The sequence below is a fragment of the Streptomyces sp. MS19 genome, from assembly GCF_047200595.1.
Taxonomy (GTDB): Bacteria; Actinomycetota; Actinomycetes; order Streptomycetales; family Streptomycetaceae; genus Streptomyces.
This window is the reverse complement of record NZ_JBJZOH010000021.1, coordinates 1-57671: the sequence shown is the minus strand read 5'-3', so window position 1 is coordinate 57671 and position 57671 is coordinate 1. Positions and strand designations below refer to the sequence as shown.

Sequence of the window (57671 nt, the reverse complement as noted above, 5' to 3'; positions counted from 1 at the left end):
CGGGCGACGACGCGCAAGCGCGAGGAGGAGCGAGGACGATGGCAGAAAGCACCCAGCCGTTGTCGGCGCGGGCCAAGCTGGCGGTGACGGCGGGACGGGCTGCGGCGGCGGTGTCCCGGGCCGCGGGCCGCGGCAGCGGATCGGTGATCGGCGGCAAGGTCGCGCTGCGGCTCGACCCCGAGTTGCTGTCCCGGCTCGCCGGGCACCTCGACGTGGTCCTCGTCTCGGCGACGAACGGCAAGACCACCACGACGCGCCTGATCGCCGAGGCCCTGCGCGCGGGCGGCGAGGTCGTCTCCAACGCGCTCGGCGCCAACATGCCCGCGGGCATCACCTCCGCGCTCTCCGGCGGCGGCACCGCCCGCTACGGCGTCATCGAGGTGGACGAGAAGTACCTCGCCGGGGTCGCGCGCGACGTGTCCCCCAAGATCATCGCGCTGCTCAACCTCTCCCGCGACCAGCTCGACCGCGCGGCCGAGACCCGCATGCTCGCCGAGCACTGGCGCGAGGGCCTCCAGGGCGTGAAGGCCACCATCGTCGCCAACGCCGACGACCCCCTCGTCGTCTGGGCGGCCTCCTCGTCCGGCGACGTCGTCTGGGTCGCGGCGGGACAGGAGTGGAAGGACGACGCATGGTCCTGCCCGTCCTGCGGCGGCGTGCTCCACCGCAACGGCGACGACTGGCGCTGCGCCGGCTGCGGCTTCGGCCGCCCCACGCCCACCTGGGTCCTGTCGGGCGACCACGTCCTCGACCCGCACGGCTCCGCCTGGCCCATCAGGCTCCAGCTGCCCGGCCGCGCCAACAAGGCCAACGCCGCCTCGTCCGCCGCCGTCGCCGCCGTCTTCGGCATCCCGCCGCACGTCTCGCTGGAGCGGATGCAGGCCGTGACGGCCGTCGCCGGGCGCTACGACATCGTGTCCTACCAGGGACGGGACGTGCGGCTCCTGCTGGCGAAGAACCCGGCGGGCTGGCTGGAGACGTTCTCCCTGATCGACCCGCCGCCCGCCCCGGTCATCCTGTCCGTCAACGCGCGGGGCGCCGACGGCACCGACACCTCCTGGCTGTGGGACGTGGACTACACCCGCCTCCTCGGCCACCCCGTCGCCGTCATCGGCGACCGCAAGCTCGACCTCGCCGTCCGCCTCGACGTGGCCGGGGTCGACTTCCGGGTCTGCGCGGACGCCGCCGAGGCCGTCGCCACCCTCCCGCCGGGACGCATCGAGGCCATCGCGAACTACACCGCGTTCCAGGACCTGCGCCGCGTCGTCGGCAACTGACCCGGCCCGCCCGCCACGTGAACCGCCCCGAGAGGAAAGCGACCGCCACATGACTGCCTCTGCCCTCCGGCTGGTGTGGGTCTACCCCGACCTGCTCAGCACCTACGGCGACCAGGGGAACGTCCTGGTGATGGAGCGGCGCGCGCGCCAGCGCGGCCTGCACGTCGAGCGGACGGACATCCGGTCGGACCAGCCCATCCCCACCTCGGCCGACATCTACCTGATCGGCGGCGGCGAGGACCGCCCCCAGCGCCTCGCGGCGGAGCGGCTGCGCCGTGACGGCGGCCTCCAGCGCGCCGCCGACAACGGCGCCATCATCTTCTCCGTGTGCGCCGGCTACCAGATCCTCGGCCACGAGTTCATCAACGACCTCGGCCAGCGCGAGCCCGGCCTCGGCCTGCTCGACGTCGTCAGCACGCGCGGCGAGGGCGCGCGCTGCGTCGGCGACGTCCTCGCCGACGTGGACCCGGGCCTCGGCCTGCCCCAGCTCACCGGCTTCGAGAACCACCAGGGCGTCACCCACCTCGGCCCCGGCGTGCGGCCGTTCGCCCGCGTCAGCGTCGGCCGGGGCAACGGCACCGGGGACGGCACCGAGGGCGCCTGGCGCGACACCGTCTTCGGCACGTACATGCACGGACCGGTCCTCGCCCGCAACCCGCGCATCGCCGACCACATGATCAAACTGACCCTCGACGTCGGCGCGCTCCCGCCCGTCGATGAGCGCTGGTTCGAGGCACTGCGGAACGAGCGCATTTCCGCCGCACTCAACTCCGCGGCCTGAGGACACACGGTAAAAGGGCCCCTGACCGCACCGCTGTCAGGGGCCCTCCCTATCGTGGTCACGGAATGCCTTTCCCGGCGCGCCGGAGAACCGGCGTCCGGGCCGCCAGGACAGCGAGGACGCGATGGAACACGACGGCCACGGCCACGGCACGGACCTCCCGCCGCTCACGGTGGCGCGGGCCCTCGCCCCCGGCGGCGACACCGTCTTCCTGGTCGGCTGCGCCGTCGTCCTCGCCCTCTACCTGTGGGCCGTCGTCCGCCTCCACCGCAGGGGCGACCGGTGGGCCGCCGGGCGGACCGTCTCGTTCGTCCTCGGCGTCCTGAGCATCGCCGCCGTCACCTGCACCGCGCTGTACGACTACGGGATGGTGCTGTTCAGCGCCCACATGCTCCAGCACATGGTGATCAGCATGGTGTCGCCGATCCTGCTCCTCCTCGGCGCCCCGGTCACCCTGCTGCTGCGCGCCCTCCCGGCGGGCGGCACCAGCCGCCGGGCCGTCGTCCGGCTGCTGCACAGCCGCTGGACGCGCGTGGTCACCAGCTCCCTGTTCACCATCACGCTTTTCATCGCCAGCCTCTACGCGCTGTATTTCACACCGCTTTTCGATTTCCTGATGGAATCGCGCATCGGCCACCTCGGCATGATGCTGCATTTCGTCGCGGTGGGCCTCGTCTTCTTCTGGCCCATCATGGGTGTCGACCCGGGACCGCACCGCCCGGGACATCTCATGCGGATGCTGGAACTCTTCGCCACCATGCCGTTCCACGCCTTCTTCGGCATCGCCCTCATGATGGCGAGCGGCCCGATGGTCGACACCTTCGCCGACCCCCCCGCCTCGCTCGGCACCGACGCGATCTCCGACCAGTCGGCCGCCGGCGGGATGGCCTGGGCGTTCAGCGAGATCCCCACCGTGATCGTGCTGATCGCGCTCGTCATCCAGTGGTACGTGTCCGAGCAGCGCACCGCCAAGCGCCTCGACCGCACGGCGGACCGCGACGGCGACCGCGACCTGGAGGCGTACAACGCCTACCTCGCGTCGCTGCGCACCCGCTGACCGGCGCCCGCCGCACGGCCCTCCTGTATTCTCCAGAGCATGCCCGCCGCCGCCCCGTCCTCGTCACCGGGCCGCGCCGCACCCCAGCAGAGAGGGCTGCTCACCGAGCGCATCGCCCGCCAGCTGGAGCACGACATCCGGTCGGGGCAGATCGCCGTCGGCACGAAGCTGCCGTCCGAACGCGAGCTGGCCGGCCAGTTCGGCGCGAGCCGCAACGTCGTCCGTGAGGTCCTGCGGCGGCTGGAGGCCCAGCACCTGATCGAGGTCGCACCGGGCCGCGGCTCGTTCGTCGCCGAGCAGTCGTCCGGCCAGGCCCGCAGCTACGACGCCCTCTACCGCGCCGGGCGGCCCACCGTGCGCCAGCTCATCGAGGCGCGCATCCCGCTGGAGGTCGAGATCGTCGGCCTCGCCGCCGAGCGCGCCACCGACGCGCACCTCGCCGCGATGCGCCGCGCCAACGACGGGCTCCTGCACGCCACCGACGTCGTCTCCAAGGCCAACGCCGACCTCGCCTTCCACGACGCCATCGCCGAGGCGAGCGGCAACCCGGTGCTGCGCATCATGCTCTCGTCGATCAGCGGCATGATGTTCGAGATGATGCTGCGCTCCAACTCGGACCCGTCCATCGGCGAGCCGGGCGTCCCGCACCACCCCGAGATCCTGGAAGCCGTCCTCGCCCGTGACGTCCCCGAGGCGAGGCGGCGCATGCGCGAGCACCTGATGCTCGGCCTGCGGACGTACGGCGCCGACCTCGATGTCAGCGTGGACCTCATGGCCAGACAGCACATCGACGCGCTGCTGCGCCAGTCGCACCCCCACGGCTGACCGGGCGGCCTTCCGGCCCGACAGGGCGTCAGGCTCCGAGGGTGGTCATGCCACACCTCCCCCTGTTATGGTCCGACTGGTCCTACCAGTTGGACCAGCGGATCGTCCCGACCCGTCGCGCCGGGTGATCCGTGGAGTCGAAACAGAACAAAACGGGCGTATGCACCAAGAAAGTCGAGGACGCGGATGTCCACGAGCAGCCAGTCCGTCAGCCGCCGCTCGTTCGGCCGGCTGGCCGCCGCCACGGCGATAGCCGCCGGGGGAGCGAGCCTGCTCAGCGCGTGCGGGCCGGGAGGCGGCAAGCCGTCCGCGGACACCCCGCTGCGCGTCATGGCGATCAACCACGTCTGGTCTCAGGCGATCGCGGACCGGATCGAGGAGTTCGAGGACCGCATCAAGCGCCGGGTCAGCATCACGATGCTCACCGCCGACCAGCTCTCCAACAGCTACAACGTCAAGCTCAACGCGTCCGGGACCGACGTGGACGTCATGATGGTCCGCGCCCTCCAGGAGCAGCTGCTCTTCGCCCACAACGGCTGGCTCGCCGACCTCACCGGCTATGTCGAGGGCGACGCCGGCTTCCGGTGGGACGACTTCCAGGAGGCCCCGCGCGGCCGGTCCGTCACCGCGGGCAAGGTCCTCAGCGTCCCGGTGGTCACCGAGCGCCCCGCGCTGTACTACCGGCGCGACATCGTCGAGCCGCTCGGCGGCCCGCCCGCCACGCTCGACGCGATGCTGGACATGGCCCTCGACCTGTCCGACCGGGGCAACGGCTTCTTCGGCTACGTCGGCCGCGGCCAGCGCAACGGCGCGGTCAGCACCTGGTCCAGCTTCCTGTTCTCCTTCGGCGGCGCGTTCACCCGCGACGGCCGGTCCGCGATCGCCGAGCGCGAGGCCGTCACCGCGTACGAGTACTACGGCAGGCTGCTCCACGAGGCGGGCCCGCCCGGCGCCACCAACATGAGCCTCGAACAGGCCATGCCGATCTTCGCCCAGGGCAAGGCCGCGTTCTACATCGACGCGGACGCCATCTACACGAGCTTCCTCGACCCGGCCGTCTCCACCGTCCAGGAGACCGTCGGCTTCGCACCCTTCCCCGCCGGGCCCGCCGGGTCCAAGCCGAGCAACGTCCCCTCCTGGAGCCTCGGCATCAACGAGTTCTCCCGGCTGCGCGACGACGCGTGGGAGTTCATCCGCTGGGCCGCCGGTCCCGAGATGTCCGCCGAGATCCAGGCCCTCGGCATCCCCGGCGCCCGCGAGTCCGCCTGGTCCGACCCCGAGACCCTGGCCACCTTCCCCTCCGACCTCGCCGACGCCATGCGGCAGGGCACGCAGGACGGGATCGGCGCCGACCGGCCCGACGTCCTCCAGGTCGGCCGCGCCCGCGACATCGTGGGCCGCCCCCTGGTGGCGGGCATCCTCGGCCAGTCCGTGCCCGGTGTGGCGCGCGACGCCGACGCCGAGTTCGCCGACTTCCTCGTCCGTGACAACCGCCACCGGGAGAGCTGATGTCCACCACCCAGGTCCCCCCGGCCGAGCGGACCGGCACGGCCGGCCCCCGCCGCGCCGGACGGCGGGAGCGCACGTTCGAGCAGGCCAACCGCCGCCTCAAGTGGGCCATGCTGGCCCCCGCGCTGATCTTCGTCGGTGCCATGATCGTCTTCCCGCTGCTCTTCACGCTGAACCTCAGCCTCACCGACGCCTTCGGCGCCGTGAACGCGAAGAAGGGCTACGTCGGCCTCCAGAACTTCGTCGACGCCCTGGAGGACTCGCGCCGCTTCTGGCCCGCGGTCCGCCGCACCGTCGTGTTCACCATCGGCGCGGTGCTCGTCGAGACCGTCCTCGGCCTCGGCCTCGCCATGCTGATGCGCAAGGCGTTCCGCGGCATGCGCTGGGTCCGCACCATCCTGATCATCCCGCTGCTCACCACCCCGGTCGCCATCGGCATCCTGTGGCTGCTGATCCTCGACCCGACCAACGGCATCGCCAACCACCTGCTGGAGTCGGTCGGCCTGCCCCGCCAGGAGTTCCTCGGCTCGGTCGGCCAGTCCCTGCCCACGCTGATGTTCATCGACATCTGGCAGTGGACCCCGATGATGACGCTGCTGCTGCTCGCCGGCCTGTCCACGCTGCCGGACGAGCCGGAGGAGGCGGCGCTCGTCGACGGCGCCAACGGGTGGCAGCGGTTCCGCTACGTGATCCTGCCGATGCTGAGCACGACGCTCGTCACCGCGCTGGTCCTGCGGTCCGTCGACGCGCTGAAGACGTTCGACATCCTCTACGCCACCAAGGGTCCAGGCGGCGGCTCGAACTTCGAGGTCGAGACGCTCAACGTCTACTCGTACGGACTCACCTTCGACTACCAGGAGTACGGGCTGGCCTCCGCCGTCCTCGTCCTGTTCACGCTCTTCATCATCGGTGTCGTGATCCTCCTCCGGCGCCGCGGAAGGAAGTCCGCATGAGTGCCGCAGCCCCCTCCACCCCCGCGCCCTCCGCCGCGCCTCCCGCACCCGTGCGCCGCGTCCCGTCACCGCGCGAACGCCGCCGCAGGGTCTGGGGCGGGGTCCGCGTGGCCGCCGTGATCGCCGTGTCACTGGTCTTCGCGCTGCCGCTGATCTGGATGTTCGCCGCCGCGTTCAAGACCAACGTGCAGGTGACGAACCCGGACGTCGGCCTGATCTTCACGCCGACGCTGGACAACTTCCGCGGCATCATCGACGACGGCGCCGTCTTCAGCTCGATGAAGAACTCCCTGATCGTCGGCGTCGTCTCCACGGTCCTGTCGGCGGTCATCGCCGTCCCGGCCGCCTGGGCGGTGGGCCGCTTCCGGATGCACCGCACGGGCTCGCTGATCCTCGTCGCGCGCATCATCCCGGCGATCTCGCTGCTCGTGCCCTGGTACTACCTGTTCGCGCAGGCCGGACTGGTCGGCAGCTACACCGTCCTGGTGCTCAGCCACATGTTCGTCTCGGTGCCGCTGATCCTGTGGATCATGATCGGCTTCTTCGAGGGCCTGCCGGTCGAGCTGGAGGAGGCCGCGCGCACCGACGGGCTGTCGGCGTTCGGCGCGTTCTGGCGCATATCCCTGCCGCTGGCCGCGCCCGGCACCGCGACGGCCGCACTGCTCGCGTTCGTCTTCAGCTGGAACAACTTCATGTTCGCGCTGATCTTCGCCGACGAGGACACGCAGACCGTGCCGGTGACGCTGTTCAACTTCATCTCCTACGCCAGCACCGACTGGGGCGGCCTCATGGCGGCGGCCACCCTGATCACCGTGCCGGTCGTGATCGTCGCCGTCCTCGGGCAGAAATACCTCGTCGCCGGTCTCACCGCGGGCGCGACCAAGGGCTGACCGCCCCCCCCGCACCCCGCCTCACCCCCATCCCCACCCAAGGGAAGATCCTTTCCATGAAGATCACCGACGCGAAGGTCGTCGTCACCAGCCCGGGGCGCAACTTCGTGACCCTGAAGATCACGACCGACGAGGGCGTCACCGGCCTCGGCGACGCGACGCTCAACGGCCGCGAACTCGCCGTCGTCAGCTACCTCACCGACCACGTCGCGCCCCTGCTGATCGGCAGCGACCCGCACCGCATCGAGGACACCTGGCAGTTCCTCTACCGGGGCGCGTACTGGCGGCGCGGCCCCGTGACGATGGCCGCCATCGCCGCCGTGGACGTCGCGCTGTGGGACATCAAGGCGAAGGTCGCCGGGCTGCCCCTCTACCAGCTGCTCGGCGGCGCGAGCCGCGAGCGGGTGCGCACCTACGGGCACGCCAACGGCCGCGACCTCCCCGAGCTGTTCGACTCCATACGCGCCCGGCTCGCCGAAGGCTACAAGTCGATACGTGTCCAGACCGGCATCCCGGGCCTGAAGGCCGTCTACGGGGTGCACAGCGCGCCGGACGCCGCCAACCCCACACGGCTCGACCAGCGCGTCCGCCCGCACGTCGAGGACTGGGACACCGACGCGTACCTGCGCCACATCCCGGGCGTCTTCGAGGCGGTGCGCAACGAGTTCGGCCCCGAACTGCCCCTGCTGCACGACGCCCACCACCGCCTCACCCCCCTCCAGGCGGCCAGGCTCGGCAAGGAGCTCGAACCGTACAAGCTGTTCTGGCTGGAGGACTGCACGCCCGCCGAGAACCAGGAGGGGCTGCGCGTCGTGCGCCGCCACACCACCACGCCCCTGGCGATCGGCGAGGTGTTCAACACCGTCTTCGACTACCAGACGCTGGTGCAGGAGCAGCTGATCGACTACGTGCGCTCCGCCGTCACCCACTTCGGCGGCGTCACGCCGCTGCGCAAGCTGTTCGACTACGCCGCGCAGTACCAGATCAGGAGCGCGATCCACGGCCCCGAGGACATCTCGCCGGTCGGCATGGCCGCCGCCGTCCACCTGGACCTGGCGATCCACAACTTCGGCATCCAGGAGTACTCGGGCCACACCGACCTGACGAACGAGGTCTTCCGGCACGCGTACACGTTCAGCGACGGACACCTCCACCCCGGCGAGGCCCCGGGCATCGGCGTCGAGCTGGACGAGGAACTCGCCGCCGCCCACCCGTACGCGCAGGGCTACCTGCCCGTGAACCGCCTCCAGGACGGCACCGTCCACGACTGGTGACCCGCCCCCTCGCCGCGGTTCTGCCGCGGCCGTCTCAGCGCAGGCGCGCCGAGATGGCCGCGGCGGTCGCGCGTACGGTGTCCGCCAGCGCCAGCAGCTCGTCGCGCGGCACGAGGAAGGTCACCGTCGAGACGCTCACGCCGCCGATGACCGCCCCGGCCGCGTCGCGCAGCGGTGCCCCGAGGCAGCGGATCGTGGTCTCGTTCTCCTCGTCGTCCAGCGCGAAGCCGTCCGCCCGCACCCGCGCCAGCTCCCGGCGCAGCGCGTCGCCGTCCGTCAGCGTGCGCGGCGTCCTGGCGGGCAGCCCGGCGCGGTCGATCAGCTCGGCCAGCTCGTCCCCGGGGAGCGCCGCGAGGACGCACTTGCCGATCGCCGTCGAGTGCAGCGGCATGCGCATGCCGACGTGCGACGCCATCTGCACGGCGTGCGGGCCCGAGACCTTGTGGGTGTACGCCGCCCCGTCGCCGCTGCGCAGCGCCGCGTGCACCGTGTGGCCCGTACGGTCGCGCAGCCCCGTCAGCTCGGACTGGACCAGCTCGTCGCCCGCGCCGTCCGCGTGGACCTGCGCCGCCAGTGCCCGCAGGCGGGGGCCGGTCGCGTAACCGCCCTCGCCGTCGGGGACGAGGAACGCGTCGTCCACCAGGCTGCGCAGGATGCGGTGCGCGCTGGCCTTGGGCACCCCGGCGGCGGCGGCGATGGCGCCGAGGCGGTGGGGGCCGCCCGGCGCGGCGGCGGCCTCCAGCAGGCGCAGCGCCTTGGCGGTGGCGTTGCCCGCGTCCGACGAACGGCCCGCCCGCGCGCCCGTGGCCGTGCTCGTGCGGGCGTCGTTGTCCGGCATTGACAGCTCCCCGTGGGCTCGTTAGCGTCAGTGGCGTTTCATTCAACAGAACAGCATTCTACGTAACGGAACGGCATGTCAGCAACGAGCCCCCTCCTCGCCGCCCTCGGCGCCCAACGCCTCCTCCCGGTGCTGCGCTCACCGGACGTCCCGGCCGCCGTCGCCCGTGTCACGGGCCTGGTCGGGGCGGGCTGCCGGGCGGTCGAGCTGACCACCTCGACCCCCGACTGGCATCTCGCCCTCGCCGCCTGCCGCGACGCGCTCGGCGACGGCCCGCTGCTCGGCGTCGGCACCGTCACCACCGCGGAACAGGCCACCGCGGCCGCCGACGCCGGGGCCGCGTTCCTCGTCTCGCCCTACCCGGCCCCCGCGGTCCGCGCGGTCGCCGCCGAGCGCGGGACCGTCTTCATCGAGGGCGGCTTCACCCCCGCCGAGGTCGCCGACGCCGCGAGCCGCGGCCCCGCGAAGGTCTTCCCCGCCCACGTCGGCGGGCCCCGTTTCCTCTCCTCCCTGCGCGCCGTCCTGCCGCACGCCGTCCTCATCCCGACCGGCGGCATCGCCGTGGACGAGGCGCCCGCCTACCTCGCCGCCGGGGCGCTCGCCGTCGGCATCGGCTCGGGACTGCCCGACGACCACGCCGCGCTCGCCCGCGTCTTCGGGGGCGCGTGATGGCACGCTTCGACGTCGTCCTCATCGGCGAGATCCTCGTCGAGCTGTACTGCGAGGGCCCCCTCGGCGACGGCACGCCCGTCCGGCTCGGCTTCTCCGGCGACACCCTCAACGCGGCAGCCGCCTCGGCCGCCGCCGGTGCCCGTACGGCCGTGCTGACCGCCGTCGCCGACGATCAGCTCGGCGACGCCCTGGTCCGCCGCGTCGCCGACCTCGGCGTCGACACCTCGCTCATCCAGCGCGTGCCCGGCAGCAACGGCGCCTACATGCTGCACGGCGACCTCACGGGCGAGCGCGAGTTCACCTACTGGCGCAGCGGCAGCGTCGCCTCCCGCCTGGACGCCGCCGACATCGAGCGGCACGCGGCCGTCCTCGCGGAGGCGGGTGCCCTCGTCGTCACCGGCATCGGCAGCGCGCTGTCCGACACCAGCCGCCGCGCCGTCCTCACCGCCGCCCGGATCGCGTCGGACGGCGGCGCCGCCGTCGTCTACGACCCCAACTTCCGCGCCCGCCTCACCACCGCGGAACGGGCACGCGCCGCCCTCGCCGAGATCGCCCCGCACTGCGCCCTCGTCACCCCCTCCTGCCCCTCCGACGCCCGCGCGCTGCTCGGCACCGGCGACCCGGAGTCGGCGGCCCGTGAGGCACGGGCGCTCGGCGCGGCGGCGGCGGCCGTCACCATGGGCGCGGACCGCGTGGTCGTCGCCGACGCCGACGGCCTGGTCACCTTCCCCGTGCCGCGCGTCGCCGAGGCCGTGGACGCCACCGGCGCGGGGGACGTCCTGGCGGGCACCACCGCCGCGCGCCTGGCGCTCGGCGACCCGCTGCGCACGGCCGTGAGCCTGGGCATCGGGGCCGCCTCCCTGTCGGTGGCGGGACAGGGCGGCACCGGCCTTATCCCCACCCTGGCCGACACCCGGACCGCCGCCCCCACGCCGCCCACCGCCTGACCCAGGGCGGGGCCCGCCGTTCTCCCGGTCCCGGCGGACACCGCGCCGATCGCTGAGACCGCCGTGCCGGGGGCGGCGCGTACGGCGGGGTCCGGATGACCCGCCAGGCGTGCCGACCCCGTTGAAGCCGTTTCCCGCCGCCGCCTGCGTGAGCGGCGTCGCGCACCTGGGCGGCCTCGCGGGTGCACGGGCGGCCGGCGTGGACGCCGGGGGACGGAGACCTCCCAGACCTGAGGACCGTCCAGCGCGCCCCGCGCGCCGGGCGTGGCGGCTGGGAGGGGCCCCGGAGGCGGCGCTGTCCGCGTTGCCGCATCGTCGGGTACACCGGGTACGAGGACGGTCCGGTGTGCCCCCAGCCCGTCAGGCCGGGGGAGCCCCGGGCGGTCCGGCAGACACAGGCGGACAGTGGCCGGGTCCGGAGGACCGCTGCGCGTGCGGGCGCACGCGGGCTTGCCGCCGGTGCGAGGCGGACGGACATCACCATCCGGCCGGTGGCGGCGTCCACGCCGGTCTCACGACGTCGCGCCACCCGTCGCCAGGGCCAGCACCTCGTCCGCCAGCTCGGCGACCGGGCGCCCGGCGTCGAGATGGACGCCCTCCGCGCGCAGCTCGTCCGCGGCGGCGGTCCACCTCACATTCTGCTCGCGGCACCAGCGGCGGATCTCCGCGTCGCGCACCGGGTCGCCCGGAACGACGGTCCGGCCGTCGATGCGCCTGCCGAGCTCGGCGGGCGGCACCCGGAGGCAGACGTGCAGGACGTCCACGCCCGCCGTCCGCAGCGCGCCGAAGATCTCCCGGGCGTACGCGGCGTCCACCAGCGTCTGCGCCGACAGCACCGGCCGGTCGTACTCCTCGAAGAGCCCGAGGGCGAGCGAGACGACCTGCCTGCGCCACAGCGGCAGGTGCTGGAAGTTGCCCCCGGTGACAGGGACGATCTCCCTCAGGAGGTAACCGGTCGACTCCGGGTCGTAGACCAGCGCCTCGGGCCACCTCCGGCTCAACTCGCCGACGAGCGTGGTCTTCCCGCTGCCGAAGGCGCCGTTCACCCAGACCATCCGATGCGTCATGGAGCGACGATAGACGCGCCCGTACGGAGGCAGGGCGCCCCCGGGCAGAAGGATCCGGACGGCGGCGGGAGCGCCCCGCCTGACTCCCGGGCCACAGCCCACCCCCGCCGACCTGCGGTCTTCCCGCCTCACGCCCGTCGCGGCCCCCGCCGCGGAAATGGCGGGAAAACGCCAGGAGTGCTCAAGAAAAGCGGGGGTATCCGAAGGATCGCTGCCCCAAGAACTGGTGGTGCGGAAGGAGAGACCCCCCGTGATGATGGCCCACCCCGCGGTCCTGCGGAACCTCGTGGAAGAGTACGAAGCGCTCGTCATACTGCGGGACGACGCGTCCAGCCCGGACGTGACCAGGCGCCTGGAAGACGTCACGTACACGCTGTGCGTGTCCACCGGGACCCGTACCGCCGAGGACGCCCTCGCCGCGGCCCACCGCCAGCTCGCGGGCACCGAGCCCGCCGGCTCCCCGGTGCTCAGCGGCGCCTGACCGCGCCGCCCCCGCGCGCACCCGCGCGCGTCCCCCCACAGGGCCGGCCCGCCTCCCCCACGGCGGGCCGGCCTTCTCCCTGCCGGGACCCGGCCCCGGTCAGGCGCCCGGCGCCCGGCCGTCGGACCCGCGTCCGGCGGAGGTGACGGCCGCGGGAACCGCCGTGTCCGCCGCGTTCTCACGGGCCGCGCCGTCCGCGCCCGGCACCGCGGGCGCGGCCGGCATGTCCAGGCTGTCGCGGAGCGTCGCCGGGGTGAGGAACAGCACCGCGATCACGCCGATCAGCGCGATACCCGCGGAGATCAGGAAGATGTGGCCGGTCGCGTCGCCGTAGGCCGCGCGGATCACGCCCTGGACGGCGGGGGGCATCGCCGCGACGTTCAGCGTGGACCCCGCGTCCGAGCCGCCCGCCGCCGGGTCGATGCCCAGCTCGCGCAGCCCGTTCGCGATCTTCGTCGCGACCTGGTTGGCCAGCACCGCGCCGAGGATCGAGACGCCCATGGTGCCGCCCAGCGAACGGAAGAACGTGATCGCGCCGCTGGCCGCGCCTATCTCGTTCAGGGGCACCGTGTTCTGCACCACGAGCACGAGGTTCTGCATCGACATGCCGACACCGACGCCGACCGCGAACATGCCGGTCCCGACCAGGACCAGGGACGTCTCGTGGTCGATGGTGGACAGGCCGAGGAAGCCCAGCGTCAGGACGATCACCCCGGCCAGGATGTACGGCTTGACCTTGCCGGTGCGGGAGACCATGCGGCCCGCGACGGCGGAGGAGAGCATGACACCGGCCATCAGCGGGATGGTCAGCAGGCCCGCCTCGGTCGGCGAGTAGCCCCGCCCGATCTGGAAGTACTGCCCGAGGAACACCGCGCCGCCGAACATGGCCATGCCCACGGCCAGGCTCCCGACGATCGCCAGCGCCGGGTCGCGGCGCTTCACCACGTGCATCGGCACGACCGGCTCGCGTACCCGGGACTCGACCAGCACGGCCGCGCCCAGCAGGACGACGCTGCCGCCGACCATGACCGCGGTCTGCCACGAGAGCCAGCCGAAGTTGTTGTCGACGAAGGTCACCCACAGCAGCAGCAGGCTCACACCGGCGGCGATGAGAACCGCGCCCGCGTAGTCCACGCGCGTCTCCGGGCGGCGCGTCTCGACGAGGTGCAGCGTGCGCGACAGCATCACCAGCGCGATCGCGGTGAACGGGACCGCGATGAAGAAGCACCAGCGCCAGCCGAGCCAGGAGATGTCCGTGATGGCGCCGCCGAGCAGCGGGCCGCCGACCGTGGCCACGGCCATGACGCCGCCGAGGTAGCCGTTGTACCGGCCGCGCTCCTTGGGGCTGATCATCGCCGCGATGATCACCTGGACCAGCACCTGGAGGGCGCCGAGGCCCAGGCCCTGGACGGCGCGGAAGGCGATGAGCTGGGCGGTGTTCTGCGCGAAGCCGCAGGCCAGCGCCGACACCGTGAAGATCACGATGGCGATCTGCAACAGCAGCTTCTTGCTGAAGAGGTCGGCGAGCTTCCCCCAGATCGGGGTGGAGGCCGTCGAGGCCAGCAGGGTGGCGGTGACCACCCACGTGTACTGGGACTGCGTGCCGTTGAGCGAGCCGATGATCTGGGGCAGGGCCACCGAGACGATCGTGGAGCTGATCATCGCCATGAACAGCACGACGAGCAGGCCGCTCATCGCGCGCAGGACGTGGCGGTGGTCCATGGGCCCGGCCGCTGACGGTACGGCCGTCTGTGCGCTCACGCGCACCTCCTGTGACGTACGAAGACGGAGAAAGGGGGACTCGCTCCAGCATAACTGCACACTGGGCATCTTTGCGCACAGGGCAAAAATTTGTGATCTGTAGCATCATGGAGCCATGCCGCACCGACCAGACGGCCCCACGGGCCTGCGTGAACGCAAGAAGGCCGCCACCCGGCAGGCGGTCCACGAGGCCGCGCTGCGTCTGACCGTGGAGCACGGGATCGAGAACGTGACGGTCGAGGCCATCGCCGACGCCGCCGGCATCTCGCGCCGCACCTTCTCGAACTACTTCGCCAACAAGGAGGACGCCCTCCTCTTCGGCGACGAGTACCTCACCGGCCTGCTGCTCGCCGCCGTCAGGGCCCGCCCGCGGGAGGAGTCGGCCTGGACGGCGCTGCGCGCCGGGGCCGTCGCCACGTTCCTCCGGCAGGAGCACCTCCCGCTCGAACGGCAGTGGGCCGTCAGGACGCGGCTCGCCATGCGCCACCCGTCCCTGCTGGCCCGGCAGCTCGCCGGGCGGGTCGCCCTGGAGAACGACCTGGCCGACGCCGTCGCGGGGCGGCCGGGCACGGAGGAGGTGCGGCCCCGGGTGATCGCCGCCGTCTTCCTCTCGATGCTCAGGCTGGCCACCGCCGAGTGGATCCAGGACGAGGGCAGCCGGCCGGTCATGGAAATCTTCGCCGAACTGCTCGACGAGGCCGCCCGCCCCATGCGCTGACCCCTGGGCGCACGGGTGTGCGGGAGCCGCGTCGCGGATCCCTCGAACGGGTGGTTTGCGCGCCATGCCGCGACCGGGCCGTGCCCCCGCGCGCTTGGGTGAGGGGCGCGCGCCCCGCGGGGGGCGCCGCGTCCGTCTCGTGGAGGTGCCCATGGCGACCAGTGCCCCGGCGGGTGACCGGTCCTCGTTCCGCAGCAGTCTGGGCGAGCGCCGCATCGCCCTGGTGGCGTGGCGGCTGCTCGTCCTCCAGGTCGCGCACCCGGCGGTCGCCGCCGGGATGGCGGACTGGTCCACGTACCGCGCCCACCCCTGGCGCCGCGTGCAGCACACCATGGACAGCGGCCGCCGGCTCTTCTTCGGCGACCGCGAAGCGCTGCTCCGCGAGGTGGCCCGCCTCGACCGCGCCCACCGGCGCGTCCACGGCACCGACACCACGGGCCGCTCCTACACGGCGGAGGACCCCGAGGTGCGCGTGTGGGTCCTGATGACCCTCTACGAGGCGCTGACCGCCATGCACGCGCTGTCGGGGCGCCCCTGCACCCCCGCCGAACTCGACGCGCTCTACGGCGACTTCCGCGCCGCGTGCGCCGCCTTCCGGCTGCCCGACGAGCTGTGGCCGACCACCGCCGCCGACGTACCCGGCTACATCGACCGCACCATCCGCGAGCGCCTGGAGGACGGCCCCGAGGTACGCCACCTCCTCTCCGGCATCCTCCGCGAGGCGCCGCCGCCCGCCCGGCTGCGGCTGCTGCGGCCCGCCTGGCCCGCGCTGCGCGCCGCCATCGCCGCCACCCTGGCCGCGCTCACCACCGCCGACCTGCCGCCCGCCTTACGCGAACGGCTCGGCCTGAAGCGCGGCCGACGGGCCGCCGCCCTGTCCTGGACGCTGCACCGCGGCGCCAGGACCGTCATGACCCGGCTGCCGGACCGCTGGCGCTACCGCGTGCCGCCCACCGGGAGCGCGTTCCCCGCCCCGTGCGTCTCCCGGCACCGGCATCGCGCCCGCCCCGCACGCGGGCGCGACACCCGTCCGGCGCGGCTCGACACGTTCTTCCGGCAGGTGCTCGACCAGACCGGCGACGGGCACATCGGGCTCGCCGACCTGCGCGCCATGGCGCACAACGTGTGCTGGCCGCTCGACCTGACCGCCGAGCGTGAGGCGGAGGTCCACGCGGCCTTCGACACGTGGTGGCGGCAGATGGCGGCGACCATGGACACGGACGGGGACGGACGGGTCTCCCGCGCCGAGTTCGTCCGCGCCACGCTCAGCGGGCTCGACCGGGACCCCGCCTGTCTGGAACGGGGGCTGCACGTCGCCGTGCGCGCGATGTTCCGCGCCGCCGACACGGACGGCGGCGGCCATCTGTGCGCGGACGAGTACCGCGCCCTCTTCGGCGGCAGCCGCGTGCACCCGGCGGAACTCAACGACGGCTTCCGCCAGTTGGACGCCGACGGTGACGGCCGGATCACCGAGGCGGAGTTCGTCCGTGCGTTCACCGACTACTTCTCGGCCCGCGCGGACACCGTCGCGGGCGCCAGGATGCTCGGCCGGGCCTGACCCCCCGCGGCGGGTGGACAGGACCGGCCGCGTCAGGAGCGCGCGCCCCCGTGCGGGAACCCGCCCCACGGGTCTTGGTACGCCCGGGGCGGCCGGGAAGCCGCGGTCCGCCTTTCTGCGGAAGGACGCGCACGACTGTGCGGGCGGCGGGTGGACGGCGGCGGCTCCCCGCGCGTGCCGGCGATGACGTGCGGCCCGGTGGGGGAGCGGCGCCCCCTGGTGAACGGCGAGTGCCCCGCCCCCGACATGGCGCCGGGGGCGGGGCAGGGGCCTACACGTTGTGCGTCCACTTCTGGTTGGCCGCGCCGGTGCAGGTCCAGATCTGGGCGCGTGTCCCGTCCGCCGACGAATTGCCCGTCACGTCCAGGCACTTGTCGGACGCCACGTTGACCACGTCATGCGTGGTCGCGTTGTACGTCCACTGCTGCGCGCCCGTGCCGTTGCACGTGTAGAGCTGTAGCTGTGCGCCGTTCGCCGTCGAACCGGCCGCCACGTCCAGGCACTTGCCCAGCGCGCGGATGCTCCCGTCCCCGCCGATCGTCCAGCGCTGCGCCTCGGTGCCGTTGCAGGCGTAGAGCTGGACGGGGGTGCCGTCCGCCGACGAGGCACCGGCCACGTCGAGGCACTTCCCGGCCAGGCCCGTGAGCGTGCCCGCGCCCGGCGTGCCGCCGCCGCCACCGCTCTGCGTACCGGACCAGGTGAAGGTCGCCGTGGTGCGGGCGGGCAGGGTGTAGGTGAACGACTGGTTGCCCCAGTTGACGCGGACCGACTGCGACGACGTGCCGCCGTTGTGCGCGATCAGCGACTTGGTGCCGTTGCTGTTGCGCCACGCGACGTTCTGCACCGTGCCGTTGGCGGTCGAGTCGATGCGCTGCGCGCCCGGCTGCACGAACTTCGTGAGGTGACCGGTCGTGTAGTACTCGACCGTGTAGTCCACCTGGCCGGCGCGCGCACCGCCCTCCTGCACGGTGATCAGGCCGGTGCAGGTGCCGCAGCCGCCGTTGTGCGGGCCCATGTTCTGGTTGAGCGCCAGGCTCCACTTGACCAGGCTGCCGCTCCAGTTGCGGGCGTAGTTGACGATGTCGTTCAGGTCCTCGTTGTGCTGGTTGCCCACCCACGTGCCGCCGGAGTGCTCCGTGCTGAACTGCGGGACGTTCGGGTACTGGTTGTGGACCTGCGTGCCCACCGTCGGGCTGCCGCCGTACCCGTGCCAGGCGACACCGCCGAACAGCGGGTCGTTGCGGACGGCGGGGTCGGCGAGGATGGCCTGGCCGATCTGGCCCCAGTCCCCGTAGTTCCAGTCGTGGATGAGGACCTTGGTGGTGATCCCCGCCGCGCGGAACGCCGGGTAGAGGTGGTTCTTCGTGAACTCGGCGAGACCGGACGCGTTCCAGTTCATGCCGGGGTAGTTCATCGCCGTGGGGTTGCCCGCCTGGCAGCAGTTGGGCTCGTTCTGTACCGAGATGTAGTTCATGGGGATACCGGCGGCCTGGTAGCTCTGCACATAACGGACCAGGTACTGGGCGTACATCGGGTAGTACTCCCAGCGCAGCCAGCCCATCTGGTCCATCCGGCCGTTGTCCTTCATCCAGCCGGGCGCGCTCCACGGCACGCCCTTCACGCGCAGCGCCGGGTTCAACTGCCTGGCCTGACCGGTGAGCAGCCGGACGTCGGTGTCGTAGCCGTTGGCGCCGAAGTCGTTCAGGTCGCAGCAGGTGTCGTCCAGCGACACGTGCCCCGGCCGCGACAGGTCCGAGGCGCCGATCGGGTTGCGCACGAACGACAGGCCGATGCCGTCGGTCGGCGAGAACAGCCTGCGCATCACCTCGTCGCGTGTCGCCGCGCTCACGGCGCCGCCGCGCAGGAGGTGCGCGGTCGTGTCCGTGATGGACGCGCCGCCGCCCTCGAAGGTCTGGTAGCGGGTGTTCTCGTCCACCGTGATCGTGTGGTTCGCCGAGCCGCCCGCCGGGCCGAAGGCGATCGGCGCCTGCTGCTGGAGGCCGCGGGTGACGTTGCGCCCGCCCGCGTCGGACGTGGTGGTCAGCCAGACGTCGACGCGTTCCCCCGCGGCTGCGGCGGTCGGCGCCATGCCGGGGGCGATCAGCAGCATGGCCGTGGCCAGCAGCACGGCTGCGAGGACGGCGAGCGGATGCCGCCGGGGGAGGGACGTGGGGGCCGGTCTCAAGGCGTCCTGCCTCTCTGATGTCTCCCGCCCCTTCTCCCCGTGACCGCGCGCGGCACGGCGCGCCCTGGGCGGCGAACGCGGGCGTACGCGTTCGCGAAGCATCGACCGGGGAGCGGTGGAGGAGGGCGGAAGGCCGGGATGCGGGGGCGCGTGCGGCCCCCGCCGCTTTCCTTGATACGCGATTTAAGGGGCGGCGCAGACCCGCGTCAACCCTCCGGGAGCGCCGGAACAAGGGCTTACTGTCTGCGGATAAGGGGCTCTGTCCGTTCCCTTGACGCCCCTGCCGCAGGGCTCTAGCCTCCTGGGGAGGAAAGGTCCAGACCATCGCACGGCAGGGCGCCCGGTCGTCTCCTCCTGTGGCGCGGTGCGCCGCCGCGCGCCGAATAATTCGCGAGCGCGACGATTTTTACAGAGCCCGGCAGCCCGAGCCGCCCGCCTCCGCCGCACGGTCGCGCCTCCCGGGGTCTGGTGTGGCGGCAGGGGAAGTCGATACCGTCCGGTGAGACACGCCCCGGCACGGGAACGACCGGTCCGGGTCATCAACTCGCCTGCTCGCTGGCGAAGTCGGCGCATCGTGCCGCCGCGGGGCCGCACCTGCCCCCGGCGCGCCGGCCCCGCACGACCCCGTACACCCCCGCACCTTCCCTCCGCTCTGGAGCCGCCATGTCACGTCACTTGACCGGTTTACTCCTCCTCGTACTGACCCTGGCCCTGGTGGCACCCGTGTCCGCGTCGGCCGACACCGCCACCTCCGCGCCGGCCGTCGCCGACGTGCCGCTGGAGAACGTCACCGCGACCACCACCCAGGTCGCGTTCGGGCTGCGCCGCCCCACGGCGATCGCCGCCCCGGACGACGGCACCGACCGCCTGTTCATCACCGAGAAGCCCGGCACCGTCCGCGTCTACCACCCGGACACCGGCCTCGCCGCGGCCCCGCTGCTCGACATCAGCGACGCCGTCGACATCTCGGGCAACGAACGCGGCCTCCTGGGCATCGCCCTCGACCCCGACTTCGCCGACAGCCAGGAGCTGTACCTCGCGTACACCGCCCTGCCCGACGGCGCCGTCACCGTCGCCCGCTACAGCCTCGCGGACGACTCGCTCGACGTCGTCCTGAGCCAGCCCCACGCCGAGTTCGACAACCACAACGGCGGCCAGATCGCCTTCGCGCCCGACGGCTACCTCTACCTCGGCATCGGCGACGGCGGCAGCGCGGGCGACCCGTTCGACACCGGCCAGCGCCTCGACACCCTCCTCGGCAAGATCCTCCGCATCGACGTCAGCCGCAGCTGCGGCGACCTCGCCTACTGCATCCCGCAGGACAACCCGTTCGTCGGCACCGCCGGCGCCCGTGGCGAGATCTGGGCCTACGGCCTGCGCAACCCGTGGCGCTTCTCCTTCGACCCCGCGGACGGCTCGCTGTGGATCGGCGATGTCGGCCAGGGCCGCTGGGAGGAGTTCGACCACCTCGCCGCCGACGAGGGCGGCGCCAACCTCGGCTGGTCCTGCTACGAGGGCCCGGAGGTCTTCGACGAGGCCCAGTGCGACCCCGCCGCCGACTACACCGAGCCCGTCTCGTACTACTCCCTCTACACCGGCGGCTGCGCCGTCATCGGCGGCCGCGTCTACCGGGGCGAGCAGTACGCCGACCTGGTCGGCGGCACGTACATCGCCACCGACTACTGCTCCTCCACCGTCTGGGCCATCCGCCCGGACGGCCGGGGCGGCTACGAGACGGCCGAGATCGGCGAGACCCCCACCCAGGTCACCGCCTTCGGCGCCACCGCGGACGGCGAGTTCTATGTCGTCAACGACCTGCCGGGCGGGCTGCACCGCGTCTCGTTCGAGGAGACGGAGCCCGTCTGCCGCGTCAGCCACACGGCGACGACCTGGGGCACCGGCCTCACCGTCGACCTGACCCTCACCAACACCGGCACCGAGCCGGTCAACGGCTGGGAGCTGGACTTCACCCTGCCCCGCGGCCAGACGATCGTCTCCGACTGGAACACCACCCTTGTCCAGGGGGCCAACGTCGTCACGGCGACCAACGCGCCGCACAACGGGACCATCGCGCCCGGCGCCTCCGTGACCCTCGGCTACTTGGCCGAGCACACGGGCGACACCGCGCCGCCCGGCCGCTTCTCGCTCAACGGCACACCCTGCGCGGCGAGTTGACAGCATGTCCCCGGCCGTGCGCCTGCCGCGCGGCCGGGGACGTGTCCCGGCACGGGAACCCCGCCTCTCGCGAAAAGTGATTGACGCCCACGGGCCGCACCGGTGAGGGTGCACCGTACCTGTCACCCAGAGGGCCGGTGACGGCCCTGAGGAGTCCCGTGATCGTCGTCTCGGCCGCGTCCGGCGCGTTCGGAAGCACCGTCCTCGAACTGCTCGCCGACCGGCTCCCCGCCGGTGAGATCGTCGCGGCGGTCCGCGACCCGTCCAAGACGGCCGGGCTCGCCGCCCGCGGCATCACCGTACGGCGCGGCGACTACGACGACGCCGACAGCCTGCGCGCCGCCTTCGCCGGAGCGGACAGGCTCCTGCTGATCTCCTCGCCCGAACTCGACCCGGAGCGCCGCACCCGCCAGCACCGCACCGCGATAGACGCCGCCCGCGCGGCCGGGGTGAAGGCCGTCGCCTACACCAGCTTCCTCGGCGCCGACACCCCGCGCCCCGGTATGCCGGACGCCCACCACGCCACCGAGGAGGCCCTGCGCGACAGCGGCCTGCCGTGCACCCTGCTGCGGCACCCGTTCTACAGCGAGGGATTCCTCGACGCGGCGGTGCTGCGGGAGGCGGCGGCCACCGGCACACTCCCCGACGGCACCGGCGGACGCGGCCTCAACACCGCACTGCGCGCGGACCTCGCCGAGGCCGCCGTCCGCGTCCTCACGGAGGACGGCCACCTGGGGCGCGCGTACGACCTCACCGGCGAGCCGTGGACCATGCCCCGACTCGCCGACACCCTCTCCCGTCTCCTCGGCACGCCCGTCACCACCGCCGAGCGCGCCGAACCGGCGCCCGGCGCGCGCGGGATGCTCGAAAGCCTCGTCCGCGCGGGGGTGCTGGAGCGGACCACCGGCGACCTGCGGGCGGTGCTCGGCCGCCCGGCGACCGGCCTCGACGACGCCGTCGCCCGCGTCCTCGGCATCGCGCGGGCGATCAGGCCAGGCCGTCGTGGATGGCGCTCACCAGATCGCCGTCCGCGCTGTCACCCGAGAACTCCCAGAAGAACGCGCCGCCGAGGCCGCGATCCCTGGCCCAGTCCATCTTCCCCAGCACTGTCTGCGGGGTGTCGTAGCTCCACCACTGGTCGCCGCAGTGCGCGTAGGCCGTCCCCGCCACCGTGCCGGTGGCCGGGCAGCTCGTCTCCAGCACGTGGTAGTCCTCGATGCCCGCCTCGTACGTGCCGGGCGCGGCGCCGGTCGCGGAGCCGCCGGGCTCGCTCTGCGTCACACCGCTCCAGCCCCGGCCGTAGAAGCCGATGCCGAGCAGCAGCTTGGACGACGGCACGCCCTGGCCGAGCAGGGCCTCGACCGCCGCGTCACCGGTGAACCCCTGCTGCGGGAGGCCGTCGTACGGGGTGAGCGGCGAGTGCGGCGCGGTCGGCCCCGTCGCGGCCCACGCGCCGAAGAAGTCGTACGTCATCACCGCGAGGTGGTCGGCGTGCTCGGCGCCATAGGCGTAGTCCACCGCCGAGATCTTGCCGCCGTCCGACGCGTCCGCCGTGATGGCCGCGGTGACCAGCTGGTCGCCGAACTCGGCGCGGAACGCCCGCAGCATGTCGCCGAAGACCTGCGGACCGCTCGTGTCGCAGGTCAGGCCGCAGCCGTTGGGGTACTCCCAGTCGAGGTCGATGCCGTCGAAGAGCCCCGCCCAGCGCGGGTCGTTGACGAGGTCGTGGCAGGACTGCGCGAACGCCTGCGGGTCCTGCATGGCCTGGGTGAAGCCGCCGGACCAGGACCAGCCGCCGAAGGACCACAGGATCTTGATGTGCGGGTAGCGCTCCTTGAGCTGCCGCAGCTGGTTGAAGTTGCCGCGCAGCGGCTGGTCCCAGGTGTCGGCGACACCGCTGACGCTCTCGGCGGCGGTGTACGTGCGCTCGTAGGCGGCGTACGGGTCGCCGACCGTGCACGCGCCGTTCTGCACGTTGCCGAAGGCGTAGTTGATGTGGGTGATCTGCTCGGCTGAGCCGGAGTCCACGATGTCCTTGACGTGGTAGCCCCGGTCGTAGACGCCCCATTCGGCGAAGTAGCCGAGGTTGACCTGGCCCGCGGCGGCGCGTGGGGCGTCCGCCGTCTCCGTCCCGGCCTGCGCCGGGGTGGTCAGGGCGACCAGTCCGGTGACGGGCAGGGCGAGGGCCGCGAGCAGGGTGACCAGGCGCCGGACCCGGCCGGGCCGCCTGGGACGCTCGGACGAGGAGGATGATCGCAAGGGAGTTCTCCCGGATTCGGTGGAGCGAGCTGTGGGGGAAGCCGCGCCGTCCACCTGGGCGCGTGACGACGAGTGGGGGTGTTGTCATGTCGCGCTCATCGCGGCTGTCGCGAGCCTAGAATGGTCTGGACCACGGGGTCAAGAGGTCTGTACCACCGCGCCGTTGCCTCCGCCCTCGCCGGCGAACGGATCACCCGACACCCCCGCGAGCCGGACCAGCCCCGCCCGGCCCCGCTCGGCGACGACCGCGTAGACCGTGTACGACCACCCCCGCTCCGCCCCGAACCGGGCAGCCCACACGAGGAGTTCGTCGACGTCCACCTCACTGACGACCTCGTACTCGTACGCCGCCCCCGCGGGCACGTCCCAGAACGAGACGCGATACCGGGCACGATCCCGCTCCCAGACCGTGTCACGCGGGTCAACACTCCGTATCTCCACACCGCGGAGCCTACGGCGCACCACCGACGGCCCGGCAAGCCAAAATGACTGGGGCCGGTCCACTCCGACCGGTCAGCCTCGTGCCATGCCCGGCAACAGGCACGTTCCAAGGCTCCCCGGCGCGCGCAGGTTTCCCCCCGGACGGGAGGTCTGCCCCCACCCGCGGGCGGCACCGCGTGAACCCCCGCGAAGGCGGCGGTCTCCTCCGTCGCCACCGTGACTTCCGACTCCTCTGGTGCGGTGAGACGGCCGGCAGGTTCGGCGCGGCCGTGAGCGGGGTGGCGATGCCCCTGATCGCCGTGTCCGTGCTGGACGCCGACACGTTCGAGGTCGGTCTGCTCAACGCCACCGCCTGGGTGCCATGGCTGCTGATCAGCCTCCCGGCGGGGGTCTGGACGGACCGGCTGCGGCGCAGGCCGATCATGCTGACCGCCGCCGCCGTCTCCCTCGTGCTCTTCGCGTCCGTCCCGGTCGCCGCACGGCTGGGCCTGCTGAGCATCGGACCGCTGCTGATGGTCTCCCTGTTGACGGGTACGGCCGCCGTGTTCTTCCAGACCGCCTACAGCGCCTATGTCCCCAGCATCCTGGAGCCCGAGGACCAGCCGGAGGGAAACGCCGCACTGCACGGCAGCGCCTCCGCCGCCCAGATCGCCGGGCTCGGCTCAGGAGGACTGATCGCGCAGGCGGCGGGGGCCGTGAACGGGCTGCTCGCCAACGCCGCGACGTTTCTCGTCTCCCTCCTCTGCCTGACCGGCATCCGCCACCGTGAGCACCGTGCCGACAGGACCGGACACCGTGCCGGATCACTGGCCCGGAAGGTACGTGACGGACTGTCGATGATCGTGCGCGATCCCTGGCTCCGCACCTTCACCCTCTTCGGAGCCTTCTCCAACCTGGCCCTGATGGGGTACCAGTCGATCCAGGTCGTCTTCCTGGTCCGCGACGTCGGTCTGGACCCCGGCGCGGTCGGCACCGTCATCGCGGCCACGAGTGCCGGAGGAGTGGCCGGGGCCCTGGCCACGCGTCGCGTCGCCGACCGCATGGGAACGGCGCGCGCCACCCTGCTGTTCGAACTGGGCATCGCCGTGTTCGCCCTGCTCATGCCCCTGACCACCGGTGGCGCCGGGGTCCTGCTCTTCGTCACCGGTGGCTTCTGCGTCGCGACGGGCGCGGTGGCGGGAAACATCATCAAGGCGAGCTTCCAGCAACGCTACTGCCCACCGGCCGTCCTCGGCCGCGTGATCGCGAGTACGGCCTTCGTCGGCTACGGAACGATCCCGCTCGGAGCGGTGCTCGGCGGCACGCTCGGCACCGTGCTCGGGGCCCGTGCCGCCTTGGCGATCATGGCGGCCGGCATCCCGCTCGCCGGACTGGTCCTGCTGTTCTCGCCGATCCGCCGGGTCCGGGATCTGCCCACGTCCTCTGGCGGGGGGACGTGGCCGGCATCCGCCGCCTCCCAGCCGGCCCAGCGTCCCCGCCCTCCGCACTGATCCGGGCACAGCCGGGAAGCACACCGCCCACCCCATGACGCCTGCTCCTCAGTCGCCCCTTCCCTGCCATGTCGTCACACATGCCTCGTTGCCCTCCGCGTCCGCGAGAACCCAGAACGCCGGGACGCGCGCCTCGGAGAGCAGACGTCCCCCGGCCGCGAGCGTCGCCTCGACCCGGCGGACCGCCTCGTCGTGCGGCACGCACACGTCGAAGTGGACGCGGTTGCGCTGCGGACGCGGCGCGTCCATCTGCTGGAACCACACCGCCGGACCCTGCCCCACCGGATCGACGAGCGGTACGCCATGCCCGTCCGCGTCCACCGAGTCCGCATAGCCAAACACCGCCCGCCAGAACGGCCGGACCGCCTGGATGTCCAGCGCGTCGATCGCGATCTCCAACTGCTGGACCGACCGCGGCGCGTCCGCCCCAAGCCCCGGCTCCACCACCAGCCCGCCCTCGCGCAACGCGGCCGTGATCCCGAGCGCCAGATCGACATCCCGCCGCGTCAGAGACTCACGCGCGAACGTCTGCACCGTGAGGACCGTACGCCCCGCCCGCACGTCCACCCGCAGGTGCTCGTCCGCGTCGCCCCCGCACACGTCCGCCGCCGCCGTCGCCACCCGCACGCCCTCCGCGACGGACGCGACCGGCACCGCCCCCAGCAGCGCCCCCAGCAGATACCGCCACCCCGCGCCGCCGACCGCGTCCGACGCTTCCTTCCGGCCCAGTGTCCTCTCCATGCCCGCCATCCTGGCAGCCCCCACTGACAATCCCCCCGCGACCGGCACCGCGGCACGTTGGCGAGAAGCCTCCCTGTCCGGCAGCCCCGCCGCCCCGACACTGACCCGGGCAGCCCCAGCACCACCAGCATCACCAGCACCGCCCGCAGCGCCCGCAGCGCCCCACCGTCACCCCGCCCTTCACCGAGAGACGAGGACCCCGTGCGCACACGACTGACCGTCCTGCTGTCCGCCGCCCTGCTGGCCCTGACCGGCGGCCTGTCCGCCGCCGAGGCGACCGCCGCCCCCCGCACCGCCGCGTGGGACGATCCGGTCATCTGCTACTCGGCGTACAACGCGTCCCCCGGCTGGGACACGATGGAGACGTGCAACGGCCTGGCCAGCGGCATCCCCGGCGACGAACTCCAGGCCCTGCGGCTGAGCGCCTACGGCGCCGACGCCCTGTGCGCCCGCGCCGACCAGGAGGTCATCGGCTGGCAGGCGTGGCAGTGCTCCGGCACGGACTGGGGCGAGATCCAGATCGGCTCCACCACCGCGAGCCGCGGTATCCGCGCCATCGAGTCCACCGTCACCACCGCCACCCTCACCGCCGAGATCCACCTCAGCGGCGGCAGCGGCTGGCAGGGCCCGGTCCAGGGCGCCTCGGTCCGCGTCGGGTCACCCGGCGGCGTCCGCACCGCCGAGAGCATCGGCATCTTCGTGATCTGACCACCCCGCCGGAAAACGCCGTGGCACCCCCTCCCGCGCGGTGCTACGGTCGCTCCCATGCAGCGTGCCGCGATGATGACGACGACGCCGGAGACCGTCCCGGCGCGCTGACCGATACCCACCAGTGAAGCCCCGGGGCGAGTGCCCCGGGGCTTCGCCGTGCGGTCACTCGCCTCACCACCCCGTGAGGAGACCCCCATGCACGACCACCACCGGCTCGGCCGCGAACTCGACCTCTTCGACACCGACCCCCTGCTCGGCGCCGGACTGCCCTTCTGGCTCCCCGACGGCGCGGCCGTACGCCTCGCGCTGGAGGAGTACCTCCGCGACGAAGAGCGGCGCGCCGGATACCGGCACGTCTGCTCGCCCGTCCTCGGCAAACGCGAGCTGTACGAGATCTCGGGACACTGGGAGCACTACAGCGACGACATGTTCCCCCCGATGACCCTGGGCTCGGAGGCGTTCGTGCTCCGCCCCAGCATGTGCCCGCACCACGCGCTGATCTACCGGTCACGCGGCCGCAGCCACCGTGAACTGCCGCTGCGCCTCGCCGAACTGGGCGGCATGTACCGCTCCGAGCCGTCCGGCGTCCTCGGCGGCCTCACCCGCGTCCGCTCCATCCAGCTCAACGACGGGCACATCTTCTGCACCCCCGAGCAGGCCGCCGACGAGGCCGCCGCCGCGCTCGCGATGATCCACCGCGCGTACGAGGCATGCGGCATCGTCGCCGCCCGCCACCGGCTGTCCCTGCCCGGCGCGGGAGGCAAGTACGCCGCCGCGCCCGAGGCGTGGGAACGTGCCGGAGCCCTCCTCGCGGACGTCCTGCGTGCGTCGGGCGTCGCCTACGAGGAGACCCCGGGGGAGGCGGCGTTCTACGGCCCGAAGATCGACGTCCAGGTCGAGGACGCCGCCGGGCGCGAGTTCACCCTCTCCACCGTGCAGATCGACTTCCACCAGCCCGCGCGGTTCGGCCTCGCCTACACCGGCCCCGACGGGGCGAAGCACCGGCCGGTCATGGTGCACCGCAGCGTCATCGGCAGCATGGAACGGGCCGTGGCCCACCTGATCGAACGGCACGGCGGCGCGTTCCCCACCTGGCTCGCGCCCGTCCAGCTCGTCGCCCTGCCTGTCACCGACGCGGAACTCCCGTACGCCGACGCCCTCGCCCGCCGGGCCGCCGCCCTCGGGCTGCGCGCCGAGGTGGTGCCGGCCGAACGCGGCAGCCTCGGCGCCCGCATCCGGCAGGCACGGCTCGTGCCCTACCAGGCGGTGCTCGGACCGGCCGAGGCGGCGGGGGAGTCCGTCGCCTTCCGGCTGCGCGACGGCCGCCGCCAAGGCCCGCTCCCCGCCGCCGAGGCATTCGCGCGAATCACCGCCCGCGCGGCGGCCAAGGACACCGCGCTGTGGGAGGAGGCCGCCTGACCGGCACGCGAGTGGCGGGGACATCCCGTCCCCGCCACCCGTTCCCCATCACCCCGGGCCCGCCCCTGCCCGGACCGCAACCACTCAGGACATCACGCGCGCGTGCAGCCGCGTCACCACCTTCCGCGCCGACGCGAACGCCCCGTGCTGCCACGCGATCGCATAGCTCAGCTGGTCACCCGTGAAGTACACCCGGCCCATCCCCTCGTTCAGCGGCGCGAAGACTGGCGCGTCGGGCCCGCCCCGCCGCTGACGCCGACCGTCCGCAGGGAATCACACGGGTTGACACCGGAGTACTGGGTCATGTGCCGCATCCCCTTTCGCGGTTACGCGCGGGATGCTGGCAGCGCATGTTCCGGCCGGATCCGGCACGGCATCGTGGAATCGTTTCGGCGGCGGCTGCGGCGGCGGCCGTCAGACCTCGTCGAACTCCAGCGAGGCGAAGGCCCGGCGCACCAACGCGTCGGTGGCGCCCGGCCGTTCGACCGCGAAGTCGTGCAGGTCCGCGAGCAGCCACAGCGTGAAGCCCAGCGCCGCGGCCTCCTGCGGCGGGATGTTCCCGAGCCGGTCGCGCCACGCCACCACGTCCTGCCCCAGCACGGCCGCCGTGAGCGCGCCGGCGACCATCGGCACGTGCGCCGCGTCCAGCGCCTCGAACGCCCGGAGCCTGCGCAGGACGGCGGGCACGAGGCTGTCCAGCGGATCGCTGCCGTCCGCCGTGTCCTCGGCCAGGACGGTCGCCAGCACCCCGACGAGGAACGCGGCGCCCCGGTACACCTCGTCGCGCCCGTGGACGGCGACGGCGGCCTCGATGCGCCGGCGGGCCAGGCGCCGTTCCTCCGGCGTCGTGCTGTCGTCCAGCACCCGGTACGCATCCCACGCCGCGCGGACCGCCGCGTCCGCCACGACACCCTCGCCACCGCTCATGCGCCAGACCGTAGTACGGCGACCGGCACCAGCACGGCGCCTTGGCGAAAAGTTGGGCAAGCCGCAGCCGGGCGGAAACCGCGGCCTATGATCAAGTCCTGACGCCGTGACCGCCGCCGGCGGCGTCCGCGCCCGTCAGCAGGCGACCGGCGGCGGGAGCGGACGACATGACGACCCCAGGCCCGCCCGAGCGGCTGTACGGCGACCTCGCCCCCTGGTGGCCGCTGATCTCACCGGTGGACGTGTACGAGCCGGACGCCGCGCTCGCCACCGAACTGTTCGCGCTGGCCGCGCACCCCGTGCGCGAGGTACTCGAACTCGGCAGCGGCGGCGGCCACACCGCCTACCACCTCCGCGACCGCCACGCCCTCACACTCGTCGACCTCTCACCCGCCATGCTCGACATGTCGCGCCGCCTCCTGCCCGGCGCCGCACACCTGCCGGGCGACATGCGGGACGTGCGCCTCGGCCGCGCCTTCGACGCCGTGCTCGTCCACGACGCGATCGACTACATGACGACGCGCGACGACCTGTCCGCCGTCTTCCGCACCGCGTGGGAGCACCTGCGGCCCGGCGGCGTCGCGGTGTTCTTCCCCGACCACGTCGCCGACACGTACGAGCCGGTCACCGACTGCGGCGGCAGCGACGCGGAGGACGGCAGCGGCGTCCGCTACCTGGAGTGGAGCCTGCCGCCGGAGCCGGGCGCGACGACGGTGCGCACCGACTACACGTTCACCATCAGGGAGAAGGACGGCGGCGTCCGCACGGTGCACGAGACGCACGTGACGGGCCTGTTCGCCGTCGCCGAGTGGCAACAACTCCTCGCCGCCACCGGGTTCGGGGTCACCACGGCCCGGGAGGACGGCGGTCAGGGCCGCACCCTGTTCGCCGCGCGCCGCCCGCTGCCCTGACCCGCCGGTCCGGCCCCGAGGGCGCGGCGGAAGACCACCGCCCCGGCGAGGAGAACGGCGAGCCAGCAGGCGCTCAGGGCGAGCGCGGCCCGGTGCCCGAACTGCTCCGCCACGACACCGCCCGCCGCGTTGCCCGCCGCGCCCCACAGCAGCCCGACCGCGACCATCAGGGTGTACGCCCTCGCGAGCGCGGGTCGCGGGACCAGCGTGTCCAGCAGCGCGGAGGAAGCGATCGCCGCCGGGCCCGCGCACACGCCCACCAGGAACAGCGCGGCGAACAGCGGCGCAAAACCGTCCGCCGCCCACGCCGTCAGCCCCACGGCCGTCGCCGACCCCGCCGGCGCCACGAGCACCAGCCGGGCGTGCGGCCGGCGCCACGGCAGCGCCCCGAAGACCAGCCCGGCGGCGACCTCCCCGGCCGCGGACGCCGCGAGGAGCACCCCGCTGTCCGCGGCGCTGCCCAGCGACAGCGCGGCCCCGGGGGACAGCCACCGCGACCGCCCCCGCCGACACACCGCCGCCCGCCGTGACCACCAGCAGGACGGCAAGACCGGCGTTCCCGCGCAGGCGCGCCCGGCCGACGCGCCCCCGCAGGGGCCGCCACGCCCGAGCGGCTCCCGTGCAGGAGAAGAGCAGCGCCGCGCCACACCCGAGGAACCCACCCACCAGCACCGCTGCCCCGGCACCGGCCACCGCCACGAGTAGCGCCGTCAGCAACGGCCCGACCAGCACGGCCAGCTGGAACAGCACCGCGAGCAGCGCGTACCCGGCCGTCCTGACCGCGCGTTCCCCGACCGAACCGGCCAGCAGCACCCTCATGCCGCCGGTTGTCGCGGGCACACTGGTGCCCGTACCCGCGGCCGCGACGATGACGGCCCCGGGCCAGTCCACCACCGGCACAACGGCCACGACGACAACGCACCACGCCGCGCACGCCACCCCCGCGTACGGGATCACCCGCACCAGCCCGTGGCGGCCGATCAACCAGCCCTGCACGCCGAGCCCGACGGCGTTGCCCAGGCCCAACGCGGCCGCCGCCAGCCCGCCCAGCGCGAGCGACCCGGTCCTCTCCCGGACGTACAGCAACAGAGCCAGGCCGAGCACGCCAAGGGGGAGCACACCCATCACCGTGGCGATGAACGGCACGCGCAGGGAAGTGACTTCGAAGACACGGAGATAACTCCGCATGTCGACATGCCTTTCGAGCATGCCCGCCCACCCGGGAGCCGTACTCCTCCCCACCGCCCGCCGTCCCCGCGACGCCGGTGCCGCCGCCGCGACGTCCGCCGGGCCGAGCGGGCGCCGTTCGGCGTGCCGGACGGCGGTCAGCGGCACGCCGAAGGGGAACTCGACGCCGCTCCCGTCCTCCAGCGAGACCACCACGTGCGTGTCCGGGCCCGCCGGGTGGCCGTCGACCGACTGGACATACACCCCCACGGCCGTCAGCCGCCCGTGGGGACCCACGAGCCGGCAACTCTCGTCCACGTCCTGGGACTTCACCGGCAGCAGCGCCGGAAGCCGTCTCGCCGCCCGCCCGTCACGGTGGAACGCCGTCACGCGCCCGCCCCACGGTACCGTCGCGCGCGGAACCACCGCCGCACACCGTCCGTTCGCCCCGTGCCCGGACACGGTCCGGCGCGACGGAAGGAGGAATCCCCATGCTTCTGGAGTCCGTCGTCCTCCGCTACGGGCGCAAAGGCGCGCGTGTACTGGACGGCGTCACCCTCGACCTGCCGCCCGCGACGGTCACCGCCGTGGTCGGTGCCAACGGCTCGGGGAAGTCGAGCCTGCTGAAGGTGGCCGCAGGGCTCGTCCGGCCCAACTCCGGCACCGTACGCGACCGCCCCCGCAGGACCGGGTACGTACCCGAACGCCTCCCCGCCGACATGCGGCTCTCCACGCGCTCGTACCTCCTCCACATGGGACGCCTCCAGGGCGTCGGCACGGCCACTGCCGCCCGCCGCAGCGCCGAACTGCTGGACCGGCTCGCCCTGGACGGCGACCCCGGCGCGCCGATCAGCACCCTGTCCAAGGGCAACGCCCAGAAGGTCGCCCTCGCCCAAGCCCTCCTCGCCGACCCAGCGCTCCTGGTGCTCGACGAGCCCTGGTCCGGCCTCGACACCGCTGCCCACCGCACCCTCGCCGACTGCCTCGCCGACCGACGCGCCGCAGGGGCGGCCGTGCTGCTCACCGAGCACCGGCCCGGCACGGTCACCGGCATCGCCGACACCGTGCACCGCCTCGCACACGGCCGGCTGACGGACCAGCCGCCACCGGCACCGCAGCCGGCGTTCTTCCACATCACGCTCGCCCCCACCCCCGCCGTACCCCCCGACGCGCAGGGCGAGGACACCCTGCGCGCGCTCCCCGGCGTCCACGCCGTACGGGCGGAAACGTCCCGCGTCCACCTGCACGTCGCCGCCGCCCACTCGGACGCGGTGCTCGCGCACACCCTGCGGCGCGGCTGGACCGTCCTCGCTGTCCGGCCCGCCCCCGATGCCGATCCAGGGGACGAATGCCCATGACCGCCGTCGCCCGCTACGCCCTCGCGGACTACCTGCGCACCCAGCGCTGTCTGCCGCCCCTGGTGGCCTACCTCGGCTTCCTCGCGGTCTTCCACGCCTTCCCCGGCCAGGTCCTCCCCGGGTACGGCGCGTCCGCCGCCGCCCTGGTCCCGGTCGGTGCCTGGCTGACGCTCAGCCTCCTCAACGCGGAGGACCCCCTCCAGGGCGCCATCACCCTCGTCAACGCCCGGGGCCGCCGCCGCGTGCTGACCGGCAAGCTCTGCGCCGCCCTCGCCTGCCTGCTCGTCCTGACCGCCGCAGCCCTGCTCTGGCCCCTCGCCGCCGGCGGCCACGCGCGGTTCCCGGCCGATCCGGCGACCGGCCTCGTCGCGCACGTCACCTGCGGCCTCGCAGCCATGGCCGTGGCGACCTGCTGCGCCCGCCCTGTCCTCGAACGCCAGGGGTACGCGTTCTCCACCGCCGTCCTGCTCTGCCTCGCCGTGCTGGTCAGCCGACCGCTCTCGCCCGCCAACCGGACGATCCGCCTGCTGGGCGCCGCGCCACCCGGCCCGTCCGCCGCCCAGACGCTGCCGCTCGCCCTGTGGGCGCTGACCCTCGTCGCCCTGTCCGCCGCACTGGTCCTCCGATTGGCGCGCCACCGCCGCTGAACCTCACCGCCCCTCCCTCAACGCCGCCTCCAGGTCACGCAAGTACGCCGCAACAGGCCCGAGCGTCACCATCCCGCTGCCCGCTCCCGCCAGTTCCCCCGCGGCGGGCGCCAGCGCCCCGGCCGCACGCCGCATCGCCTCCCGGTGGTCCAGCGCGACGGCCGCCCGCGCGACGAGGCACCACAGCGCCTCCTGCATCAGGTCGCGCGGGGGATCGGGCACCCGGTCGAGCGCCGTCCCCGCGGCGGCCCGCCGCCCCTGCCCCAGCAGCAGCACAGGACGCACCCACGGCCCGTACGGCCCCCAGCCCTCCAGATCCCCGATCGCGCTGTCCTGCCCGTGCGTCAGCCGCACGCACAGCAGCGCCAGCGGCAGCAGCCCGTCCCGCAGACCCGGCATGCCCGCGCCCGCCAGCGCGTCGGCGGCCCTGCGGTACCCGGCCTCCAGCGCCTCGACCGGCGCGGCCCCCGTCGCAGCCGCACGCATCGCCCGGTACCACCCGGTGAACACCCCGACCAGCGGCAGCTCATTGCGCTCCGCCAGCCGGTCCGCCTCCCCGGCGTGCCGGTCCGCCCCCGCGAAGTCCCCCAGCGCCCCGAGCGCCTGCACGCGCACGAGACGCCCGAGCACCTCGTACGTCACCAGGTCGTGCCTCGCCGCCAGCGCGACCAGCTCCGCCCCGATCGCGTCCCGGCGCGCCGCCAGCCCCGCCCGCCAGAAGCTCTGCATGAACACCCCGTTCAGCGCGAACGCCAGCAGCGCCGGATCGTCCAGGCCGCGCGCCACACGCTCCGCCTCCCCGGCCGCCCACCGCGCACGCTCCGACCCGCTGCCCCGCGACTCCAGCGCGACGGTGGCCAGCAGCCGCACCCGCGCCGCCTCCCGTTCCCCGCCCGGCAGCCGCGCCACGGCCCGCTCGGCAGCCGCCACCACCCGCCCCGCCTGCCCGGGATCGTCCACCCGCGTCCACACCGCCGGGACGTCGTACATCCCGATCACCCGGGCCGTCAGGTCGGCGTCACCCGACTCCTCCGCCGCGCCGATCGCCGCCATACGGTGCTCCCGCGCCGCCGCCAGCCCGCTGCCGCCCGTCACCGCCAGATTCCGCAGCAGCCCGACCGTCGACTCCAGCCGGGCGCGCGTACCCGGCGCGACTGTCCGGTCGTACGCCTCGGCCACGGTGGCCCACACCCGGTCCGCGGCACTGCCGTCCCCCGCCACGAGCCGGTCGTCCTGCCGCAGGATGTCCTCCTCCAGGCGCCGCAGCCCCGGCCCCGGATCCACCCCCAGCCGTCCCGCCAGCATCGCCCGCGCCCGCCGCAGCACCGCCAGCGCGTCCCCCTGCCGCCCGGCGCGGTACAGCGCCAGGGCCAGCAGACCCCACGCGTCCTCCCGCCACGGATGCTCCGCGACATGCGCGTCCAGCTCGGGCACGACCTCCTCCGCCGCGCCCAGCGCGAGCCGCGCCTCCGCCAGCCGCTCCACCGCGAGCAGCCGCAGCCCGGCGAGCCGCGACCGCTCCGGCCCGGCCCAGGGCGCGTCGGCGAAGTCGGCGTACGCGGGCCCGCGCCACCGGCCCAGCGCGTCTGCCAGCCGCGCCGCGGCCTCCCCGTGCGGCAGCGACGCGGCGGCCGTCAGCTCCCGTTCGAAACGCCACGCGTCCACCGCGTCGTCCCCGGCCCGCAGCGCGTAGCCGGGCCCCTCGGTGACCAGCAGCCGGGGCGCCGCACGCGGCGCACGCTCCGGCTCCAGCGCGCGCCGCAGCGCCGCCACGAACGTCCGCACCGCGCCCACCGCGTCGCCCGGCGGCTCGTCCGGCCACAGATCGCCCACCAGGCGTCCGACCGGCACCACGCGCCGCCGCGCCACGACCAGCCGCGCCAGCACCGCCCGGTGCCGCGGCCCCCGCAGCGCGACCGCCTCCCCGGTGCCGTCCCACGCGGCAATGGGCCCCAGCACGCCGAACGTGACCCGCACCATCCGTCCCTTCCGTCCCGCCACCGCTCACCGGCCACGCTATAGCGCGCTCATCCGATGCTCATCCGCACCCGGCAGGCTCGGCAGCCCGGTCACCCCACCGAAAGGACCCGCACATGGCCCCCGCCATCCCCGGATTCGACCACCGGCGCGTCCCCGTCGCCGACGGCGTCGAGCTGGCCACCGCCGTCGGCGGCTCAGGGCCGCCCCTGGTGCTGCTGCACGGCTTCCCGCAGACCCACCTGATGTGGCGGCACGTCGCGGCCGACCTCGCCACCGTGTACACCGTCATCTGCCCCGACCTGCGCGGCTACGGCGCCAGCGGCAAACCCGCCGCGACCGATCCGTCCGTCTACTCCAAGCGCACCATGGGCGCCGACGTCGTCGCCCTCGCCCGTGCCCTCGGCCACGAGCGCTTCGCCCTGGCGGGGCACGACCGCGGCGCCCTCGTCGCGTTCCGCACCGCCCTCGACCACGCGCCCGCCGTCACCCACCTGGCCTGCCTGGACGTCCTGCCGACCCTGGACATGTGGGAGGCGATGCACGGCGCCACCGCCGCCGTCGGCTTCCACCTCTACCTGATGGCCCAGCCGCCCGGCCTGCCGGAACGGATGATCGCCGCCGACCCCGACACGTTCTTCGCCCACTTCCTCGACCAGTGGACCGCCGACCCGCGCGCGATCCCCGCCGACGTTCGCGCCGCGTACCTGCGCGCCTGCCGCGAGGCGATCCCGTCCATCGTGGCCGACTACCGCGCCTCGGCCGGCATCGACGCCGACCACGACCGCGCCGACCGCGAGAACGGCACGGTGCTCCGCATGCCCGTCACCGTGTTGCAGCAGGACTGGGGCGCCGCCCTCGGGTACGACGCCGCCGCGCTGTGGCGCGCCTGGGCGCCCGACCTCGACCACCGGACCGTCAGCAGCGGCCACTTCATGGCGGAGGAGGACCCGGCGGGCGTGGCGGCGGCGCTGCGCGCACTGCTGGCCAGGTGACGCCGACAGGTGCGCGCGTCCCGGAACCGGCTCCGACCGTGCTGGGCCCGCACGGTGCGGAGTGCTGCCGGTCCCGGGACGCGCGCCGGTGGCCCGGGTTGGCTCAGTGGTGGCCGTGCCCCGGCGGCGCGGCCGAGGGGGACGTCCCGGACGCCGGCGCCCCGTGCGGCACGGGCCCGCCGGGGACGTTCCCGTTCCGGTCGGTCACGGTGAAGATCCCCGCCATGCCCATGTCCGAGTGGCTCTGCACATGGCAGTGGTACATCCAGTGGCCGGGCCCGACGTTCTCCCCGGCGATCACCTGGAAGCCGAACGAGTCGGCCGGTCCCGTGATCTTGTTGTCGATGACGCGGCTGACGTCGTCCTCGCCGGCCGGCAGCCCCGTGCGGTTGTCCGCCCAGCGGTGACCGTGCATGTGGAACGTGTGGTAGAACTCGCCGTGCGTGATCATGATGATCTCGCAGCGCTCGCCGATCCGCGCCGTGAAGTGGGGGGCGTCGTCGGCGGCCCGGTTGTTGATCGTCATGTCGTTGAAGACGATGGTGAACTGCTTGTCCGGCAGGACGTCCCCGCGCCGCCGGACCACCAGCGGCCCGTACAGCCCCCGCCGCAGGCCGCCCGTGCCGTGGTCGGTCCCCACGACATGGTCGTGGTAGTGCCAGTAACCGGCGCTGCCCGGCCGCCAGGTGCCGTCGTTCCGGCGGCCCGGGGCGTGCGTGCTCCACGTGTACGTGCGGGTCCCGCCCGGCTCCACGATGCTGCCGGACATGCGGGTCCCGTCCGAGTCGATCGCGTAGTCCACGCCGTGGACGTGCAGACTGACCGCCACGTCCAGCGTGTTCACGAGGTCGATCACCAGCGTGTCGCCCTCGTACATCTCCAGCAGCGGCCCGGGGACGGTGGCCCCGCCGCGCTCCAGGCCGTAGCCGAGCAGCCCGCCGGGCAACTCCTCGGCGTACAGGGTGATGCGCCGGACCTCGGCCGCCGCGCCGCCCGCGGCCTGCGCCCCCGTCGTGGCCAGTCCCGGCGCGGCGAGCGCGGCGGGGGCGGCGAGCGCGGCGGCCGCGCCACCGGTGAACGAGCGTCGGGAGAATCCGGGTTGCCGCATGCGAGGCGTCCTCCTCGGTCATCGGTCGGCATCGATGGCGCCTCATGGTATGTGCACGACAATAGTTTTCCCACTGTCAGGACAAAGTTTTTTTCGTTCCGTCCATAGTCATTGGCGATACGGCGAAAGCCGTCTACCTTCCTGGGCGTCGCTGCTGTCACCTGAGAGGGCGGACGAGCCATGAAACGCAAGCCGCAGGTATTGGCAGTCGCAGGGACGCTGCTGATCACCCTGCTGGGCGGGGCACCCGGAGCGGCGGGCGACACCGCCGCCGCCCGGGACCCCGACCCCATGCCCGGCGGACGCAACGCCCGGGTACTGGTCTTCCACGGACAGGACGCCCCCGCCGACCGCACCCGCGCCGGTGTCGAGGCCGTCCGGACGCTCGGCGCCGAAGGCCCCCGCGCCGAACGCTTCCAGGTGGAGGACACCGACGACCCCACCGTCTTCGACCCCCTGGGCCTGCGGGACTACAACGCGATCGTCCTGCTGTCCACCGACGGCACCACCCTGAGCGAGCGCCAGGAGTCCGCGCTGGAGAACTACGTGCGCTCCGGTGGCGGCTTCGTCGGCATCCACGACGCCGCGAACGCGCTGCCGGACTCCGACTGGTTCACCGGACTCGTCGGGGCCCGCCCCGAGAATGCGGACGCCACCACCCCGGAGACCGGCGTCGTCGAGGTCGGCGACCGCGCCCACCCGGCCACCGCCGGACTCCCCCTGGAGTGGACCCGCCGCGACGTCTGGTTCGACTGGCAGGAGAACCCGAGCGGCGACGTCCACACCGTCGCCCGCCTGCGCGAACGCGGCCCCGACGCCGCGGGCGACGGCTGGGACCACCCCGTCTCCTGGTGCCGGGACTACGACGGCGGCCGGTCGTTCTACACCGGCATGGGCGGCACGGCGGGCACGTTCACCGAGAACAACTTCCGCAAACACCTCCGCGGCGCTCTCCTGTGGACGTCCCGGCTGACCCGCGCGGACTGCCAGGCCACCATCACCGGCAACTACGCGGCCGAGCGCCTCACCGAGCCCAACGCGCCGGGCGAACTCGACCAGATCGGCGAGCCGCACGGCCTCGACATCGCCGACGACGGCCGCGTCTTCTACATCGGCCGCGGCGGCGAGGGCCCCAACGCCCCCGTCGTCACCGACTGGAACGACCCGGACGTCGGCCTGGGCCCCGGCACCCTCCACGTCTACGACCCGGGCAGCGGCGAGGTCTCCACCGCCGCGACCCTGGAGGTCTTCGGCAACAAGGGCGGCGGCGGCGAGCTGGTCAAGAACGAGGAAGGACTCCTCGGCATCGCCCTGGACCCCGACTTCGCCGACAACCGGCGCGTCTACCTCCACTGGACCCCGCACGACCGGATCGACCGCGTCAACCGCGTCGCCGAACGCCGCGTCTCCCGCTTCACGTTCGACGAGGCGTCAGGAACGCTCGACCTCGCCTCCGAAGAGGTCCTGCTGTCCTGGCCGGTGCAGATCCACAGCTGCTGCCACGCGGGCGGCGGCATGGACTTCGACTCGGACGGCAACCTCTACATCGCCACCGGCGACAACAACTCCTCCGGCTTCTCGGACGGTTACTCGGGCAACAACCCGCAGCCCTCCTTCGCCGGGATCTCCTTCGCCGACGCCCGCCGCACCGCCGGCAACACCAACAACCTCAACGGCAAGATCCTCCGCATCCACCCCGAGGACGACGGCACCTACACCATCCCCGAGGGCAACCTCTTCACCGGCGAGGAGGAAGGCGGCGGCAAGACCCGCCCGGAGATCTACGTCATGGGCGTGCGCAACCCCGCCCGCATCGCCATCGACCCGGAGACCGACTGGCTGTACGCGGGCTGGGTCGGCCCCGACGTCGGCGCACCCAGCACCACCTGGGGCCCGGCCAAGTACGACACGTTCGCCGTCATCACCCAGGCCGGGAACCGCGGCTGGCCGTACTGCATGGGCAACGCCCAGCCGTACCGCGACCGCAACCTGCCCGACCCCACCCAGCCCCTCGGCTGGTACGACTGCGACCACCCGCGCAACGAATCCCCGAACAACGACGGCCTTGTCGACCTGCCGCCCGTCTCCCGCAACAACATCTGGTACTCCCCCCAGGGCGGCGCCCCCGACTACCCCCGCGACGCCGACGGCATCCCCACCTACCGCGAGCAGGACCAGACCCTCCTGCTGCCCTGGCTCACCGGCGGCGGCCAGGCCACGATGAACGGCCCGCTGTACCGGTACGACGAGGACACCGCCACCGACGTCGCCTGGCCGCGCTACTGGGACGGCAAGTGGTTCGTCGGTGACTTCTACGACGGCACGCAGCCGCGCCACGCCGTCGTGATGGACCCCGGGTCCGCCCCCGGCGGCGGCCTGCCGGTCCACGCCGAGAGCCTGGACGCCATCATCCCGGTCGGCGAGGACGGCATCCGCAACCTCATGGACTGGAAGTTCGCCCCCGACGGCTCCCTGTACGTCCTCGACTACGGCAGCGGCTTCTTCAACGCGGACGCCAGGTCCGCCCTGTGGCGGGTCACCTACGAGGGCGGCCCCGCGACACCCCTGCCCGCCGACCTGGCGCGCCCATGACCACCGGAAGGAAGGAGCGACCGATGAGACGCCGAACGGCACGCCCCGCCCCGCTGCGCCGGGTGACGGTGCTGCTGCTCGCACTGAGCATGGCCGCGCTCGCCCTCGTGGCACTGCCCGCACAGGCACACGAGACCGGCACTGCGCGCGCGGCGGCCGCACAGGAACTCGTCTGGACGGCGGACGACGGCATCACCGCCTACACGTCAGCCCCCACGACGGCCGTCGCCGGCGAGACGACGATCGTCTTCGAGAACAGCGCGGCCACCGGCAACACCACCGGCATGCCGCACACCCTGACGTTCGACACGTCCGACCCCGACTACAACAACGACGCCGCCGTCAACATCATGGCGAACCCCAACGACGCCCAGGGCGGACGGCACGAGGTCACCGTCACCCTGACGCCGGGCACCTACCGCTACTTCTGCGCCATCCCCGGCCACGGCACCATGCAGGGCACCTTCACGGTCACCGAGGACGGCGGGGGCGGCGAGGACACCACGGCGCCCGAGGTCGACGCCTCGGTGGAGGGCGAGCAGGACGAGAACGGTGCCTACCTCGGCAGCGCCACCGTCACCCTGACGGCCACCGACACCGGGTCCGGCGTCGAGAGCGTCGAATACGCGCTCGGCGACGACGGGTTCACCGCCTACGAGGCGCCCGTCGTGCTCACCGAACCAGGAGAGCACACCCTCACCTACCGGGCCACCGACCGCGCGGGCAACGTCTCGGACGACGGGTCCGTCACCGTCGAGGTCGCGGAGGCGCCGGGCGGGGACGTGACCCCGCCCACGGTGACCGCCACCGTCGACGGCGAACAGGACGACGACGGCTCCTACGTCACCATGGCCACCGTCACCCTCGCCGCCAGTGACGCGGGAACCGGCGTCGCCGCCGTCGAGTACGCGGTGAACGGCGCCGGGTTCACCCCCTACACCGAGCCCGTGATGGTCCACGCGGTCGGCGACCACACCGTCAGCTACCGCGCGACCGACAACGCCGGGAACTCCTCCGACGTCGGCTCGGTCTCCTTCACCGTCGTCGAGGACGCGCCGGGCGAACCGCAGCCCGACTGCCCGGAGTCCGACGACCGCCCGCTCGTCGTGGTCGGCGACCGGGTCACCCAGGTCCCCAACCGCACCGACGCGCACGGCTGCACGGTGAACGAGCGCATCGAGGACGAACGCGCCTGGTCGTCCCACGCCCTGTTCACCACCCACGTCCGCGACGTCACGGCCGCCCTCTTCCAGGAAGGCGTGATCGACCAGCAGGGCCGCCGCAAGATCCGCAATGCCGCCGAACGCTCCGACGTCGGCCGGCCGGGCAACCGCGAGGGCTACGAGCGCATCTTCACCGGCACCCCTGAGTCCCGCGACCGCTGGGCCCACGTCGGCGGCGGCGCGTTCGAACTGAACGGCGACGGCTCCATGACCAGCAGCGCCACCGTCGCCGGCATGGGCATGCTGTGGTTCCCCGAGGTCAGGTACGAGGACTTCTCGCTCCGCCTCAAGTTCCGCGACGACTCGACCGGTTCCGGCTCGGCCAACAGCGGCGTCTTCGTCCGCTTCCCCCGCGTCCACAACCACCCGCAGGAGACCCGCCCCGAGTGGGTCGCCATCAAGTACGGCCACGAGATCCAGATCCTCGACGGAGCCGCCGGCGACCAGTACAAGACCGGCTCGGTCTACGGCTTCGACCTCGTCACCCGCTCCGAGGCGATGCCGACACCCCGAGGCGTGTGGAACGACTACGAGATCCGCGTCGTCGACCAGCACATCTCGGTCTACCGCAACGGCCTGCTGATCAACGAGTTCGAGAACTCCCCGGGCCAGCTGTTCTCGCCCCCGCGCTCCGACGACCCCGGAACCGACGGCCGGCAGAACGACTCCGGCTACATCGGCCTACAGACCCACAGCACCACCGACACCATCTCCTTCCGCGACATCCGCATCCGGACCCTCTGACCCCACCGGGCGGTCTGACCCCCGTCCCCACCCCGGTCGCCCCCGGGCCCTCCCCACAGGGCCCGGGGGCGACCGGCCCCCACCACCGGCCCGTTCAGCCCTTCACACAGACCACCTGCCGCAGCTGGGCGACGACCTCCACCAGGTCCCGCTGCCGCTCCACGACCTGCTCGATCGGCTTGTAGGCCGCCGGTATCTCGTCCACGACCCCGGCGTCCTTCCGGCACTCGACCCCCTCCGTCTGCGCCACCAGATCCTCGGTCGTGAACCGCTTCCTGGCCGCGTTCCGGCTCATCCGCCGCCCCGCCCCGTGCGACGCCGACCGGTACGACGCGGTGCTCCCCAGCCCCTTCACCACATACGAACCGGTCCCCATCGAGCCCGGGATGATCCCGTACTCGCCCGACCCCGCGCGGATCGCCCCCTTCCGCGTGATCAGCAGGTCCATCCCGTCGTACCGCTCCTCCGACACGTAGTTGTGGTGGCACGAGATGACCTCACCGAACCGCGGCCGCGCCCCGGCGAACTCCGCCCGCAGCGCCCCCTCCAACAGCGCCATCATCACCGCACGGTTGCGCCGCGCGTACTCCTGCGCCCAGAACAGGTCGTTGCGGTAGGCGGCCATCTGCGGGGTACCGGAGACGAAGACCGCCAGGTCACGGTCGATCAGGTCCCGGTTGTGCGGCAGCCGCTGTGCCACCCCGATGTGGAAGTCCGCCAGCTCCTTGCCGATGTTCCGTGAACCGGAGTGCAGCATCAGCCAGACGGCGCCCTCCGTGTCGAGGCACACCTCGATGAAGTGGTTCCCCCCGCCCAGCGTCCCCATCTGCCGCGTCGCCCGGTCCCGCCGGAAGGCCACGGCGTCGGCGACCCCGTCGAAGCGCGCCCAGAAGTCGTCCCACCCCGAGGCCGGCACGCCGTGCAGCCGCGCCGGCCCCACCGGATCGTCATGCTGCCCCCGGCCCACGGGTATCGCGCGCTCGATCCGCGACCGCAGCCGCGACAGGTCGTCGGGCAGGTCGTCCGCCGTGAGGGACGTGCGGACCGCCGACATGCCGCAGCCGATGTCCACACCGACCGCGGCAGGGCAGACGGCGCCCTCCATCGCGATCACGGAACCGACCGTCGCGCCCTTGCCGTAGTGCACGTCCGGCATCACGGCGAGCCCGCGGACCCACGGCAGCGTCGTCACGTTGTGCAGCTGGCGCAGCGCGACGTCCTCCACCTCGGCCGGGTCCGCCCACATCCGGATCGGCACCCGCGCGCCGGGCAGCGTGGTGTACCCCATGACACCCTCCCCCATCGGTGACGTTGAGTAACCATTGTGTCGCCAGAGACGCGCCGGAAGGCAACAGGTTTTCCCGCGCCCCGTCGGCAGACGGCCCCGGGCTCCCCGCCCACCGGACCGGTCGGAAAGTCTTTGCTGCCCACGGGCGCGGGCCGCGCCGGGGGAGCGGCCCACCTGTCCGACGGCCCGTCACACCGCCGCCTCCCCTCGTGTGAGGGTGCGCAGCCGGGGCGCGAAGGAGGCGTGGAACACCCCCGACGCGGCCCCGACCGCCGCCGCCGAGTCGTTCAGCACCGAATGCTCCACCCGCACCCGCCGCAACCGCCTGGCCAGCGGGAAGCGGTTCACCGCGGCGGAGATCTCCGACAGGAACACATCGGCCACCGTCGGCGGCACAGCCGGCCCGCCGACGATCAGCAGCGTCGTGTCCAGCAGGTCGACCATCCCCGTCGCCCCCCTGGCCAGCACCTTCGCGACCTCCCGGATCGCCGCCACGGCCCGCGCGTCACCCCCGGCCGCCGCCGCGCACAGCCGCTCGTACCGCCCAGGCCCCTCGGGCAACCCGAGCCCCGCCGCCGCGGCGTTCGCCAGCGCCGCCGACATCGGGGCGCACTCCGGCACCCTGACCCGCTCGCCCCCGGGCACGGCGAGACCGAGCGACAGCGCGCACAACTCGCCGAACTCGCCCGCGTTCCCCGTACGCCCCCGGTACACGTCACCGTTCAGGAAGGCCCCGGCGCCCGCGCCCGTACCCAGGTAGAGGTAGACGAAGTCGCCGGTGCGCCCGGTCGCCCCCACCCACCGCTCGCCGATGGCCGCGGCGGTGGCGTCCTTCTCCACCGTGACCGGCACCCCGAGCCGCTCGGTCAGCGCGGCCCGCAGCGGCACGTCGTGCCACCCGTCGAACAGCGGCGGGTCGCACAGCACCCCCGCCGCCGCGTCCAGCGGCCCCGGCACCGCCACACCGATGCCGAGCAGCGTCCCGGGGATCACCCCGGAGGACATGGCCTCCCCGGCCAGCCGCGTCATGCTGTCGACGACCGACGCCGGGTCGGCCCTCTCGCGCAGCGGCAGGACCCGCTGGTCGAGCACCCCGCCGCACAGGTCCACCACCACCTGCGTGATCATCTCCGGGTCCAGGTGCACGCCGATGGCGCAAGCCGCGTCCGCGCGCAACCGCAGCGGCACCCGCGGCTTCCCCTTCACACCAGGCCGCACCGAGTCCTCCACCAGGAACGCAGACGTCAGCAGGTTCCGGGTGATACGCGAGACCGCCTGCGGCGTGAGCCCGGTACGCCCCGCGATCTCCACACGGCTGAGCGAACCGGCCTCCCGGATGCTCTCGATGACCAGCTTCTCGTTGAACGAGCCGAGCGCCAGCTGGTCGAACGCGCGCGGCGCAGGCGCCAGCGGCTCGGCCACGGTCCCGCCGGTCGGACGCCGCCACACCAGCGGCCCGCCGGCGCGCGCACGCAGCGCCTCCAGCAGCGAACGGTGCGCCACGCCCGCCGACACCTGGCCGTGCCGCAGCTGCAACTGGCAGACGACGCCCAGGGTCGCGGCCCACCCCATCGACTCACCCGCCACGTGCCACGACTCGGCACGGCCCGCGCGTACGCCACCCCGCGCCGCAGCGCCGGGCGCGGCGCCGCCGAAGGCCACCGCCCTGACCGCCAGGCCTGGATGCTCGTCGCGCACCGCGGCCAGCAGTTCCGTCAACGCGCCACCACCCCCCGCCGCGCCCGCTCCCGGGGCCGGGCCGTCGCCGTCCCCTTCCCGCAACGCGTCGGTGAGCGCGGCGTCGAGCGCCAGCCGCTCGTCCGCGGGTGCGCGCACGAAGGACGCGCCGGTCCCGTCGCCCGCCTGGCCCGAGGGGATCTCGGCCAGCAGGACCACCGCCGCGTCCCCCTCCTGCCACACGCCGAGCAGCAGCGGTTCGCGGCAGGTGAGCGGCGGTGTGGTGGGCAGGGTGACCGGCGACGTGCCGTCCCCGTCCACGCCCCAGCGCCGCCAGACGGCGCTGAGCGTCGTGTGCGACATTCCCAGCCGCCCCGCGAGAGCGCGGGCGGACCAGGACGGCCGGGGCGGCGCCGGCCCGGCCAGCGTCGAGGCGACGACCCGGGCCTCGTCGATACGGGGCGGCCGTCCGGCGCGCGGCCGGTGCTCCAGGCCGGGCAGCCCCTGGTCCGCGTACCGGGCGCGCCAGGACGCCACCGTCGGCCGCGAGACCCCCAGCGCGCGGGCGCTGTCGGAGACCGGGACGCCGTCCGCCGCGTCGAGGACGATCCGCGCCCGCACGTCCCGGCCCGGCCGCTCCCGCGACCAGCGGCGCAGCGCCTCCCGCTGAGCGGGCGTCAGGACCACGTTCGGAAGGTCATGCATGGGGACATCCAACACCGGTCCCGGCCATACGTGAAAGGACTAACTGGCCATTTCTAGTCGCCCACCACTGTCCGTCGCGCATCACGAGACCGATATCCGGGGATCAACACCCATTGCACGCGCGGCCATCGCCCTGATTGTAAAAATCCGGAGTCCGAACCATTGACGAGAGTCAATCCATTGGATTTACATGACCGGCGCGTGGCACCGGTCACGCAGCGCACGCCGCGAACCGAAGGGGACGGCATGACCACCATCGACCGCCCGGCCGGACGCCGCGCCCCCGACACGGAACGCGCCGCCAGGCGCCCGCCACGCAGACGCCGCGACCTGGCGCTCTTCTGGTTCGTCCTCCCGGGCACGGCCGTCCTGCTGCTGTTCCACTACGTCCCGCTCCTCGGCAACGTCATCGCGTTCCAGGACTACCAGCCGTTCATCGGCATCGCCGACAGCCGCTGGGTCGGCCTCGACAACTTCGACATCATCTTCAACGGCGACGACGCCTTCCTGCGGGCCCTGGCCAACACCCTCCAACTCACCCTGATCCAGGTCGTCTTCGTCTTCCCCGTCCCCATCGCCCTCGCGCTGCTGGTCAACAGTGTCGTCAGCGAGCGCGTCAAGCGCGTCGTGCAGAACATCCTCTACCTGCCGCACTTCCTCTCCTGGGTCGTCGTCGTCGCGATCTTCCAGCAGATGCTCGGCAACTCCGGCCTGCTCAACGTCTTCCTCCAGGCCCGCGACATGGGCACCTGGAACATCATCGGCAACCCCGACCTGTTCATGGCCCTGCTGACCTCCCAGGTCATCTGGAAGGACGCCGGCTGGGGCATGATCCTCTTCCTCGCCGCCCTGTCCCGCGTCGACAGCGAGCTGTACGAGGCCGCCGCCGCCGACGGCGCCGGCCGCTGGCGGCAGACCTGGCACGTCACCCTCCCCGCCCTGCGCGGCCTGATCGTGCTGCTGCTGATCCTCCGGCTCGGCGACGCCCTGAGCGTCGGGTTCGAGCAGATCATCCTCCAGCAGACCGCGATAGGCATCGAGGACAGCGACGTCCTGGACACCTACGTCTACAACAACGGCCTCGTCGCCGGGCAGTGGGGCGCCAGCGCCGCAGTCGGCCTGGTCAAGGGCGTCGTCGGCATCGCCCTCGTCCTCGGCGCGAACAAGCTCGCCCACCTCATGGGCGAGGAAGGGATCTACCAGAAGCGATGAACCGTCCCACGGCCGCCGCGCCCGGCCTCGCGCCCGCACCGCCCGCCTGGCGCGCGCTGAAATCCGTCGTCCTGCTGGTCTGCTGCCTCCTCGTCGTCGTCCCGTTCGTGTCCGTCGTCGCGACATCCCTCGCCGACGCCCAGCAGGTCAACGCCACAGGCGGCTACGTCCTGTGGCCCGACAACCCCTCCCTCGACGCCTACCGCGCCATCCTCAACGGCGGAACGGTCTCCCGGGCCATGGGCGTCAGCGTCGGCATCACCCTGGTCGGCACCCTCCTGAGCCTCGCCGCCAGCGCCTCCCTCGCATACGGGCTCAGCCGCCCCGGCTCGTTCGGACACCGCCCCGTCCTCATACTGCTGATCCTGTCGATGCTGTTCGTCCCCGGCGTCATCCCCAGCTACCTGCTCGTCAAGGAACTGGGCCTGATCAACAGCTACTGGGCGCTGATCCTGCCCATGGTGATCAACGCGTTCAACGTCATCGTCCTGCGCTCCTTCTTCATGAGCGTCCCCAAGGAACTTCTCGACTCCGCCAAGATCGACGGCGCGAACGAACTCCAGACCCTCTGGCGCGTCGTCCTGCCCCTGTCCAAGGCGTCCCTCGCCGTCGTCGGCCTCTTCTACGCCGTCGCCTACTGGAACTCCTTCTTCCAGGCGATGCTCTACATGAACGAGTCGGCCAAGTGGCCCATGCAACTCGTCCTGCGCACCTACGTCGTCAACAACGCGGCGATCGGCGCCGGCGAAGCCTCCGCCGCAGGCGCCGCACTGCCCCCCTCCTACGCGCTCCAGGCCGCCATCCTCGTCCTCTCCGTCGTCCCGGTCGCGCTGATCTACCCCTTCCTGCAACGCCACATGAACAAGGGCGTGATGCTCGGGGCGGTCAAGGGATGACGACGACCCGCCCCCACCCAACGGCCCGCCCCACCCCCACCCACGGAAGGAACCCGTCATGCGGCACGGCCTGACCCGCCGGTCCCTCCTCGGCAGCGGCCTCGGCCTCACCGCGGGACTCGCCCTCTCCGGCTGCGGCAACGGCCCCGAACTGCCGCCCGCCTCCCTCAACGCCGATGTCCGACTGCCCGACTACATCCCGTTCGAAGGCATCGAAACCCCCCTGCCCGGCACCCCCGACGGCGTCCCCAACGGATACCTCCACTACCCGGCGGAACCCGCCGTCGCCCACCCCGACGGCCCACCCGCCCGCGGCGACGGCATCTCCATCATGACGCTGATCTTCAACCCCGTGCCGCCACCACCCGACCGCAACACCTACTGGCGCGCACTCAACGACAGCATCGGCACCGACCTCTCGTTCGAGATCGTGCCCGTCGCCGACTACGCCAACAAGACAGCCGTCGTCGTCGCCGGCGGCGACCTGCCCGACGCCATGGCGATCGTCCCGCAGACCGGACAGCGCCCCGCCATGTTCCACGCCCTCTTCCAGGACCTCAGCGAACACCTCTCCGGCAGCGCCATCCGCGACTACCCCAACCTCGCCAACATACCGACCCGCTCCTGGGCCACCACCGTCTACAACGGCGGCATCTACGGCCTCCCCATGCCACGCGCCGCCGCCGGGTCCGTCATGTTCTACCGCGCCGACCGCGTCCGCGAGCTGTCCCTCAACCCGCAGCCCGCCGACTTCGCCGAATTCGAGGAACTCTGCCTCGGCCTCACCGACCCCCGCGACCACCGGTACGCCGTCGGCGACCCCCTGACGACCTTCTACTTCGTCCTCGAAATGCTCGGCGCCCCCAACAAGTGGCGCGAGGAGAACGGCCGCTTCCAGTGGTGGCTGGAGCACGAGACCGTCGGCCAGGCCCTGGAGTCCATGCGCCGCCTCAACGAGGCCGGCGTCATCCACCCCGACGGCTTCAACGTCGTCGGCCGCTTCAAGGACTGGTTCGGCAACGGCCAGATCGCCGTCAACTACGACGGCAACGTCGCCTGGAACGACTACTACCGCGCCTACGCCGCCACCACCGACGGCCCCTTCGAGATCGGCGGCATGGTCGCCCCCGGCTACGACGGCGGCCCCGGCACCCACTGGGCCGGCCTCTCCAGCTTCGCCACCCTCGTCCTCAAGAAGGCCCCACGCGACCGCATACGCCAACTGCTGCGCGCCTTCGACGCCCTCGCCGCGCCGTTCGGCACCGACGCCTACCTCCTGCGCAAGTACGGCGTCCGCGGCGTCGACCACGAACTCGACGGCACCGACCCCATCCTCACCGACACCGGCGCCGTCGAGACCACCCTGCCGACCCTCTTCGTCACCGACGCCCCCAGCGCCCTCTACCTCCCCGAATGGCCCGATGTCGTCCACCAGCAGCACCGCTTCCACCAGCGCGCCGTCGACATCCTCACCCTCAACCCCGCCGAAGGGCTCTACTCCGACACCGCCGTCAGCCGTGGCGACCAGCTCGAACTCCGCGTCCTCGACGAGGTGAAGGCCATCATGCGGGGCCGCGCCTCCGTCTCCTCCTTCCAAGACGTCATCGCCGACTGGCGCCGCGAGGCCGGCGACAGCATCCGCGCCGAGTACGAGGAATCCTGGGAGAGCTTCCAGTGAGCACCACAGACCGCCACCCGGCCCCCCGCACCCACGCATGGTGGACCAGCACGGCCGACACCCTCCTGCGCGCCCCGCGCACCCACGCCACCGAACGGCACGCCCTCCTCCACCTCCCCGGCCCCGCCAGCGCGAACGGCCGCTGGAGCGACGGCCTCGAAGGCTTCGCACGCACCTTCCTGCTCGCCGCGTTCCGCCTCGCCGGCGCGGACGGCGCCGGCCCTGGCCACCTCGCCGAGTGGTACGCCGAAGGGCTCGCCGCCGGCGCGGACCCCGACAGCCCGGAACGCTGGCCCCGCTTCGACGAACGCAACCAGGCCAAGGTCGAGGCCGCCTCCATCGCCATCGCCCTGCACGAGACCCGCCCGTGGATCTGGGACCGCCTCACCCCCCGTACCCGGCAGCACGTTCTCGACTGGCTCGGCCACATGGTCGGCGACACCATGCCCGGCAACAACTGGATCTGGTTCCAGGCCGTCACCGAAGCCTTCGCACGTACAGCCGGTGGCTCCTGGTCCCAGGACGACCTCGACCGCACCATCGCACTCACCGACCAGTGGTACGCGGGCGACGGCTGGTACTCCGACGGCCTCTCCGGGGGCGCCCACCGCAACTACGACCACTACAACGGCTGGGCCATGCACTTCTACCCCCTGTGGTTCTGCCGCATCCTCGGCCCCGACGCACCGCCCGGCCTCCTCGACCGCTACCGCTCCCGCCTGCGCCGCTTCCTCACCGACCAGGCCCACCTCGTCGGCGCCAACGGCTCACCCCTCATCCAGGGCCGTTCCCTGACCTACCGGTTCGCCGCCCTCGCCCCCGTCTGGACCGGCGCCCTCTTCGACGCCACACCCCTCCAACCGGGGCTCACCCACCGCATCACCGACGGCATGCTCCAGCACTTCCTGGACCACGGCGCCGTCAACGCCGAAGGCCTGCTCACCATCGGCTGGCACCACGCGTTCCCCCGCATCGCACAGGTCTACTCAGGACCCGCCTCGCCCTACTGGGCGTCGAAAGGCTTCGCCGGCCTGCTGCTACCCCCCGACCACCCTGTCTGGACCACTCCCCACGCGCCACTGCCCGTCGAACAGTCCGACTTCACCCGCCCGCTCACCGCACCCGGCTGGACCGCCGCCGGCACGGTGGCGGACGGCGTCGTCCGCGTCGTCAACCACGGCAGCGACCACGCCGACCCCGCCCGGCTGGTCTCCGACGACCCCGTCTACGCCCGCCTCGCCTACTCCACCCACACCGCCCCCGGCATGCCCGTCGACCCCACCGGCGGCCCGCTCGACTCCACCGTGACACTCGTCGACGCCGACGGCCGGGCCGCACACCGCCGCCCCCTGGAACGCCTTCTCGCCACCGACCGGACAGGCATCTCCCGCAGCCGCGCGCACTGGCCGGCCGACGAGGTATGGGACCCGTTCGGCGGCCCCGACACCGACCACCACCTCGGCCCCTGGCTGACCGTCGCGTCCGTACTGCACGGTCCCGTCGAAATCCGGCTCGCACGCACCGACCCCGCCACCCCCCGCGACCACGACGAAGCACTCACCCTGCGCATCGGCGGCTGGCCCCTGACCGGCGACGGGCAGTGCCAGGCACAGACGGCCTGGGCCACGGTGACCCGCCCGGACGGCCTCTCCTCCACAGTCGCCGCACTGCGCGGCCTCGCCCACGCCGAGATCCGGTACGCCCCCGACAGCAACCCCCTCGGCCCCCGCTCCGTGGTCCCCCTGCTCACGACAACCGCCGCCGTACACCACGGAACCATCCACGCGGCAGCCGTACACCTGGGCCATGCCCCACCCCACCCGGCACAACTGCCCATCCTCACCATCGCCCCCACACCCGGGGACGTCCCCGAGACGGACGTCACCATCGACTGGCCCGACGGCACTCGCGACACCCTCTCCCTGCCCGCCGCACCCCACCTGACGGAAAGCAGCTGACCGTGCACGACCACCGCCGCCTCTCCGAAGAACGCATCAGCACCTTCATCCGCACCCGCCTCACCCCCGCCCTCCACGGCCCACCCGCCCCCTTCGAACTGTCCGCCTGGCGCGTACCCGGCGAACCAGTGCCCCTGGCCGAAGCACAGGCCGCCCCCTACGAACCATTCACCCTCGGCGACACCTGGGGCGGACCATGGGCCACCACCTGGCTGCGTGCCCGCGCCACCGTCCCCGGCGACTGGGCGGGCCAGCGCGTGGAAGCGGTCTTCGACCTGGACTTCGACTACACCAAGGGCCCAGGAGGCCAGGCCGAAGGGCTCGTGCACCTGGCCGACGGCACGCCGCTCCAGGGCCTGCACCCCTACCACCGCACCGTGCTGCTCACCCCGTCCGCCACCGGCGGCGACCCCGTGGACCTGCTGATCGAACTGGCCGCGAACCCCCCGATCATCGGCAGCGCGGGTATCGGCACCCACTACGGCGACCCCGCCACCGCGGGCGACACCGCCCTCTACCGGCTGCGGACCGCCGAGATCGCCGTACGGCACGAGGACGTCTGGCACCTGATGCACGACATGACCGTCCTCGACGAGCTGATGCACCAGCTCCCGCAGGAAAGCCCCCGCCGCCACGAGATCCGGCGCGCCCTGGAGAACGCCGTCAACGCGGTCGACGGCCACGACATCCCCGGCACCGCGCACCGCGCCCGCGCCGCCGTCGCCGGAGTCCTCGCCAGCCCCGCCCACGCGTCCGCGCACCGGATCACCGCCGTAGGACACGCCCACATCGACTCCGCCTGGCTGTGGCCACTGCGCGAGACCGTACGCAAGTGCGCACGCACGTTCACCAACATGACGACACTGGCGCAGGAATACCCGGAACTGGTCTTCGCCTGCTCCTCGGCCCAGCAGTACGCGTGGATCAAGGAGACCCGGCCGGAGATCTTCGAACGTATCCGCCAAGCGGTGGCGGACGGCACATGGGTGCCCGTCGGCGGGATGTGGGTGGAGGCGGACGGCAACCTGCCGGGCGGCGAGTCCCTCGTCCGGCAGCTGGTCTACGGGCGGCGCTTCTTCGAGCAGGAGCTGGGGGTCCACACGGGAGGCGTGTGGCTCCCCGACTCCTTCGGCTACACCGCCGCCTACCCCCAGCTGGCCGTCCAGGCGGGAGCGCGCTGGTTCCTGACGCAGAAGCTCTCATGGAACGAGACGAACCGCCTGCCGCACCACACGTTCTGGTGGGAAGGCATCGACGGCACCCGCGTCTTCACCCACTTCCCGCCGGTCGACAGCTACAACGCCGAGCTGACCGGCGCCGAGCTGGCGCACGCCGAGCGGAACTTCGCCGACAAGGGCGCCGCGACCCGTTCCCTCGTCCCGTTCGGACACGGCGACGGCGGCGGCGGACCCACCCCGGAGATGCTGGAACGCGCGCGGCGTCTTCGCGACCTCGAAGGATCGCCGCGCGTGACGGTGGACTCCCCGGACACCTTCTTCGACCAAGCGCGCGAGGAGTACCCGGACGCGCCCGTGTGGCGGGGTGAGCTGTATCTGGAGACGCACCGCGGGACGTACACCAGCCAGGCACGCACGAAGCGGGGGAACCGGCGCAGCGAGTCGCTGCTGCGGGAAGCGGAGCTGTGGTCCACCACGGCCGCCGTCCTGCGCGGTGCGGCCTATCCGTACGAGCGGCTTGAGGAGCTGTGGAAGCGGGTGCTGCTCCTCCAGTTCCACGACATCCTGCCGGGTACGTCGATCGCCTGGGTGCACCGCGAGGCGGAGCATGCGTACGAGGAGATCCACGCCGAGCTCGAAGAGCTGATCGGCACGGCTCTGGACGCCCTCACCACCGGCAGCGACGGGGACGAGGTGAGCGTGTTCAACGCGGGCCCTTTCCGCCGCTGCGGGGTCAGCGCGATCACATGGGACGGGTCCGCTCCCGCGGAACTGGAACGCCTGTCGGACGGGCGGGCCGTGGTGGTGGCCGACGTCCCCGCCGGGGGAAGCGCACCGCTGGGATCATGGACGGACAGCACCGCCGCTCCGGTGCGTGCCGAGTCCCTGGGCGAGGGCGGTTTCGTCCTGGACAACGGCATGGTGCGCGTGCGGATCGACGGCGAAGGCCTCGTGCGCTCGGTGTTCGACCACGCCGCGGGCCGGGAGACCATCGCTCCCGGCGAGGCGGGCAACCTCCTACAGCTCCACGCGGACCGGCCGGTGAAGTGGAGCGCGTGGAATCTGGACCACACCTACCGCAACGCGGTCACCGATCTGACGGACGCGGTGTCGGTCACCCTCGCGGACGCCGGCCCTGCCGTCGCTGGGGTGAGGGTGGAGCGTGCGTTCGGTGGCTCTCGGGTGGTGCAGCACCTCGAACTCGCGGCTGGGAGCCGTCGCCTCTCCGTCCGTACGGACATCGATTGGCAGGAGCGGGATGCGGTGCTGAAGGCGGCGTGGCCGCTGGATGTGCACGCCGACTATGAGAGTGCGGAGGTGCAGTTCGGTCACGTGCGGCGTCCTACGCATGTGAACACGAGCTGGGATGCGGCGCGTTTCGAGTTGTGGAATCACCGGTGGGTGCATGTGGGGGAGCACGGCTGGGGGGTGGCGTTGCTGAACGACAGCCTTTACGGCCATGACGTGGCCCGGAGTACGCGGGAGGGCGGGGGGACGACGACCACGGTGCGTCTGAGTCTGCTGCGTGCGCCGCACAGTCCTGATCCGGGGGCGGACGGGGGGCGGCACCGGTTCTCCTACGCCTTGGAGGCGGGCGTGGATGTGGGCGGGGCGGTGGCGGGGGGTTATGAGGTGAATCTGCCGCTGCGTGTCCGCCGGGGTGGCGGGGCGAGCGAGGGGTTGTTGTCGGTGGAGGGGGATCAGGTGGTGGTGGAGGGGGTGAAGCTTGCGGATGATGGTTCGGGGGATGTGGTGGTGCGGCTTTACGAGTCGCGTGGGGGTGCGGCGTCGGTGGTGCTGCGGCCGTTGTTCCCGGTGGCGGGGGCGGTGGTGTGTGATCTGCTGGAGAACCCGCTTGCGGGCGCGGGCCCGTTGCGAGTGTCAGGGGCGGGGGAAATCGGGTTGCGGGTGGGTGCTTTCGGGGTGTGTTCGTTGCGTCTGTCGGTGGGGTGACTTGCTGGGTTTGTTGTGGTGGTGGGGTGGTGTCTTGCCTGGGGGGGGTTGCTGTGTGTGTCTGGTTGGGTGCATAGTGTTTGTGTGGGGTGGGGTTGGGTTTGTGGGTGGCTGGGTGGGGGCTGGTTTGTGGGTGGGGGGGTTGTGGAGGAGGGTTGGGGTGTGGGGTGTTGTTCCGGTGGGGTGGGGTTTGGCAGGTGGTTGTGGTGGGGTGTGGGCTGGGGGGTTGGCGGGCGGGGGTGATGGTGTGTCGGTGTCTGTGGTCAGCGATGTTCTTGTCTGCGTTCGTGCTTTTGGTCCGGGTGGTGTGTCGGTGTCCGTCGGTGGCCTTGTTTCCGGGGTCGGTCACGCTTCCGTTTCCGCTTCTGGTTGTTCTGGTTCGGGTGGTGCGTCCGAGGGCGGTGGGGGGGCTCCTCCGGTACCGGCCTCTGTTCCTGTATCCGCGTCTGCACCGGCCCTCGCCCTGGCTTCTGTGTCTGAGGTTGCGTCTGTGCTGTCTCTTTTTGCTGTTTTTCCTGGTGGTGCTTTTACGGGGGGTGAGGTGTGTGGTGTCTGTGCCGGGGTGTGATGCGGGCGGGGCAGGGGATGGGGTTTCCCCGTCTGTTCCCGTGCCGGTGCGGGGTTCTGGGTTGCCGTCGGTGTCTTCGCCCGGTTCCGCGTCGGGTTCCGTCTCCGCGTCTGAGTCTGTGTCTGTCTCCGAGTCTGTGTCCGGGGCTGCGTCTGTGTCCGGGTCCGGGGTTGTGGAGGCCGCTGCTCTTGCTCCTGGTTCCGGTCCTGGTTCCGGTCCTGGTCCTGGTTCCGGTCCTGGTTCCGGTCCTGGTTCCGGTCCTGGTTCCGGGGCGGTGTCTGCGGACAGCTCCGTCCCTGTCCCTGTTCCCGCTTCTGGTTCCGGTCCTGCTTCTGCTTCTGGTTCTGCTTCTGCTTCTGGTTCTGGTTGTGCTTCTGGTTCTGGTGGGGGTGGGGGTGGGGGTTGGTTGGTGTGGGTGGGGTGGGGTGTGTATCCGGTGTTGCTGGTGGGGGTGGTGTCGGTGGCGGTGGTGACGATCGGGGCGGGGTGGGAGCCGGGGCTGCCGAGCATGTTGTTCCTGCTGGGAGTGGTGGTGTATCTGGGGGTTTTGGAGAGGGTGATTCCGTATGAGCGGGCGTGGCATCCGCGGGGGCGGGAGTGGCGTTGGTATGGGGTGTATTTCGTGGTGACGGGGGTGGGGGGGAGTCTGGCGCAGGGGGCGGTGTCGGGGGTGGTGGGGAGGGTGGCTGCGCCGGAGCCGGTGTGGCCGCTGGGGGTGGAGATTCCGTTGGCGGTGCTGGCGGGGGCGTTGGCGAGTTACGGGGTGCATCGTCTGGGGCATACGAACGCGTGGTTGTGGCGGCTGCACGGGGTGCATCACGTGCCGGAGAAGGTGAATGTCGCGAACAACGGGGTGAATCATGTTCTGGACGTGGCGTTCTCGCAGGGGGCGACGCAGCTGGCGCTGGCGTGTGCGGGGTTTTCCCGGGACAGTGTGTTCGCGGCGGGGCTGTTCGTGGTGGCGCAGGGGTATTTCGTGCACGCGAACATTGATGTGAGGCTGGGGTGGCTCAATCACGTTGTTTCGGGTCCTGAGCAGCACCGGCTGCATCACAGTACGGATCTGGCGGAGGCGGGGCATTACGCGGTCGATCTGTCGGTGCTGGACCACGTGTTCGGGAGTTTCACGTGGAAGCCGGGGCGGCGGCCGGAGGCGGTGGGGCTGCATGATCCTGCGTCGTTCCCTCCGACCGGCGCGGTGGGGGCCACGCTGGCGCATCCCTGGCGCCGCCGCACCGGACGCTGACCCACCTCACCCCGCCCCACCCCACCCCGCCCCACCTCACCCCACCCCACCTCACCCCACCTCACCTCACCTCACCCCGCCCCACCTCACCCCGCCCCACCTCACCCCGCTCCGCCCCGCCTCGCTTCGCCTCACCCCGCCCCACCTCACCCCGCTCCGCTTCGCTGCGCCTCGCTTCGCTGCGCCCCGCCCCACCTCACCCCGCTCCGCTTCGCTGCGCCTCGCTTCGCTGCGCCCCGCCCCACCTCACCCCGCTCCGCCCCGCCTCGCTGCGCCTCACCCCGCCCCACCTCACCCCGCTCCGCTTCGCTGCGCCCCGCCCCACCTCACCCCGCTCCGCCCCGCCTCGCTGCGCCTCACCCCGCCCCACCTCACCCCGCTCCGCCCCGCCTCGCTGCGCCTCACCCCGCTCCGCCCCGCCTCGCTTCGCCTCACCCCGCTGCGCCTCACCCCGCTCCGCCCCGCCTCGCTTCGCCTCACCCCGCTGCGCCTCACCCCGCCCCACCCCGCCCCACCCCGCCCCACCCCGCCTCACCCCGCCCTGCCTCGCTTCGCCTCGCTTCGCCTCGCTTCGCCTCGCTTCGCCTCGCTCCGCCTCGCTCCGCTCCGCCCCGCCTCGCTTCGCCTCACCCCGCTGCGCCTCACCCCGCCCCACCCCGCCCCACCCCGCCCCACCCCGCCCTGCCTCGCTTCGCCTCGCTTCGCCTCGCTTCGCCTCGCTTCGCCTCGCTCCGCCTCGCTCCGCTCTGCCTCGCCCTGCCTCGCTCCGCTCTGCCTCGCCCTGCCTCGCTCCGCTTCGCTCTGCTCTGTCTGGCCCGCCTGGCCTGGCCCGGTGTTCTCTTTCCGTTCTGTTCGGCCGCTGTGGGCCTGCGGGTCGTCCGGCGCCGCAGGGCCGCGCCGGTTGGACGGCTGCGCCGCGGTGGCGGCCCGCGTGCCGGTAACAGCGCGTATCACGGCCGCCGGCCGCCGGACCGGTCTCGCGGCGCGGGAGAACTTTTGCTGACTGGCGGTCAGGGCAGTCCGGTAGACGTTTATCTCCTGGCCGCGATGGGCCTGGACGGTCTGTTCTCCCTGGGCGGGGTTGCCGGCGCGTCCGGACGCGGTCCGCTCCGCGTTCCAGATCGTGCGTGCCCGGTTCCTCCCGGTTCCCGGGGGGCGGGCGTGCTGCCTGCGGGGGAGGGCCGCTTTCCGCCGGTCTGGTTTACGGCGGCGCCTGGCCGCGTGTCTGCGCGCGGGCGCCGGGGGCGCGCCCCAGGGCCAGGGTTGTGCTGCGGCCCCCCGCCTGGCTTGCTCCCGCGGGGCGGTCTGCCGCCCTGCCCGAAGCCGCAGGGGCCCGCCTCTGCCCCGGCGTCTTCGTCCTCTGCCCCGGGCCTTGTCCTGGCCCTGGGCCGGTCTTCGGCCGGGGGACTCTGCCCGCGGCGGGCTGGGCTCTGTCTGCGGACGTTGTTGTTCCGGGCCGGTGGGGCCGCCCGGGCCGGGTACGGGTTCACCGCTGCACAAGGCGGGGCCGGCGACGGGAAGGCCGCCGGCGACCGTGACGTCTGCGCGCGGACGGCCCGGTTCATCCGCGCCGGGCACCAGGCCGCTGCACCGGGGTCCCGCCTCGCCCCTGCTGCGCCGCATCAGGGACTAGA

The 57671-nt window shown here is 72.9% G+C and carries 42 protein-coding genes and 2 pseudogenes; 30 read left to right on the top strand and 14 right to left on the bottom strand.

What is annotated here, in order from left to right; all coding sequences use genetic code 11:
* The first annotated feature begins 38 nt into the window (after positions 1–38).
* The 8 genes from ACL02R_RS19860 to manD all read left to right on the top strand — a co-directional run bounded on the left by ACL02R_RS19860 (position 39) and on the right by manD (position 8566).
* Positions 39–1277: a MurT ligase domain-containing protein gene (locus ACL02R_RS19860; RefSeq protein ID WP_412798296.1), complete on the top strand. Its 1239-nt coding sequence runs from the start codon at positions 39–41 to the stop codon at positions 1275–1277.
* 49 nt (positions 1278–1326) lie between these two features.
* Positions 1327–2058 carry a type 1 glutamine amidotransferase gene (locus tag ACL02R_RS19855; RefSeq protein WP_362959288.1) on the top strand — a complete coding sequence of 244 codons (732 nt, stop codon included), beginning with the start codon at positions 1327–1329 and terminating at the stop codon, positions 2056–2058.
* A 124-nt stretch (positions 2059–2182) separates the two neighbouring features.
* Positions 2183–3115: a cytochrome c oxidase assembly protein gene (locus tag ACL02R_RS19850; protein ID WP_412798295.1), complete on the top strand. Its 933-nt coding sequence runs from the start codon at positions 2183–2185 to the stop codon at positions 3113–3115.
* Positions 3116–3154: 39 nt separating this feature from the next.
* On the top strand, positions 3155–3940 hold the full coding sequence (locus ACL02R_RS19845; RefSeq protein ID WP_412798294.1) for a FadR/GntR family transcriptional regulator: 786 nt from the start codon (positions 3155–3157) through the stop codon (positions 3938–3940).
* 186 nt (positions 3941–4126) lie between these two features.
* Positions 4127–5449: an ABC transporter substrate-binding protein gene (locus ACL02R_RS19840; RefSeq protein WP_412798293.1), complete on the top strand. Its 1323-nt coding sequence runs from the start codon at positions 4127–4129 to the stop codon at positions 5447–5449.
* A complete protein-coding gene (locus ACL02R_RS19835) occupies positions 5449–6402 on the top strand; it encodes a carbohydrate ABC transporter permease (RefSeq protein WP_412798292.1) in 954 nt (317 codons plus the stop codon). The genes ACL02R_RS19840 and ACL02R_RS19835 overlap by 1 nt, the downstream gene beginning before the upstream one ends.
* Entirely contained in the window at positions 6399–7292 is an 894-nt protein-coding gene (locus ACL02R_RS19830; RefSeq protein ID WP_412798291.1) for a carbohydrate ABC transporter permease, read from the top strand. The genes ACL02R_RS19835 and ACL02R_RS19830 overlap by 4 nt, the downstream gene beginning before the upstream one ends.
* Positions 7293–7348: 56 nt before the next feature.
* A complete protein-coding gene (manD, locus tag ACL02R_RS19825) occupies positions 7349–8566 on the top strand; it encodes a D-mannonate dehydratase ManD (protein WP_412798290.1) in 1218 nt (405 codons plus the stop codon).
* Between the two features lie 34 nt (positions 8567–8600).
* Here manD and ACL02R_RS19820 read toward each other — a convergent pair whose 3' ends face one another.
* Entirely contained in the window at positions 8601–9404 is an 804-nt protein-coding gene (locus tag ACL02R_RS19820) for an IclR family transcriptional regulator (protein WP_412798289.1), read from the bottom strand.
* A 75-nt stretch (positions 9405–9479) separates the two neighbouring features.
* Between ACL02R_RS19820 and ACL02R_RS19815 the strand changes: the two genes are divergently transcribed.
* Both ACL02R_RS19815 and ACL02R_RS19810 read left to right on the top strand, forming a co-directional pair.
* Positions 9480–10073: a bifunctional 4-hydroxy-2-oxoglutarate aldolase/2-dehydro-3-deoxy-phosphogluconate aldolase gene (locus ACL02R_RS19815; protein ID WP_412798288.1), complete on the top strand. Its 594-nt coding sequence runs from the start codon at positions 9480–9482 to the stop codon at positions 10071–10073.
* A complete protein-coding gene (locus ACL02R_RS19810) occupies positions 10073–11023 on the top strand; it encodes a sugar kinase (protein WP_412798287.1) in 951 nt (316 codons plus the stop codon). Before ACL02R_RS19815 ends, ACL02R_RS19810 begins: the two co-directional genes overlap by 1 nt.
* A 512-nt stretch (positions 11024–11535) precedes the next feature.
* Here the strand turns inward: ACL02R_RS19810 and ACL02R_RS19805 are convergent.
* Positions 11536–12090, bottom strand: a complete 555-nt coding sequence (locus tag ACL02R_RS19805; protein WP_412798286.1) for an AAA family ATPase — start codon at positions 12088–12090, stop codon at positions 11536–11538.
* 250 nt (positions 12091–12340) lie between these two features.
* On the opposite strand from ACL02R_RS19805, the gene ACL02R_RS19800 reads away from it, so the two are divergent.
* Positions 12341–12571, top strand: coding sequence for a DUF5133 domain-containing protein (locus ACL02R_RS19800; RefSeq protein WP_412798285.1), 231 nt, complete (start codon positions 12341–12343; stop codon positions 12569–12571).
* Between the two features lie 99 nt (positions 12572–12670).
* Here ACL02R_RS19800 and ACL02R_RS19795 read toward each other — a convergent pair whose 3' ends face one another.
* Positions 12671–14293, bottom strand: a complete 1623-nt coding sequence (locus ACL02R_RS19795; RefSeq protein ID WP_412798332.1) for an MDR family MFS transporter — start codon at positions 14291–14293, stop codon at positions 12671–12673.
* 154 nt (positions 14294–14447) lie between these two features.
* Here ACL02R_RS19795 and ACL02R_RS19790 point away from each other — a divergent pair, with 154 nt between their 5' ends.
* The gene (locus tag ACL02R_RS19790; protein ID WP_412798284.1) at positions 14448–15050 is read left to right on the top strand and encodes a TetR/AcrR family transcriptional regulator; all 603 of its coding nucleotides are present in this window, start codon (positions 14448–14450) and stop codon (positions 15048–15050) included.
* A gap of 151 nt (positions 15051–15201) precedes the next feature.
* On the top strand, positions 15202–16608 hold the full coding sequence (locus ACL02R_RS19785) for an oxygenase MpaB family protein (protein ID WP_412798283.1): 1407 nt from the start codon (positions 15202–15204) through the stop codon (positions 16606–16608).
* A gap of 271 nt (positions 16609–16879) precedes the next feature.
* Here the strand turns inward: ACL02R_RS19785 and ACL02R_RS19780 are convergent, their stop codons facing one another.
* Entirely contained in the window at positions 16880–18718 is a 1839-nt protein-coding gene (locus tag ACL02R_RS19780) for a ricin-type beta-trefoil lectin domain protein (RefSeq protein WP_412798331.1), read from the bottom strand.
* 738 nt (positions 18719–19456) lie between these two features.
* On the opposite strand from ACL02R_RS19780, the gene ACL02R_RS19775 reads away from it, so the two are divergent.
* Both ACL02R_RS19775 and ACL02R_RS19770 read left to right on the top strand, forming a co-directional pair.
* Positions 19457–20968: a PQQ-dependent sugar dehydrogenase gene (locus ACL02R_RS19775; protein WP_412798282.1), complete on the top strand. Its 1512-nt coding sequence runs from the start codon at positions 19457–19459 to the stop codon at positions 20966–20968.
* A 137-nt stretch (positions 20969–21105) separates the two neighbouring features.
* A pseudogene (locus ACL02R_RS19770) lies at positions 21106–21726 on the top strand (NAD(P)H-binding protein); the annotation flags it as partial.
* 229 nt (positions 21727–21955) lie between these two features.
* Here ACL02R_RS19770 and ACL02R_RS19765 read toward each other — a convergent pair.
* Together ACL02R_RS19765 and ACL02R_RS19760 are read right to left on the bottom strand one after the other, a co-directional pair.
* Complete coding sequence (locus ACL02R_RS19765) at positions 21956–23227, bottom strand: glycoside hydrolase family 18 protein (protein ID WP_412798281.1); 1272 nt, start codon at positions 23225–23227, stop codon at positions 21956–21958.
* Positions 23228–23365: 138 nt separating this feature from the next.
* A complete protein-coding gene (locus ACL02R_RS19760; RefSeq protein WP_412798280.1) occupies positions 23366–23668 on the bottom strand; it encodes a hypothetical protein in 303 nt (100 codons plus the stop codon).
* A 176-nt stretch (positions 23669–23844) separates the two neighbouring features.
* On the opposite strand from ACL02R_RS19760, the gene ACL02R_RS19755 reads away from it, so the two are divergent.
* Positions 23845–25158 carry an MFS transporter gene (locus ACL02R_RS19755; protein WP_412798279.1) on the top strand — a complete coding sequence of 438 codons (1314 nt, stop codon included), beginning with the start codon at positions 23845–23847 and terminating at the stop codon, positions 25156–25158.
* A gap of 48 nt (positions 25159–25206) precedes the next feature.
* Here ACL02R_RS19755 and ACL02R_RS19750 read toward each other — a convergent pair whose 3' ends face one another.
* A complete protein-coding gene (locus ACL02R_RS19750; protein WP_412798278.1) occupies positions 25207–25899 on the bottom strand; it encodes a VOC family protein in 693 nt (230 codons plus the stop codon).
* A gap of 201 nt (positions 25900–26100) precedes the next feature.
* On the opposite strand from ACL02R_RS19750, the gene ACL02R_RS19745 reads away from it, so the two are divergent.
* Both ACL02R_RS19745 and thrS read left to right on the top strand, forming a co-directional pair.
* Positions 26101–26607 carry a hypothetical protein gene (locus tag ACL02R_RS19745; protein ID WP_412798277.1) on the top strand — a complete coding sequence of 169 codons (507 nt, stop codon included), beginning with the start codon at positions 26101–26103 and terminating at the stop codon, positions 26605–26607.
* A gap of 159 nt (positions 26608–26766) precedes the next feature.
* Positions 26767–28029, top strand: coding sequence for a threonine--tRNA ligase (gene thrS, locus ACL02R_RS19740; RefSeq protein WP_412798276.1), 1263 nt, complete (start codon positions 26767–26769; stop codon positions 28027–28029).
* Positions 28030–28113: 84 nt separating this feature from the next.
* Here the strand turns inward: thrS and ACL02R_RS19735 are convergent.
* Positions 28114–28272 (bottom strand): annotated as a pseudogene (locus ACL02R_RS19735) (amino acid oxidase); the annotation flags it as partial.
* Between the two features lie 171 nt (positions 28273–28443).
* Positions 28444–28956: a hypothetical protein gene (locus ACL02R_RS19730; RefSeq protein ID WP_412798275.1), complete on the bottom strand. Its 513-nt coding sequence runs from the start codon at positions 28954–28956 to the stop codon at positions 28444–28446.
* 167 nt (positions 28957–29123) lie between these two features.
* Here ACL02R_RS19730 and ACL02R_RS19725 point away from each other — a divergent pair, with 167 nt between their 5' ends.
* Positions 29124–29867: a class I SAM-dependent methyltransferase gene (locus ACL02R_RS19725; RefSeq protein WP_412798274.1), complete on the top strand. Its 744-nt coding sequence runs from the start codon at positions 29124–29126 to the stop codon at positions 29865–29867.
* On the opposite strand, the gene ACL02R_RS19720 is transcribed toward ACL02R_RS19725, so the two are convergent.
* Positions 29825–30307 (bottom strand): hypothetical protein, encoded by a 483-nt coding sequence (locus tag ACL02R_RS19720; protein WP_412798273.1) that lies wholly within the window; start codon positions 30305–30307, stop codon positions 29825–29827. The genes ACL02R_RS19725 and ACL02R_RS19720 overlap by 43 nt on opposite strands.
* A 1218-nt stretch (positions 30308–31525) precedes the next feature.
* Between ACL02R_RS19720 and ACL02R_RS19715 the strand changes: the two genes are divergently transcribed.
* Both ACL02R_RS19715 and ACL02R_RS19710 read left to right on the top strand, forming a co-directional pair.
* The gene (locus ACL02R_RS19715) at positions 31526–32392 is read left to right on the top strand and encodes an ATP-binding cassette domain-containing protein (RefSeq protein ID WP_412798272.1); all 867 of its coding nucleotides are present in this window, start codon (positions 31526–31528) and stop codon (positions 32390–32392) included.
* On the top strand, positions 32389–33039 hold the full coding sequence (locus ACL02R_RS19710) for a hypothetical protein (protein ID WP_412798271.1): 651 nt from the start codon (positions 32389–32391) through the stop codon (positions 33037–33039). The genes ACL02R_RS19715 and ACL02R_RS19710 overlap by 4 nt, the downstream gene beginning before the upstream one ends.
* Before the next feature lie 3 nt (positions 33040–33042).
* On the opposite strand, the gene ACL02R_RS19705 is transcribed toward ACL02R_RS19710, so the two are convergent.
* Entirely contained in the window at positions 33043–35016 is a 1974-nt protein-coding gene (locus ACL02R_RS19705; RefSeq protein ID WP_412798330.1) for a BTAD domain-containing putative transcriptional regulator, read from the bottom strand.
* Between the two features lie 116 nt (positions 35017–35132).
* Here ACL02R_RS19705 and ACL02R_RS19700 point away from each other — a divergent pair, with 116 nt between their 5' ends.
* The gene (locus tag ACL02R_RS19700) at positions 35133–36011 is read left to right on the top strand and encodes an alpha/beta fold hydrolase (protein WP_412798270.1); all 879 of its coding nucleotides are present in this window, start codon (positions 35133–35135) and stop codon (positions 36009–36011) included.
* A 103-nt stretch (positions 36012–36114) separates the two neighbouring features.
* On the opposite strand, the gene ACL02R_RS19695 is transcribed toward ACL02R_RS19700, so the two are convergent.
* On the bottom strand, positions 36115–37119 hold the full coding sequence (locus ACL02R_RS19695; protein WP_412798269.1) for a multicopper oxidase domain-containing protein: 1005 nt from the start codon (positions 37117–37119) through the stop codon (positions 36115–36117).
* Positions 37120–37299: 180 nt separating this feature from the next.
* Here ACL02R_RS19695 and ACL02R_RS19690 point away from each other — a divergent pair, with 180 nt between their 5' ends.
* The gene (locus tag ACL02R_RS19690; protein WP_412798268.1) at positions 37300–39711 is read left to right on the top strand and encodes a ThuA domain-containing protein; all 2412 of its coding nucleotides are present in this window, start codon (positions 37300–37302) and stop codon (positions 39709–39711) included.
* Between the two features lie 23 nt (positions 39712–39734).
* On the top strand, positions 39735–41678 hold the full coding sequence (locus ACL02R_RS19685) for an OmpL47-type beta-barrel domain-containing protein (protein WP_412798267.1): 1944 nt from the start codon (positions 39735–39737) through the stop codon (positions 41676–41678).
* Between the two features lie 94 nt (positions 41679–41772).
* Here the strand turns inward: ACL02R_RS19685 and ACL02R_RS19680 are convergent, their stop codons facing one another.
* Positions 41773–42966 carry an RtcB family protein gene (locus tag ACL02R_RS19680; RefSeq protein ID WP_412798266.1) on the bottom strand — a complete coding sequence of 398 codons (1194 nt, stop codon included), beginning with the start codon at positions 42964–42966 and terminating at the stop codon, positions 41773–41775.
* A gap of 189 nt (positions 42967–43155) precedes the next feature.
* Entirely contained in the window at positions 43156–45348 is a 2193-nt protein-coding gene (locus ACL02R_RS19675) for an ROK family protein (protein ID WP_412798265.1), read from the bottom strand.
* 246 nt (positions 45349–45594) lie between these two features.
* On the opposite strand from ACL02R_RS19675, the gene ACL02R_RS19670 reads away from it, so the two are divergent.
* From ACL02R_RS19670 to ACL02R_RS19645, 6 genes are all read left to right on the top strand, one after another.
* On the top strand, positions 45595–46560 hold the full coding sequence (locus tag ACL02R_RS19670; protein WP_412798264.1) for an ABC transporter permease: 966 nt from the start codon (positions 45595–45597) through the stop codon (positions 46558–46560).
* Positions 46557–47456 (top strand): carbohydrate ABC transporter permease, encoded by a 900-nt coding sequence (locus ACL02R_RS19665; protein WP_412798263.1) that lies wholly within the window; start codon positions 46557–46559, stop codon positions 47454–47456. Before ACL02R_RS19670 ends, ACL02R_RS19665 begins: the two co-directional genes overlap by 4 nt.
* A gap of 58 nt (positions 47457–47514) precedes the next feature.
* Positions 47515–49134 (top strand): extracellular solute-binding protein, encoded by a 1620-nt coding sequence (locus tag ACL02R_RS19660; protein WP_412798262.1) that lies wholly within the window; start codon positions 47515–47517, stop codon positions 49132–49134.
* On the top strand, positions 49131–51092 hold the full coding sequence (locus ACL02R_RS19655; RefSeq protein ID WP_412798261.1) for a DUF2264 domain-containing protein: 1962 nt from the start codon (positions 49131–49133) through the stop codon (positions 51090–51092). Before ACL02R_RS19660 ends, ACL02R_RS19655 begins: the two co-directional genes overlap by 4 nt.
* Positions 51093–51094: 2 nt before the next feature.
* Entirely contained in the window at positions 51095–54223 is a 3129-nt protein-coding gene (locus ACL02R_RS19650) for an alpha-mannosidase (protein WP_412798260.1), read from the top strand.
* A 974-nt stretch (positions 54224–55197) separates the two neighbouring features.
* Positions 55198–56037, top strand: a complete 840-nt coding sequence (locus ACL02R_RS19645; RefSeq protein WP_412798259.1) for a sterol desaturase family protein — start codon at positions 55198–55200, stop codon at positions 56035–56037.
* The last annotated feature ends 1634 nt before the right edge of the window (positions 56038–57671 follow it).

Bases quoted from the DNA above. Each gene is read 5' to 3' on its own strand.
- ACL02R_RS19860 (WP_412798296.1), top strand. From the start codon at position 39: ATGGCAGAAAGCACCCAGCCGTTGTCGGCGCGGGCCAAGCTGGCGGTG.
- ACL02R_RS19855 (WP_362959288.1), top strand. From the start codon at position 1,327: ATGACTGCCTCTGCCCTCCGGCTGGTGTGGGTCTACCCCGACCTGCTC.
- ACL02R_RS19850 (WP_412798295.1), top strand. From the start codon at position 2,183: ATGGAACACGACGGCCACGGCCACGGCACGGACCTCCCGCCGCTCACG.
- ACL02R_RS19845 (WP_412798294.1), top strand. From the start codon at position 3,155: ATGCCCGCCGCCGCCCCGTCCTCGTCACCGGGCCGCGCCGCACCCCAG.
- ACL02R_RS19840 (WP_412798293.1), top strand. From the start codon at position 4,127: ATGTCCACGAGCAGCCAGTCCGTCAGCCGCCGCTCGTTCGGCCGGCTG.
- ACL02R_RS19835 (WP_412798292.1), top strand. From the start codon at position 5,449: ATGTCCACCACCCAGGTCCCCCCGGCCGAGCGGACCGGCACGGCCGGC.
- ACL02R_RS19830 (WP_412798291.1), top strand. From the start codon at position 6,399: ATGAGTGCCGCAGCCCCCTCCACCCCCGCGCCCTCCGCCGCGCCTCCC.
- manD (WP_412798290.1), top strand. From the start codon at position 7,349: ATGAAGATCACCGACGCGAAGGTCGTCGTCACCAGCCCGGGGCGCAAC.
- ACL02R_RS19820 (WP_412798289.1), bottom strand. From the start codon at position 9,404: ATGCCGGACAACGACGCCCGCACGAGCACGGCCACGGGCGCGCGGGCG.
- ACL02R_RS19815 (WP_412798288.1), top strand. From the start codon at position 9,480: ATGTCAGCAACGAGCCCCCTCCTCGCCGCCCTCGGCGCCCAACGCCTC.
- ACL02R_RS19810 (WP_412798287.1), top strand. From the start codon at position 10,073: ATGGCACGCTTCGACGTCGTCCTCATCGGCGAGATCCTCGTCGAGCTG.
- ACL02R_RS19805 (WP_412798286.1), bottom strand. From the start codon at position 12,090: ATGACGCATCGGATGGTCTGGGTGAACGGCGCCTTCGGCAGCGGGAAG.
- ACL02R_RS19795 (WP_412798332.1), bottom strand. From the start codon at position 14,293: ATGGACCACCGCCACGTCCTGCGCGCGATGAGCGGCCTGCTCGTCGTG.
- ACL02R_RS19790 (WP_412798284.1), top strand. From the start codon at position 14,448: ATGCCGCACCGACCAGACGGCCCCACGGGCCTGCGTGAACGCAAGAAG.
- ACL02R_RS19785 (WP_412798283.1), top strand. From the start codon at position 15,202: ATGGCGACCAGTGCCCCGGCGGGTGACCGGTCCTCGTTCCGCAGCAGT.
- ACL02R_RS19780 (WP_412798331.1), bottom strand. From the start codon at position 18,718: ATGCTGCTGATCGCCCCCGGCATGGCGCCGACCGCCGCAGCCGCGGGG.
- ACL02R_RS19775 (WP_412798282.1), top strand. From the start codon at position 19,457: ATGTCACGTCACTTGACCGGTTTACTCCTCCTCGTACTGACCCTGGCC.
- ACL02R_RS19750 (WP_412798278.1), bottom strand. From the start codon at position 25,899: ATGGAGAGGACACTGGGCCGGAAGGAAGCGTCGGACGCGGTCGGCGGC.
- ACL02R_RS19730 (WP_412798275.1), bottom strand. From the start codon at position 28,956: ATGAGCGGTGGCGAGGGTGTCGTGGCGGACGCGGCGGTCCGCGCGGCG.
- ACL02R_RS19725 (WP_412798274.1), top strand. From the start codon at position 29,124: ATGACGACCCCAGGCCCGCCCGAGCGGCTGTACGGCGACCTCGCCCCC.
- ACL02R_RS19715 (WP_412798272.1), top strand. From the start codon at position 31,526: ATGCTTCTGGAGTCCGTCGTCCTCCGCTACGGGCGCAAAGGCGCGCGT.
- ACL02R_RS19710 (WP_412798271.1), top strand. From the start codon at position 32,389: ATGACCGCCGTCGCCCGCTACGCCCTCGCGGACTACCTGCGCACCCAG.
- ACL02R_RS19700 (WP_412798270.1), top strand. From the start codon at position 35,133: ATGGCCCCCGCCATCCCCGGATTCGACCACCGGCGCGTCCCCGTCGCC.
- ACL02R_RS19695 (WP_412798269.1), bottom strand. From the start codon at position 37,119: ATGCGGCAACCCGGATTCTCCCGACGCTCGTTCACCGGTGGCGCGGCC.
- ACL02R_RS19690 (WP_412798268.1), top strand. From the start codon at position 37,300: ATGAAACGCAAGCCGCAGGTATTGGCAGTCGCAGGGACGCTGCTGATC.
- ACL02R_RS19685 (WP_412798267.1), top strand. From the start codon at position 39,735: ATGAGACGCCGAACGGCACGCCCCGCCCCGCTGCGCCGGGTGACGGTG.
- ACL02R_RS19680 (WP_412798266.1), bottom strand. From the start codon at position 42,966: ATGGGGTACACCACGCTGCCCGGCGCGCGGGTGCCGATCCGGATGTGG.
- ACL02R_RS19675 (WP_412798265.1), bottom strand. From the start codon at position 45,348: ATGCATGACCTTCCGAACGTGGTCCTGACGCCCGCTCAGCGGGAGGCG.
- ACL02R_RS19670 (WP_412798264.1), top strand. From the start codon at position 45,595: ATGACCACCATCGACCGCCCGGCCGGACGCCGCGCCCCCGACACGGAA.
- ACL02R_RS19665 (WP_412798263.1), top strand. From the start codon at position 46,557: ATGAACCGTCCCACGGCCGCCGCGCCCGGCCTCGCGCCCGCACCGCCC.
- ACL02R_RS19660 (WP_412798262.1), top strand. From the start codon at position 47,515: ATGCGGCACGGCCTGACCCGCCGGTCCCTCCTCGGCAGCGGCCTCGGC.